Annotated in this window: 51 protein-coding genes (2 of these 51 cut by a window edge); 8 read left to right on the forward strand and 43 right to left on the reverse strand. The window is 40.6% G+C overall.

Features of this window, described 5'->3' with window-relative positions; translation table 11 throughout:
* The 11 genes from MWU84_RS06465 to MWU84_RS06515 all read right to left on the reverse strand — a co-directional run.
* Positions 1-220, reverse strand: partial view of a hypothetical protein gene (locus tag MWU84_RS06465; protein WP_246899658.1) — the 5' end (the start) only. 725 nt of this gene lie to the left of the window's left edge; only the first 220 of its 945 coding nucleotides appear in the window; the start codon lies at positions 218-220; the stop codon falls past the left edge of the window.
* A gap of 27 nt (positions 221-247) precedes the next feature.
* On the reverse strand, positions 248-1,699 hold the full coding sequence (locus MWU84_RS06470) for a DUF1501 domain-containing protein (protein ID WP_246899661.1): 1,452 nt from the start codon (positions 1,697-1,699) through the stop codon (positions 248-250).
* Positions 1,699-4,674, reverse strand: coding sequence for a PSD1 and planctomycete cytochrome C domain-containing protein (locus tag MWU84_RS06475; RefSeq protein WP_246899663.1), 2,976 nt, complete (start codon positions 4,672-4,674; stop codon positions 1,699-1,701). The genes MWU84_RS06470 and MWU84_RS06475 overlap by 1 nt, the downstream gene beginning before the upstream one ends.
* A gap of 329 nt (positions 4,675-5,003) precedes the next feature.
* The gene (locus MWU84_RS06480; RefSeq protein WP_246899665.1) at positions 5,004-5,648 is read right to left on the reverse strand and encodes an HAD family hydrolase; all 645 of its coding nucleotides are present in this window, start codon (positions 5,646-5,648) and stop codon (positions 5,004-5,006) included.
* 28 nt (positions 5,649-5,676) lie between these two features.
* Positions 5,677-6,684, reverse strand: coding sequence for a Gfo/Idh/MocA family oxidoreductase (locus tag MWU84_RS06485; protein ID WP_246899668.1), 1,008 nt, complete (start codon positions 6,682-6,684; stop codon positions 5,677-5,679).
* A 19-nt stretch (positions 6,685-6,703) separates the two neighbouring features.
* A complete protein-coding gene (locus MWU84_RS06490) occupies positions 6,704-7,546 on the reverse strand; it encodes a glycerophosphodiester phosphodiesterase family protein (protein ID WP_246899672.1) in 843 nt (280 codons plus the stop codon).
* A gap of 61 nt (positions 7,547-7,607) precedes the next feature.
* Positions 7,608-8,891 carry a DegT/DnrJ/EryC1/StrS family aminotransferase gene (locus MWU84_RS06495; RefSeq protein WP_246899675.1) on the reverse strand — a complete coding sequence of 428 codons (1,284 nt, stop codon included), beginning with the start codon at positions 8,889-8,891 and terminating at the stop codon, positions 7,608-7,610.
* A gap of 48 nt (positions 8,892-8,939) precedes the next feature.
* Complete coding sequence (locus MWU84_RS06500) at positions 8,940-11,513, reverse strand: glycoside hydrolase family 2 TIM barrel-domain containing protein (RefSeq protein WP_246899678.1); 2,574 nt, start codon at positions 11,511-11,513, stop codon at positions 8,940-8,942.
* 13 nt (positions 11,514-11,526) lie between these two features.
* Positions 11,527-11,757: a hypothetical protein gene (locus MWU84_RS06505; protein WP_246899680.1), complete on the reverse strand. Its 231-nt coding sequence runs from the start codon at positions 11,755-11,757 to the stop codon at positions 11,527-11,529.
* A gap of 21 nt (positions 11,758-11,778) precedes the next feature.
* Positions 11,779-11,994, reverse strand: coding sequence for a hypothetical protein (locus MWU84_RS06510; RefSeq protein WP_246899684.1), 216 nt, complete (start codon positions 11,992-11,994; stop codon positions 11,779-11,781).
* Position 11,995: 1 nt separating this feature from the next.
* Entirely contained in the window at positions 11,996-13,504 is a 1,509-nt protein-coding gene (locus tag MWU84_RS06515) for a sodium:solute symporter family protein (RefSeq protein WP_246899686.1), read from the reverse strand.
* Positions 13,505-13,968: 464 nt separating this feature from the next.
* Here MWU84_RS06515 and MWU84_RS06520 point away from each other — a divergent pair, with 464 nt between their 5' ends.
* Together MWU84_RS06520 and MWU84_RS06525 are read left to right on the forward strand one after the other, a co-directional pair.
* Complete coding sequence (locus MWU84_RS06520) at positions 13,969-17,328, forward strand: SusC/RagA family TonB-linked outer membrane protein (protein WP_246899689.1); 3,360 nt, start codon at positions 13,969-13,971, stop codon at positions 17,326-17,328.
* A 21-nt stretch (positions 17,329-17,349) separates the two neighbouring features.
* Positions 17,350-19,053 carry a SusD/RagB family nutrient-binding outer membrane lipoprotein gene (locus tag MWU84_RS06525; RefSeq protein WP_246899691.1) on the forward strand — a complete coding sequence of 568 codons (1,704 nt, stop codon included), beginning with the start codon at positions 17,350-17,352 and terminating at the stop codon, positions 19,051-19,053.
* Between the two features lie 211 nt (positions 19,054-19,264).
* On the opposite strand, the gene MWU84_RS06530 is transcribed toward MWU84_RS06525, so the two are convergent.
* The 26 genes from MWU84_RS06530 to MWU84_RS06655 form a co-directional block, all read right to left on the reverse strand.
* Entirely contained in the window at positions 19,265-19,471 is a 207-nt protein-coding gene (locus MWU84_RS06530) for a DUF2892 domain-containing protein (RefSeq protein ID WP_246899694.1), read from the reverse strand.
* A 21-nt stretch (positions 19,472-19,492) separates the two neighbouring features.
* A complete protein-coding gene (locus MWU84_RS06535; RefSeq protein WP_246899698.1) occupies positions 19,493-19,798 on the reverse strand; it encodes a hypothetical protein in 306 nt (101 codons plus the stop codon).
* Positions 19,799-20,012: 214 nt separating this feature from the next.
* A complete protein-coding gene (locus MWU84_RS06540; protein WP_246899701.1) occupies positions 20,013-23,204 on the reverse strand; it encodes an efflux RND transporter permease subunit in 3,192 nt (1,063 codons plus the stop codon).
* A 243-nt stretch (positions 23,205-23,447) separates the two neighbouring features.
* Entirely contained in the window at positions 23,448-24,527 is a 1,080-nt protein-coding gene (locus MWU84_RS06545; RefSeq protein WP_246899705.1) for an efflux RND transporter periplasmic adaptor subunit, read from the reverse strand.
* 48 nt (positions 24,528-24,575) lie between these two features.
* Positions 24,576-25,880, reverse strand: a complete 1,305-nt coding sequence (locus MWU84_RS06550) for a TolC family protein (RefSeq protein ID WP_246899708.1) — start codon at positions 25,878-25,880, stop codon at positions 24,576-24,578.
* 93 nt (positions 25,881-25,973) lie between these two features.
* On the reverse strand, positions 25,974-26,876 hold the full coding sequence (locus MWU84_RS06555; protein WP_246899711.1) for a hypothetical protein: 903 nt from the start codon (positions 26,874-26,876) through the stop codon (positions 25,974-25,976).
* A gap of 74 nt (positions 26,877-26,950) precedes the next feature.
* Positions 26,951-27,625: a DUF6799 domain-containing protein gene (locus MWU84_RS06560; protein WP_246899715.1), complete on the reverse strand. Its 675-nt coding sequence runs from the start codon at positions 27,623-27,625 to the stop codon at positions 26,951-26,953.
* 267 nt (positions 27,626-27,892) lie between these two features.
* Positions 27,893-28,522: a DUF2202 domain-containing protein gene (locus MWU84_RS06565; protein WP_246899717.1), complete on the reverse strand. Its 630-nt coding sequence runs from the start codon at positions 28,520-28,522 to the stop codon at positions 27,893-27,895.
* A 229-nt stretch (positions 28,523-28,751) separates the two neighbouring features.
* On the reverse strand, positions 28,752-28,889 hold the full coding sequence (locus MWU84_RS06570) for a hypothetical protein (protein ID WP_246899720.1): 138 nt from the start codon (positions 28,887-28,889) through the stop codon (positions 28,752-28,754).
* Positions 28,890-28,936: 47 nt separating this feature from the next.
* A complete protein-coding gene (locus MWU84_RS06575) occupies positions 28,937-30,394 on the reverse strand; it encodes an FAD-dependent oxidoreductase (RefSeq protein WP_246899723.1) in 1,458 nt (485 codons plus the stop codon).
* A gap of 169 nt (positions 30,395-30,563) precedes the next feature.
* On the reverse strand, positions 30,564-31,136 hold the full coding sequence (locus tag MWU84_RS06580) for a Pycsar system effector family protein (protein WP_246899726.1): 573 nt from the start codon (positions 31,134-31,136) through the stop codon (positions 30,564-30,566).
* Positions 31,137-31,139: 3 nt separating this feature from the next.
* The gene (locus MWU84_RS06585; RefSeq protein ID WP_246899729.1) at positions 31,140-31,988 is read right to left on the reverse strand and encodes an ATP cone domain-containing protein; all 849 of its coding nucleotides are present in this window, start codon (positions 31,986-31,988) and stop codon (positions 31,140-31,142) included.
* Between the two features lie 17 nt (positions 31,989-32,005).
* Entirely contained in the window at positions 32,006-32,905 is a 900-nt protein-coding gene (locus MWU84_RS06590; protein ID WP_246899731.1) for a hypothetical protein, read from the reverse strand.
* A 3-nt stretch (positions 32,906-32,908) separates the two neighbouring features.
* Positions 32,909-33,649 (reverse strand): TIGR00730 family Rossman fold protein, encoded by a 741-nt coding sequence (locus tag MWU84_RS06595; RefSeq protein ID WP_246899734.1) that lies wholly within the window; start codon positions 33,647-33,649, stop codon positions 32,909-32,911.
* Complete coding sequence (locus tag MWU84_RS06600) at positions 33,649-34,770, reverse strand: ABC transporter permease (protein WP_246899738.1); 1,122 nt, start codon at positions 34,768-34,770, stop codon at positions 33,649-33,651. The genes MWU84_RS06595 and MWU84_RS06600 overlap by 1 nt, the downstream gene beginning before the upstream one ends.
* A 125-nt stretch (positions 34,771-34,895) precedes the next feature.
* Positions 34,896-36,002: an ABC transporter permease gene (locus tag MWU84_RS06605; protein WP_246899740.1), complete on the reverse strand. Its 1,107-nt coding sequence runs from the start codon at positions 36,000-36,002 to the stop codon at positions 34,896-34,898.
* 10 nt (positions 36,003-36,012) lie between these two features.
* Positions 36,013-36,747: an ABC transporter ATP-binding protein gene (locus tag MWU84_RS06610; RefSeq protein ID WP_246899743.1), complete on the reverse strand. Its 735-nt coding sequence runs from the start codon at positions 36,745-36,747 to the stop codon at positions 36,013-36,015.
* Positions 36,748-37,659, reverse strand: coding sequence for an ABC transporter ATP-binding protein (locus MWU84_RS06615; protein ID WP_246899745.1), 912 nt, complete (start codon positions 37,657-37,659; stop codon positions 36,748-36,750).
* Positions 37,660-37,695: 36 nt separating this feature from the next.
* Positions 37,696-38,172: a hypothetical protein gene (locus tag MWU84_RS06620; RefSeq protein WP_246899748.1), complete on the reverse strand. Its 477-nt coding sequence runs from the start codon at positions 38,170-38,172 to the stop codon at positions 37,696-37,698.
* Positions 38,173-38,175: 3 nt separating this feature from the next.
* On the reverse strand, positions 38,176-38,559 hold the full coding sequence (locus MWU84_RS06625; RefSeq protein WP_246899750.1) for a hypothetical protein: 384 nt from the start codon (positions 38,557-38,559) through the stop codon (positions 38,176-38,178).
* Positions 38,556-39,458: an HlyD family efflux transporter periplasmic adaptor subunit gene (locus MWU84_RS06630; RefSeq protein WP_246899752.1), complete on the reverse strand. Its 903-nt coding sequence runs from the start codon at positions 39,456-39,458 to the stop codon at positions 38,556-38,558. Before MWU84_RS06630 ends, MWU84_RS06625 begins: the two co-directional genes overlap by 4 nt.
* Before the next feature lie 22 nt (positions 39,459-39,480).
* Positions 39,481-40,746: a TolC family protein gene (locus tag MWU84_RS06635; RefSeq protein ID WP_246899757.1), complete on the reverse strand. Its 1,266-nt coding sequence runs from the start codon at positions 40,744-40,746 to the stop codon at positions 39,481-39,483.
* A 113-nt stretch (positions 40,747-40,859) separates the two neighbouring features.
* Positions 40,860-41,462 (reverse strand): TetR/AcrR family transcriptional regulator, encoded by a 603-nt coding sequence (locus tag MWU84_RS06640; protein ID WP_246899759.1) that lies wholly within the window; start codon positions 41,460-41,462, stop codon positions 40,860-40,862.
* 277 nt (positions 41,463-41,739) lie between these two features.
* Positions 41,740-42,798, reverse strand: coding sequence for a DUF3365 domain-containing protein (locus tag MWU84_RS06645; protein ID WP_246899761.1), 1,059 nt, complete (start codon positions 42,796-42,798; stop codon positions 41,740-41,742).
* 21 nt (positions 42,799-42,819) lie between these two features.
* Positions 42,820-43,092, reverse strand: a complete 273-nt coding sequence (locus MWU84_RS06650) for a heavy-metal-associated domain-containing protein (RefSeq protein WP_246899763.1) — start codon at positions 43,090-43,092, stop codon at positions 42,820-42,822.
* Between the two features lie 45 nt (positions 43,093-43,137).
* Positions 43,138-43,482, reverse strand: coding sequence for a rhodanese-like domain-containing protein (locus MWU84_RS06655; RefSeq protein ID WP_246899765.1), 345 nt, complete (start codon positions 43,480-43,482; stop codon positions 43,138-43,140).
* A gap of 488 nt (positions 43,483-43,970) precedes the next feature.
* Between MWU84_RS06655 and MWU84_RS06660 the strand changes: the two genes are divergently transcribed.
* From MWU84_RS06660 to MWU84_RS06685, 6 genes are all read left to right on the forward strand, one after another.
* Entirely contained in the window at positions 43,971-45,191 is a 1,221-nt protein-coding gene (locus MWU84_RS06660; RefSeq protein ID WP_246899768.1) for a hypothetical protein, read from the forward strand.
* Between the two features lie 20 nt (positions 45,192-45,211).
* Positions 45,212-45,907, forward strand: coding sequence for an SUMF1/EgtB/PvdO family nonheme iron enzyme (locus MWU84_RS06665; RefSeq protein ID WP_246899771.1), 696 nt, complete (start codon positions 45,212-45,214; stop codon positions 45,905-45,907).
* A gap of 44 nt (positions 45,908-45,951) precedes the next feature.
* Positions 45,952-48,291 (forward strand): hypothetical protein, encoded by a 2,340-nt coding sequence (locus MWU84_RS06670; protein WP_246899773.1) that lies wholly within the window; start codon positions 45,952-45,954, stop codon positions 48,289-48,291.
* Positions 48,292-48,295: 4 nt separating this feature from the next.
* The gene (locus tag MWU84_RS06675; protein ID WP_246899776.1) at positions 48,296-49,228 is read left to right on the forward strand and encodes a dihydrodipicolinate synthase family protein; all 933 of its coding nucleotides are present in this window, start codon (positions 48,296-48,298) and stop codon (positions 49,226-49,228) included.
* Between the two features lie 154 nt (positions 49,229-49,382).
* Complete coding sequence (locus MWU84_RS06680) at positions 49,383-50,294, forward strand: dihydrodipicolinate synthase family protein (protein WP_246899778.1); 912 nt, start codon at positions 49,383-49,385, stop codon at positions 50,292-50,294.
* A gap of 7 nt (positions 50,295-50,301) precedes the next feature.
* Positions 50,302-51,294: a Gfo/Idh/MocA family oxidoreductase gene (locus MWU84_RS06685; RefSeq protein WP_246899780.1), complete on the forward strand. Its 993-nt coding sequence runs from the start codon at positions 50,302-50,304 to the stop codon at positions 51,292-51,294.
* A 24-nt stretch (positions 51,295-51,318) separates the two neighbouring features.
* Here the strand turns inward: MWU84_RS06685 and MWU84_RS06690 are convergent, their stop codons facing one another.
* From MWU84_RS06690 to MWU84_RS06715, 6 genes are all read right to left on the reverse strand, one after another.
* Complete coding sequence (locus MWU84_RS06690; protein WP_246899783.1) at positions 51,319-53,535, reverse strand: c-type cytochrome; 2,217 nt, start codon at positions 53,533-53,535, stop codon at positions 51,319-51,321.
* Positions 53,536-53,595: 60 nt separating this feature from the next.
* Complete coding sequence (locus MWU84_RS06695) at positions 53,596-54,684, reverse strand: bile acid:sodium symporter family protein (RefSeq protein WP_246899785.1); 1,089 nt, start codon at positions 54,682-54,684, stop codon at positions 53,596-53,598.
* Positions 54,685-54,710: 26 nt separating this feature from the next.
* Entirely contained in the window at positions 54,711-55,235 is a 525-nt protein-coding gene (locus MWU84_RS06700) for a nuclear transport factor 2 family protein (protein WP_246899788.1), read from the reverse strand.
* Positions 55,229-56,155 carry an RraA family protein gene (locus tag MWU84_RS06705; protein WP_246899792.1) on the reverse strand — a complete coding sequence of 309 codons (927 nt, stop codon included), beginning with the start codon at positions 56,153-56,155 and terminating at the stop codon, positions 55,229-55,231. The genes MWU84_RS06700 and MWU84_RS06705 overlap by 7 nt, the downstream gene beginning before the upstream one ends.
* 14 nt (positions 56,156-56,169) lie before the next feature.
* Positions 56,170-56,646: a RidA family protein gene (locus tag MWU84_RS06710; RefSeq protein WP_031446015.1), complete on the reverse strand. Its 477-nt coding sequence runs from the start codon at positions 56,644-56,646 to the stop codon at positions 56,170-56,172.
* Positions 56,647-56,901: 255 nt separating this feature from the next.
* On the reverse strand, positions 56,902-57,671 hold the 3' portion of the coding sequence (locus tag MWU84_RS06715) for an SMP-30/gluconolactonase/LRE family protein (protein ID WP_246899796.1). Its footprint extends 196 nt past the window's final position; 770 of the gene's 966 nt are visible here — the last part of the coding sequence; its start codon lies off the right edge, out of view; the stop codon is at positions 56,902-56,904.

Raw genomic sequence — 57,671 nt, forward strand, 5'->3', positions numbered from 1 at the left:
TTAAGACATAACCGTCCCTTGCGCCCTTTTTTCCGGAATCCCAAATTTCCTCTCCATCCTCTCCAATAATCCCTGTAAAATTCGGTCCCGCTATAAAAAACGAATGCCTAATTTCTTTTGCCTTTATGGGGAAAAGATCAGGTCGAAAAGTAATGGCCTGATTTACAAAAAACAGGGGGGACATCATTAATAAGAGCAGTCCTTTGCTAAAAATATTCATTCGCGTGTATTAAAATTAAAGTTTGGTTTAGGCTAAAATATCCTTTACAAGGTTCCCGTGAACATCCGTCAATCTCATGTCACGGCCCCCAAATCGGAAGGTCAATTGTTTGTGGTCCAATCCCAGCAAGTGCATAATGGTGGCATGTAGGTCATGTACGGTTACCTCATTTTCTATTACCCGGTAACCATATTCATCGGTTTTGCCAAAGATAGTACCTCCTTTAACACCCGCTCCTGCCATCCACATACTAAACGCGGACGGATTGTGGTCCCTACCATCCGATCCCTGTGCGAAGGGGGTTCTTCCGAATTCTCCGGTCCAAACCACCAATGTTTCCTCCAAAAGTCCACGGGACTTTAAATCCTTGAGCAATCCGGCAATAGGTTGGTCAACGGCATGTGCATTTTTTTCATGGCCTTTTTTTAAATTACTGTGCTGGTCCCACCTGTCAACACCTGGACCAACGTTGGGACAAGTAAGTTCTACAAACCTAACGCCCCTCTCTATCAACCTTCTTGCCAAGATGCATTGAGAAGCATACCCCCTCAAATTGGGATCATCGGAATCCATGCCATACAGTTTTTTGGTGGCCTCAGTTTCCTCCTTAAACTCGGTAAGTTCTGGAATGGAGGATTGCATTTTATAGGCAAGTTCATAATTGGAAATGGCAGATTCCACGGCATCGGCCTCTCCAATTTTCCCAATTAAACTACTATCCAATTGTTTAATAAACTGAAGTTTTTCCTCCTGAAGATTTTTAATGCCTTCCCTTGGATTAATATTGGCTACAGGTTCTGGACCAGATTTAAATACAGAAGCCTGATAGGATGCCGGCAAAAACCCATTCTTAAAATTGTCCAATCCTCCTGGGGGAACCAGCCCTCCGTCCAGAACAACATAGCCAGGTATATTTTTATTCTCGCTCCCCAGTCCATAGTTCATCCAGGCACCCATACTTGGGCGTCCCTGTAAACCACTACCTGTATGTAAAAAATAATTGGCATTGGTATGTTCCGGAAAATTGGAAACCATGGATCTTATTAGAGCAATGTCGTCTACGCAGGTAGCAATATGTGGAAACAAATCACTCACCGGCATTCCACATTCCCCGTATTGCTTAAAATCCCAGGGACTTTTTAATATCTTGCCCACATTGTCGAACTGTGTGGCATCTACCTTAAATTTCTTTCTTGGGTCCTCCCCGTTCTCCCTGGTGAGACGCGGTTTGGGATCAAAGGAGTCCACTTGCGATACACCCCCATCCATATAGAGAAAGATTACGTTTTTTGCTTTGGGCAAATAATGTGGTCCCAAATAAAGGTTGGAAGCAGTTTCTAGATGACTTGCCCTTTTGCAACCAAATGGCAGGGTCCCAAAAAGGCCCATAAAAGCCAGTGACCCGAAACCTCCGGCCGATAAGCCCAACATTTCCCGGCGGGAAATAACCCTTGGTTTAGTATTGTGATGATGGCCCATTATATAAGGTATATGAATTCTTTTAAATTAAAAATACTATGACAATACTCTTTCCATACTGCCAATTCTTGGTTATCCGAAGCATCTGCCTTCCCCTCCATGGTCCTTAGCATATCAAAAAAATTGGATGCCTTCTCAAGTTCTTCCGAAGTTGCCAAACGTGAAAAAGCCTGCATATAAATCCACTGTACTTTTTCCTCAAAACCAATCATTCTTTTTTCCATCAATTTTTCGGCCATAAGTTCGGCCTGTTGTGCAACCAATGGATCGTTCATTAATATCAAGGATTGCGAAGGCACATTGGTAACGTTCCTACTGCCAAATGTGCTAAAGGGAATTGGACGATCAAAGGTGGTCATCATGGGTTCCAAAAAATTTCTTCTGACCTCCAAATAAATACTTCTTCGCCCTTCCCCGTCAATGGGTCCCGATTTCCCAGGCCGCCCACGACCTTGCATAAATTCTGTAAGATAAGTGGCTACTGGTGGCCCGTACATAGTGGAATCCAAACTTTCTGTAACGACCAGTATTCCATCGCGAATGGCCTCAGCCTCCAACCTTCTTACAGGAAATGAAGCCAAATAAATATTATTGGGATCCTTATTGGCCAGCAAATCATTCCTTAAAGTACTTCTTTTAAAAGTCTCTGAAGTAACTATTGCCCTTATCATGCTTTTTATGGACCAGCCATCATTCTGAAATTTAACAGCTAGGTAATCCAAGAGTTCAGGGTGGGATGGCAATTTTCCCTGAAGGCCAAAATTGTCAACAGTTTCCACAATTCCTCTCCCAAACAAATGGTGCCAAATCCGGTTTACCATCACACGGGATGTTAAAGGATTATCCTTGTTCAACATCACCTCAGCCAATTCCATACGACCGCTACCTTCAGATTTAAATACGGAATCGCCCAATGACAATACCGATAAAAATCTCCTAGGAATATACTCCTTAGAGGGCTCCTTATAGTTGCCTCTATTAAAAATAGGACTGTCAATTCCGTAGCCATCGTATATCCCATTAAAAAAGGAATCGGTTTTTAATCTATTGACCAATTGTTGGCTGCTATCCACCACCGGTTTCAATTCAGGGAAATTTAAAGGCAATTTTCCCTTTTTAAGATCTTCGTTAAGCATTTTAACTTTGTACGGAGGGATATCCAAGGTGGCCCAATTATCATTGACCTGTTCCAAGCTAATCCCATTTTCCATATCGGCCGGCCATTCGCCATCATAGGCAATGGCATATTGTGCCTCTATAAATGCATCCTCAGGTAGATTATATATGTGGCGCTCATAACCCCCTGGTATAATTTCAATATATGCCTTTCTGCCTTTCCAAGCCGCTACGTTAAAAACAAAATTATTCCAGTTCCCGGTATTCACCTTTTGATCCATTCCCCCATAAATGGGATTTTGGATCAATTGAAAATTGTCTATAATTATCCGAATACTACTGTTTTGACCAAGGGCCCTAACCCCAATAAAATCTTTATCCAAGACCATATTTGGAGACCGTAAGGCTCCAAAAATTCCCATTCCCATTGCCTTGCTGGAAGCCTTCCCCTCCTGCAATCCAAGCAATTTACCGGTAGCCGGATCTACTATGGGGTCGCCCAGGGTAGATCGCTGTCCAAAAGCAAAACCATCACTCGTCCATTCATCAAAATCGCTGCCTCTAAAATCACCTATAAGGGTATAATTTTCATTGGTCCTGGCTACTACCGTATTCTGCGCAAGTTCTGCATTTTCAGCACTATTTTTCGCTGTTGACCATTTACTGGCCACCAACTTTCGCATATAGGTTTTAAGATCGACCAATTCCTTGGCCGCCAATTTTTTGTCCTTACTAACATCGGCTGGAACAGGCGAAAACCTAGTACTTTCCATTACCCCATATAGTGCATAATAATCTGCCGCAGTAATGGGATCGAACTTATGATCGTGACATTTTGCACAGGAAACCGTCAATCCCTGAAAGGTCTTGGTAGTAACGTCTATCATATTATCAATACGATCTGCCTCGTCTTGGCGCACATCTACAGGGCTATGGGTGCCTTCACCCATCACATAGAAAGTGGTACCGAGCCTAGATTCGGAAACTCCGGTTTCCTTATTTTCCCTAGTATTCTCCAATAAGTCCCCGGCGATATGCTCTTTCAAAATTTGATCGTAGGGTACATCCTCGTTAAATGCCCTGATCAAATAGTCACGGTATTTCCAGGCACCCGTTATGGTATAATCAAATTCGTGGCCTTTTGTTTCCGCGTAGCGCACCAAATCCATCCAATGTCTTGCCCATCTTTCCCCAAAAGCAGGTGAATTCAAATAAACATCTACCATTTTATTATAGGCCACCTTAGTGGTATCAGCAATAAATTTCTCGACCTCCTTTGGATTTGGAGGTAAGCCGGTAAGTAAATAGGATACTCTACGGATAAGGGAATTTTTATTGGCAATTGGAACTTTTTCCAACCCTTTCACTTCCATTTGCTTGCCTATTAAAAAATCGATGGCATTGGGGTCTTCTAGGTCCATTTTGGTTTCCGGGCTAATAAAGGACCAATGTTCTTTCCATTGCGCCCCTTGGTCAATCCACTTGTTCAAAAGGGCTTTTTCCCTCTCGGTAAGTTTTAGATTGGTCTCAGGTGGTGGCATTATCTGGCCAGGATCTTCATTATAAATACGCTGCACCAGATTACTTTTGGAAGTCTTCCCTGGCACAATGGCATGACCGCCTTCTTTGAGCGCCGCCGTGGCACCTTCGTAAGTATCCAGGCGCAATTCCGCTTTTCTACTACTTGGGTCGGGACCGTGGCACAAATAACAATTCTGTACCAATATGGGTTTTACGTGAAAATTAAAATCGACCACTTTAGGTAAAGGTTCAGAGAACTGTTGTGATCTATCACAAGAAATTCCGAGAACACCTAGGCTACAAAATAAGATCAGGACATTAATTCTACGCAAATACATTGTCAAAATTTTATACTCATTGTCAAATATAAGCTTTCAAAATATTAATACCAACCATTAAAATTGCACGGATAGGTATAAATTGTGCCTTGAAAGTACAAAAAATAAGGGTTGGACGGAGCCACAACTTACCAATACCTCAACGAGGCTTTGCAGAATAAGCGTGAGCCTGCTAAATTATTGTAAGCGCATCGGCAACCCCGAAAAGGGACTCTGTCGAAGTGACTACTATTGAGATTACCCCTTATCTGCTAATTGACAAAAGCTGTTGAAGCCAATTAAGTATTACTTGACCAGCCAACACCTTAAAAATGGATGAAGTTCCGCTGTTAAAATAGAAGTTCTAGATCCACTATTTTATTAATAGAATGCTCCGCCTTGGGAACATCTCCAAAGCCATATTTGGCAAAAACAAAAGGGATTTGGTTCCCAATCGCCGCCGTATAATCTCCAATGGTATCCCCAATATAGATGGGTTTGGCGAGTTTGTTTCTTTCAATGACCATTTTTACATTTTCAGTCTTTGACAAGCCCGTATTGCCCGAACATTCAAAATCTTTGAAATAAGCACTTAAACCGTGAAATTCATAAAAGGCTTCTATATAGCCGGCCTGACAATTACTGACTATAAACAGATCATACTTTTTACCCAAGGTTTTCAAAGTTGCTTCCAATCCTTGGTACAATACCCCTCCGGACTCCTTAATGTCGTTCACCTCCTGTACATAGCAACTATTCATAACTTCAAATTGTTGCTCTTCGCTTAGATATGGAAATAGTTTCTTGCCTACCAAATCGTGCTGCATTCCCAAAATACCCTGTATATCTTCCTCGGAAATGGGGCTTTTAATACAATCGAATCCATTCAAAGCTGTATGCCAGGCCTTAATACTCATGGGCATGGGGTCCCACAGAGTTCCATCCAGGTCAAAAATGATGTTTTCAATATTACCCCTTAAATCACTCAGAGCCATTTTTCAAAAGTTTTAAATAGTTCAGGTCCTAAATTAAGTCGACTACCTCACCTGTTTCGGCCGATTTATATGCCGCATCTACAATGTCCAGCACCATTTGTCCTTCCGCGAGTCCCGGAACCGGTTGTTGCCTGGTTTTGATACAATCTACAAAATGCTCCATTTGACGGGTATAGATTATTTGGTCGCAGTGATCTTCCCTTTTTGGAAGCTCTGGGACTGTGGTTACCGAACCTTCACCTTCTTTCATTTTTAAAAATGTAGGAAACAGATTAGCATAACCCTTTGTGCCAAACAGGCTGGTACTGGCTTCTGGTCCGTCCATATGGGGGTGCCACCATCCACTTTCTACAAGGCTTTCCGTACCATTATCCCAAGTGATGACCAAGATTGCAGTATCGTCCACATCATAGTCCCCAAATTCCGTAGAAATCCTAGCATATACTTTGGTTGGTTTTGGATCTCCCAAGATATACCTAACAGCATCAATGGCATGTACCCCCATATCTGCCAATGCTCCGCCCCCTGCCAATTCCTTTTTGGTAAACCAGCCAGAGGGGCCCCAATTTTCGTGAATTCCGTAGCCTTTGGTCTTAAACACTCTTCCGATAGTTCCTGAATCTACGGTATCCTTTATATAACGGGTATCGGTATCAAAACGCCACATATGCCCCACCATCACCAATTGGTTATGTTTTTTGGCCACCTCTGCAATTTGCCTACCCTCATCACCACTCATTCCCATGGGTTTTTCAAGAAAAACATCCTTTCCATTTTGCAAAAACGCTATGGCATAAGGGGCGTGAAACTGATTGGGTGTGCTAATAATTACAGCATCCAGATCATCTCTTTTTACAAGCGAAGATATATCGTTCAACGCCTCTTTTATGTTGTACTTAAGGGCGAACTTCTGGGCATTTTCTAGGTTTTTGGACACCACGGCCACAATTTCCACCCCATCTAGCGTTTGAAGTCCACGGGCGTGATAATCCGATATAAATCCTGCACCTATCAGGGCTATTTTTATTTTTTCCATTTTTTATCGATTACATATATTACTGTGGCTTGACAGAAGAGCTTGAAGTGTGTTTTTCAAAAGCTTGGAGCATTGTTGATAACTTATCGGTCAGAATAAAATCGACCCCCGCATCCAACAATTCCTTTACACGACTTTCAGCTTCGGAATGAAAATAATTGATACCAATCCCATTTCCCTTAAGCTTTTTTACATCCGACAACATATTTTCATCGTCCCTACTGCTTTTTATTTGCAGAAATGCGAAGTCCTTTTCTATAGTTTCATTTATATATTCAGCGCGAGTGGATAAACGTTCCATATTGCACATCATAATGTTTGGGTTTACCTGCCTTACCCCTTCTGCAGCCTCATTTTCACAAGCAATTACAGCCTGATGGATCCTGTCAGCAGAAATCACGGCTTCTGCTGTTGCAGCACCCAAACGTTCATCCCCTTTTAAATGGATATTAAGCCAAATATTTCTGGGCATTATGTCCAGCGCCTCCTTTAAGGTAGGGACCCTTTCTTTTTTAAATTCTTTTGATTTCCATTTGCCAGCATCGAGTTTTTTTATTTTTTTCAGCCTAAGCTCTTTCACCAGTCCCCGCCCATTGGTGGTCCTATTAACCTTGTCATCGTGCATAATAACCAATTGATTGTCCTTGGTCATTTGAACATCAAGCTCGATCATCTGTGCCCCCAGCTTAATGGCTTCCTCAAATGCCGCCAAAGTGTTTTCCGGGTGGGTTTCATTGGCTCCCCTATGGGCACAGATTCCTTTTTTAGGCATATTGTAAGATCCTGTATTTGTCAATGAATTTTGTGCAAAAGCATGGACTGGGCATACAAATAACAAAACAAGGACTAGGATTATTTTCATCTATTTAAATATATCACTTTTTAAATGTTGGGCATACCAAGCTAGGCAGTGGATTAATCGCTTAGTCCATCAATTCCTCCGTATGGGCATATATCTTCTTTATGGCTTCGGCTACTAAGTCCATATCCGCTTTTGTTCCCATCAATACCTTGTGGTGTACACAAACCGATTCCTCCTCAAAAATACGTTCACAGACCGGTAATGAAAATCTTTTTGGATCTATGCCCTTCCAATAGGCATCACTTAATCTATGTCTGGCGGGTTTAGTGTGTGGCACATACAATGAGCAATTATTTAAAGGCTCATAACATGCATCCACTATTATTCCCAATTCAGCCTCCAAAGCACTTCTAAATTTTTCGATGGGGAGGCCCTTAAATTCCTTTTTATTATATCTGAAGGCAAAATTGAAATATGCCTTTTTGGATTCCCGATCATCTCTCCTTAAAGGTGTTACCCCTGCTATTTCTTTTAACAGCGTATTTAAGTATGCCCCATTGGCATCTCTGTTTGCATTCTGTTCTGGCAATCTTTTTAAGCCTTCTACCAGAATAGCGGCTTGAAATTCGGTAATCCGATAGTTCCCTGACTGAATAAAATTCCCGTCATCACCATAATCCCCTATCCCTTTGTCCGCACCAATCAACGAATCTCCTTCCGGTCTGCGACCAACATTTCTCAGGGCATCCATTTTTTCTGCCAAATCAGTGTCATCAGTAGTAACAGATCCACCTTCACCAGCAGTTAGGTGCTTTGACAATTGAAAGCTAAAACTACCTACATTACCAATACTTCCGGCTTTTTTACCGTTCCATTCACCTCCGTGCTTGTGGGCACAATCCTCAATTACATAAAGATTATGTTTCTTGGCAATGTCCATAACGGCATCCATATCGGCAAAGGCCCCATATAAATGAACCGGAATAATAGCCTTTGTTCTTGGAGTTATGGCTTTTTCTATTTCTTTTGGATCAATACACCAGGTATCCTCACAAATATCTACCAAGATGGGAGTAGCATTTACGTCGATTACGGTGGCCGCAGTAGCTTGCCAGGTTAGGCCTGGGACAATAACCTCATCGCCAACGCCTATACCCATTGCTTCTAGCGCAATTTGCATGGTTACAGTTCCGTTTACTACGCTTATGGCATGTTTCACACCTGTATATTCCGCAAATAGTTTATTAAACTCCATTTCCTTTGGCCCATTATAGGACCAAACCCCGCTATTAAGTACCTCGATCAATGCAACTTCCTCTTCTTTTCCCCAAACCGGCCATTGAGGCCAAGGACTTTTAGTGACGTCGCGACAAGGTGTGCCGCCATTTATTGCCAAGATTTTCATATTTCCAATTGATTTTATCCCTTTATTTCCAATATTTCTTTCCCTAAGCTATTTCAAATTCCACCCCTCTACCTTCAACGCTGCCGCTGAAGTCCCTTCAAAATTTGCACAAACCATGCGTTCTTCCCCTGGGAGCAGGTTTATAAAATTATCTTCCCAGAATATGGGCAGTATAAGTTCTCCGGTATTTTCATCCACAACCTTAAGGTTGATCAAAAATGCGATATGGTCACTATTGTTCTTAAGTTCTACTTTAATATTCTGTTGTTCTCCATCCTGTTCAAAATAATGCGACTGCTCCAACTGGGATTTAGGCAGCTCATTCAACTGCTTAAAATCTGCATATACCTTACTGGGGGTATGAAAAGCAAAGGGTCCCAAATCGGCCTCATAGTCCAACACTTCTTCTTTTGCGGAGAGCCAATAAAAATTATTGTTGATCTCCACGCCTCTCTTATCAAGTAGGCGAAGATCTACAAAATAGGTTGTTGTAAGCCTTGGCATTTCTCCCAATGCGAAAATAGATTTTGATGAATCCGGCGCCATATCAAAGGCAACCTTCTCCTCCAAAAGAATTTCCGACCCTAAGGAATAAACACGGATATGGGCCGTCAAATTTTCTACTGGAGTTATATGGTCATTAACAGCATAAATATGTTTATCCCCGTAATTATATATTAGGCTTAATGGCATACATGCCTTTTGTGTAGCATATAAGGCCGCGGTAGGGTTTAGATAATAATCGTACAATTGCCAATACATCTTGGGCCATGCCGCGTTCAACATCCACTGGATAATACCTGTTGACCTCTTTTTATAAACCTGAAAAGCCTCGAACATAGGCCGCATAAGCTCATAATTCATGGCCTGGGCCTTTTTATCGAACTCCTCCAAAGAACTGGGAGCTCCATATTTTTCATCCATGGCCTTGGTAAACCTACTTAGATCGGCAAACTCATACCTTCCGCAATGAAAATTCCAGGCTTCCCCCATTGGCCACAATTGTTCTTGAGGAATCATTTTTTTAAGACTTTCCAATTGGGGAATCTGAGCTCCGGGCCCAGTTTCCGTATTAAACCCATAGGCGCCACCAAATTTGGTGTCCGTAAACCAATAAACCGGGGCCGTATAGGCATAAGGACCCAACATTTTTACCCCGGAGGACCCACTTATCTCGCTTATAACATCCTCACTACCAATAACATGTTGATCACTGCCCACACCACCTGTAGAATTTAAATAGGGCCTTGTAGGATCATATTTGGCAAAAGTGTCAATATATTTTTGTTCCAATTCCGTAATCGGGACCTTGTCACTGGCAACGGTCCAAACAAAGATGCTGGGGTGATTGCGCAGCCATATGACCTGATCCTCCCAGGCCTGGGCAACATGGGCTATATGCTCGGGCTTATATACTCCACCAAAACGCTCGTTGACGGGCACCCCCATATGGATCTCATGTTCCCAATGACAGCTCCAACCTACCATTAATAATATACCATGTTCATCGCAGAGGTCGTAGAGTTTGTGGTCTTTCCCCCAAAAACCTTCCAAACGAATACAGTTCAGATTCATTTGTTTTACGTACTTCACCTGCGCCTCAATGCTTTCGTCCGTATCCATCAAAAGCAAATCATCTGTCCATCCGGCCCCTTTTATCAATACCTTTTGTCCATTGACCTTATAACCGCGGTGAATTTCATCTAACCAATAATCCTCTATTTGTCGAATTCCAAATCTCAGTTGCGTCCCATCCAAAACCTCTTCATTGGCCACAAATTTTAATTCCAGATCATAGAGATCGGGATTCCCCAAATTAATGGGCCACCACAATTTTGGCTCCTTAAAATTAAGACCCACAAAATCCTTACTATTAAAGGTGATCAGTTCATCACTATTTGCAGTAAGATTTATATTTTTCTTGAATACAATGTCTCCTATAGTTCCTACTAGATCTCCTGAAATTGCAGAATCCGAATAATTGATCAATTCCGCAGAAACGGTTACCTCCGCCTCTTTCAAGGTTTCAAGATTTACCTTGGTCTGTACAAAAGGATTTTCAATATGTACCCCGCCATGAAGATTTAAACTTACAGGTCTAAAAACACCCATATCCCCATCTGGAGGGGCAGGGTTCCAGTCTACGAAACCTATACTAAAATCGCCAGGTTGGGGAGGAATAACCTCAACGGCCAGGATATTGGATCCACTTTTAATAGATGCACTTACATCAAAAGAAGTAATGCGAAATGCCCCATCTATGGCAGTGGCATCGGCTATAAGCTGACCATTTAACCAAACATTGGCCTTATAGTTTATACCGTCAAATTTTAAACTGGCAAAATTATTAGCTTGTTCTGCAGTAAGTTTAAAGTTCGTGACATACCACCATGGCACTTTAAACAATTCTGTCTGGATGGACTTTAGATTCTCCCCAAAATAGGGGTTTTCGTATACCTTGTTGGCCACCAAAGTGCTCAAAACGGTTGAAGGCACTACGGTCGGAAACCAATTGTCGACAATTGCGGGCATGGTCGAGATTTCATTCCCCTTTTCCGAAACTTTATTTGAACTCTGGATTCTCCAATTATCCGATAACTTTATTTGGAAGGATTTATGCATTCTATATATTTTATTATTCCTTCTTAGCTTTCAATTTCTTAATGTTACTTTTTGCCCTCCACATCATTCCTCCACCAATAGATATTAGTATTATTCCGGCAACCATATCGGTCATATGTTCTATAAAGGTTTCCGTATAGATCATTGCAAAAAGTACTATAACCCCAAAAGCCATTATAAAAAACCCAAGAGCATTATTGATTTGAGCAGCCTTTAAACGTGCGTTTATTTCATTTGTCTCCATACTTTTTTTTGATTAAGGGGGTTAAAAATGATTATAGATCGATGCCAAAATAACAAGAACGGCTATAGACCATATTTTTAAATTGTTCCACCAATGCCGATCTTCCTTGGCTATACCCTCGTAAACATATTCAGTGGGAAGCAAAAGCACTAAAAAACCTATTAATGCATATAAACCAAGAAATATCATTTTTGCAGTTTCTTGAGAAACTCCGGAAAGCCAGTCAAAATTGAACATATTACAGTTTTTTATTTTTTACCAAAATTTTAGAACTAAACACCAAGCCTTGCAATTGCTCCTCTGTGTGTTTCTTGGTCAGCAAACTAACCGTTACATTTACTATAAAACCTAGTAGGAAAGACCACCAGGAAATATAAAGAAAGGGGTCTTCTATAGTGAAGAATTGCTCTTTAAATACATTTAAGTATATCGCAAACCCAATTCCGATTACCAATGCGGAAAGTCCGCCCCATTCCGTAGTTCGTTTCCAGAATATCCCCAATAGAAGAATGGCGAATATCGGTCCTTGGAAATAGGACATAAAGGTTTGTATGGCCACATAAATCCCGGGGAAATCACTGCTAATAGGGGAGGTAGCTACTCCTATAAGTAACAGTACCAAGGTCGTGATCTGCCCAACCCTTAAATAATGTTTGTCATCCGCCCCTTTTTTAATAAAAGGTTCATAGATATCTTTTGTAAACAAAGTGGCCGTTGAATTCAACAAGGAATCCACGCTGGACATAAGTCCAGCAAAAAATGCTGCGAACATAAGTCCGACCAATCCCGGAGGCAGAATGGATTTGATCATCATTGGCAGTGCCTGATCACCGTCTAGCAATCCAGGGTGTACCACGACGGCCATAAGGCCTGGAAACAAAACCAGAATTGGAATAAACATTTTAAGGGCAGAACCGAATATCATACTGGCCTTTGCGTGCCATTCGTTTTTAGCGGTAAGGCAGCGCTGTACAATAGATTGGTTACCTATCATATAAGCATTGGCCATAACAAAGGTTAAACCAAATAAAATTCCGGTCCAAGGAAAGGGAGATTTCGTATCCTGTGGTTGTATAATATCGAAATGGTTTCGATACTCGGGACCCATTGTAGCAATTTTATCTACCATATTATCCCAACCTCCCACTTCATAGAGACTCAGAAAAACTAAGGCAAAGCCTCCAATGAACATTATAACGAATTGGACCACATCGGTCATAATTACAGCGGTAATACCCCCAAAATAGGTATAGAGTCCAACTACTCCCGCAGTGGCAACAATGGATATCCATATGGGCCACCCCATAAGGACATTTAACAATACTGCACTGGCCCAAAAAAGAACTCCCAAATCCAAGGCAAAAAACAGGATCCAGGTAACAGAAGCAATAGTCCTTACCTTTTGGTTATACCTTCTTCCAAGGTATTCAGGTATGGTATACATACCCCCACGCCAGAAATAAGGAATAAAAATAAAGGCCGCCAACAACATGGCCGGAACAGAACCTACCCAATCAAAGTTGCCGACAGAAATACCATATCTATAGGCCTGACCGGAAACACCAACAAAATCCAATGCCCCTATGTCCGATACGACGATAGACATACCGATAGCCCAAAAGGGCAGGCTTTTGCCTCCAAGAAAATAATCCTCCGAGCTATTGACAAATTTTTTGAAATACAGCCCCAGTAATAACATTCCTATTATATAAGCTATTACTATAAAATAATCTATCCCTGCTAACATTGGTTTGGCATTTTGGTTAATTACCTACAAATTAAATTCAAATAGCGATCATTGAATAAGTAAATCTTATTTCATTTACATGGTATATTGACATAAGACCTAGTTTTTTAACTTATTTCAGGGCAATTAAGTTAAAATTATAGCAGTTTTCAAAAGTGATAAAATACTACTCCACGAAGTAAGTCATGATCTACATATAGTAATGTATGGAATTAAGGATACCAATTAAAACCAAAAAAACGGTCCCAAATCTTCAAGTGTTAAGATTGTGTCACTTACGTTTAAGAAATATTCTTACCAAAAATCAAACATATCTTAACCTAAAATTTTCAATATCATAATATTGCCACCTTTAAGGGTAAAATTCCATAGGTATCTAATAAAATACTATGCTTTTCGTAGATAATTTTACAATAGTTTTGTTAACGAAATGCTAATTACTCAACCAATTAATTTAAATGAATATGAAAAAAAGCAGCTTAAAATTTTTGACTTTCCTTCTGTTCAGCATGGTTTCTGGAATCATGTTGGCACAACAAGGAGTAACGGGAGTCGTCAGCAGTGATGATGGCGAATTACTCCCTGGAGTGTCCGTGGTAGTTAAGGGCACTGCCACCGGTGTTACCTCCGATTTTGATGGAATCTACAGCATAACCGTTCCCAACAGTAGTGCTGTCTTGGTATTTTCCTATTTGGGCATGGAAACAAAAGAAGTAATTGTAGGGAACCAAACTACCCTAAACGTTACCATGGCAACCTCATCTGAACAATTGGATGAGGTAGTAGTAACCGCTCTTGGTATTTCAAGGGAAAAGAAATCCTTGGGGTATTCTGTTAGTGAGGTAAGCGGTGATGACATAACCACTGTAACACAGGAAAATGCATTGAATGCATTGAACGGTAGAGTTTCGGGGGTTCAGATTAATTCTACTGGTGGTACGGGTTCCACGGTAAGTGTGATTCTTCGTGGGGCCTCTTCATTAACAACGGACAACCAACCACTGTACGTAATTGATGGAGTTCCACTTACCAGTAGCTTAACCAATGTAGGAACCGTAGGAAGTGGTGTTGCCGTGGATTACGGTGGCGGTATTGCCGATGTGAATCCGGACGATATTGAAAGTGTCTCTGTACTTAAAGGCCCTAGTGCAGCTGCATTATATGGTTCCAGAGGGGGTAACGGTGTTATTTTGATTACCACTAAATCTGGTAAAAAGAGTAAGGGTTTAGGCATTACCTTTAGTTCTAGCAATGTATATGAAACGCCATATAAGTTCTTGGAAAAAAGTAATCGTTTTGCTAACGGTAGTAGGCCAGATCCTACCACTTCCCAAATCGACGAAACCTCTTCCGGTTGGGTAGGACCCGAACTAGATAAGGGTTTAAGTGCAATTCAATGGCCATACACCGCTGAAGAAATAGCAAGTGGTGTAGCCAATGCCACACCTTTGACTTCCAGAGGAAAGAACAATGCCAAAAATTTCTTTGAATCTGCCATAACCTCAACCAATACGATTGCTATAGAGAATAATACCGATCGTATGAATTATCGTTTGTCCTATACGAATATGATGCATGAAGGTTTTATTCCGAATTCGGATTTAGAGCGAAATAGCTTAGCTATCAATAGTACCTTTGATGTAAATGACAAACTAAAAATAACCTCAAGTTTAAAATATGTTATTTCAGGTGCGGATAACCGGCCATCAACCACTGATAGAAATGCAAATCCACTACAGGCTTTGTATGACATTAACCCGCATATCGATATTCGTGATCTAGAAGATTATTGGTTGGTAGAAGGTCAGCTTCAGAATGCACCTTATAACTTTGGTGATGACCCATCTGATTTTGAATACAACAATCCCTATTTTATGGCCAATGAAATAAACAATGGCTTTGAAAGAAAGAGGTTGTATGGTAATTTTCAAGCAGACTACGCGTTTTCCGATAAATTTTCCCTAATGCTACGTTACGCCTATAATGATAGTCGCGAAGTAAGGGAAACCAAGATCTCCAGTGGTTTTAGCAGGGAAACAAACGGCGCCTATGGATTGGTAAATCTGGATGGGGTAGAAAGCAATGCTGATTTTTTACTTACGTATAAGGATAAGTTAAATGACGACTTCGATTTTAGTTTATCAGGGGGTGGTAACATTAGGAATGTAAGTAATGGATTTGTGTCTACCCAAACCAAAAATGGGGGCTCTGGTTTAGTTATACCAAACTTATTCCTCTTGTCCAATATAGCGGCCGACAATATTGACTACAATGAAACCCAATCAAAAGAACGCGTTAATAGCTTGTACGCCCTAGGTAATATTGGCTATAAGAATATGTTATTTGTAGATGCAACAGTTAGAAATGACTGGTCCAGTACCTTACCAGAAAGCGATAATGACTTCCTATATCCATCAGTATCCACAAGTATCTTACTGAACAATATGTTCGATATGGGCAGCAATGTATCTTTGTTCAAATTAAGAGTAGGTTGGGCACAGTCCGGTAATGATACCAGCGCGCACAATTTATTTTCTATCCTAAGCAATACTGGGGATTGGGGCTCTGCGTCACAGCTGGCAGTATCTTCGGCCTTAAAGAATGATAATATTGAAGCCGAGCTTAATACTTCTACCGAATTTGGTTTTGACTTGTCGCTTTTCCGGAATCGATTGAATATGGATTTTACCTATTACGAATCGAACAATGAAAATCAAATATTCCAAAAATCGCTTCCAGTATCTTCAGGTGCCAGCACCAAACTTTTTAATGCAGGTAACTTGAACAGTAAAGGTTTTGAAGCCAGCTTAGGCGGAAAGTTAATTCAGGGTAATGATTTAAATTGGAATATGAACCTAACCTTTACTACCAATAAAACCATTATCACCGAATTGGCCCCAGGAACGGATTATGTTCGGTTTTGGAGTCAGGCAAAAGGAGGCGCATATACCTGGGTAGGGGAAGAAGTAGGTCAGATTGTTGACCGTGCTTTCGTTAGAGTGGAAGACCCTAATTCTCCGTATTTCGGATGGCCTTTATTAGACGATGAGGGTTGGGAGAATAGTGACAGTACTTTGTCCGATGAAGATGGAAATAGGGTTGCCCCCGTTATTGGTAATTACAACCCAGATTTTAACATAGGGCTACAAACATCGCTACAGTACAAGAATTGGAATCTATCCATGAACTTTGACTGGAGAAAAGGCGGACAGTTTGTTTCCCAGACCATGAGGTATTATGAGTCCGATCTACAGACGACCAGATGGCTGAATAAGGTTTATAACTTAAGTGACGTTGGCGATATCCCAACCTATATTAGAGACAATGCCGATGTATTTTTATCTCCAGATGGCGACTTTTACCCACTTGTTGGTGGACCAACTGCTGAAGATGGTGGCTTTCCCGTTGATGGTTTAAATGACGGTGTTTTTTTACCAGGGGTTATTGGTACTTATGATGACCAAGGCAACTTTATTTTAGAACAAGAAAATATTGGTGGACCAGGGACACAATACCATACCTATGGTGACAACTACGCTTGGGATTTTACCAGGGCTTCAACCTTTGATGCGGATTTTGTAAAACTAAGACAAATTTCAATTGGCTATACCTTTGATAACAAAATAGCCCAGAAAATTGGAATGCGTAATTTATCACTATCGTTGTTTAGTCGTAATATTATCTTATGGACCAAAGCGGGAATCAATATTGATCCAGAATCTGCCTTCCAAAATTCGCAGGGCAACCTATCACAGGGGGTTGAGAGATATAACATTCAGCCATGGGCAATTCCAGTTGGTCTTAAACTAAACGCAAGTTTCTAAAAATATTAAAAAACTAAGGATATGAAATTAATACAAAACATAGCTATCAGATTTCTATTGGTTCCATTATTGCTTGTAGTTTCCTGCGATAACGACCTAGCTGAAATCAATGAAAACCCAAATGGGATAGAGCCCAGTATGGCTGATCCAAATTTATTGATGAGTACTGTGATGACAGGCCTTGCAACAAGTACAACCAGCAGAGGATATGCCAATGATACCGGTAATGCCGCACAGTATACCCAGCGAGACTCTTGGTCCAGCAATAGATATGATTGGGAAACTGGTTCTATTTGGTCTGCCAATTACGGTTTGTTAAGAACCAATAAAGTAGCCTATGACAGGGCGGTAGAACTTGGATTGCCTTTTCACGAAGGGGTTACCTTGATATTGAAATCAATGCTGTTCGGAAATTTAACCGATTACTACGGTGACATCCCTTATTCTGACGCTTTAAAAGGTACTGAAGCAGAAGGAGAACTACCCGTTTACGATTCACAAGAAGCTGTATATAAGGGTATTATTGCCGATTTGGAAACAGCTTCAAGTCTCCTAGGCGCTGATTCGTATGAAGGCGTAGTGGAAGATCAAGACTTATATTATGGAGGTGATGCTTCAAAGTGGCAGAAATTAGCCAACTCATTAGCCCTTCGTTATTATATGCGATTATCCGAAAAACTTCCTTCGTTTGCCGAAACCGGGGTAACCAGTACGCTTTCCAAGCCCTTGATCAGTGATATTGATGATGAACTTGTACTGGATTACATAGGTGGCACCTCTGATCAATCATGGCCTAATAGTGGACAGTTTGGTTCGGCTTCGGATTTCCATAGGGTAAAACCATGTACCACTATGACCGATAAACTAAAAGAGTTGGAAGATCCTAGAATTGACATCTGGTTTGCTCCTGTGGAAGTACCTACAAAAGTAGTTCCTCCTGCTGAAGTCCCCGGTGGAGGAGCTGTTGCCGAAGTAGATGGCATACGTTATATTACAGATGAGGTCCTTATAGATGGTGATATCTTAGGCAACCTATATGCCATATACTCACCAGATACCTATGCCGCAGAGTTGGAGGCAGGTAAAAAATTAATTGATACCAGCAGTATTTATGTTGGTTTGCCCGCAGCAGTAAGTAGTATAGACCCTTATGAGTACAACTACAATGCAGATGGTTCAAGAGGGGGTACAAACGCATATGTATCCTTAATGAATGAAGTATTCAACCAAAAAGATGACGGGGGAAACCTTCTCAAAGCTAGACTGTTCTCTTATGCCGAATTGTCTTTCTTAAAAGCAGAAGCTGCAGTAAGAGGCTGGGGATCGGATGCCGAAGGAAATTATTTGGAAGGAATTAGAGCCTCTTTGGAAGTATGGGGTGTTGGTGATACCTACAGTGATTATATTACCAATACCGGAGTTGCTTTCGACGGAACCTTGGCGCAAATCATGGAGCAAAAATGGATAGCCAATATGTTCAATGGTGATGAAGCCTATTTGGATTGGAGAAGAACTGGTCTACCTGATTTAAGTGCAGGACCCTTTGCCAGAGAAGATGTGATGCCTCTAAGGTTCATTTATCCTGATGATGAAATTAACATCAATACCACCAATTACAACGCGGCGGCGGCTTCATTGGAAGGAACTCCATATAGTACAACAGATCCCAATGATAGCCCATATGCCCGGCCTTGGATCGTACAGGGAGTTAGCACCCCTTGGTAAAAATTTTGAGTTTTATTTATTGAGTTTTGAGTTAGTTTAAGAATGCCCCGGGAAATCGGGGCATTTTTTATTCTTTCTCATCTGGGACAAAAAAAGGTAACAAATATAATCTAGGAATCAATAGTTTATTCCCGAGCCACCATCATAATTCCCTTAAAGTATGCTGGTCATCTTTTACTCTAGACCACCTTAATCCACAGAATTTGTTCCCTTAATCGGTACGTCGGTCCGCTTCTTTTTTAACCCCCAATTTGAATAAGATCTTCTCCATTAAGCACCATTGGGTAAATGCAGATTGAAAAAGGTTGACCCCTACAAAGACGGTAAACCACAACCAGTTTATATTTACGTAAATGGCCAATACCACGCTAATAACTATAAAAGCCCCGGCAATTGCCCTGATAAATCTGTTCATCATAATATTATTTTTTAAAGGTTATTAAATATACTTTTCTATGGGAACCACGGCAGCCCTTACGGGATTGTTGGTTTCCAAATTATTGTTGAATTCAGAGATAAGTTGAAAAAGGATTTCAATATTCTCTTCTGTGGTAAAGGAAAAAAACATGGCAGATTCTACACCCCCTTTTTCACTGGGGAACCAATTTGAAGCCATGAGCACTTGGGCTGGATTTTTATATCCATCAATATCGGAGCCACTAAAGCTTTCAATATTTGCTTTTTTAAAGAGTTTTAGAGTTTCCTTGGCGAACTCTTCCACAACGGTTACTATGAGTAGTTTCATTATTATTTATTTTTAGTTTCAATTCTATTGCCAAAATGATTTCTTGAGGCTTTACCTTCTTTGGGTTATACCGGGCTCTCTTCGACTACGCTTAGAGACCGGTCCTTAAAATTTCGCAAAATACCCATATCCAATATGGAATAAATCAATTTCCCAGAGCGCTCCCTTCGTCCCCGCTTAGGGACCTGCATACAAATCTCATATAAACTCCCAGTTACTTATAGTTCTTCCTTTCTATCATATAATACACCAAGGGCACCACTAACAATGTTAGCACCGTGGATACAATGGTACCGCCCATCAAAGAAATGGCCAGCCCTTGGAAAATGGGATCGAACAGGATTACAAACGCCCCAATAACCACGGTTCCCGCTGTTAAAAGAATAGGGGTAGTCCTTACGGCACCAGCTTCAATTACGGCCAGTTTTAAAGGAGTGCCTTCCGCCAATCGCAGATTAATAAAATCGATCAACAAGACTGAATTCCGCACCATAATTCCAGCTAGGGCAATCATTCCAATAAAGGAAGTTGCTGTAAAAAAAGCATCCAACATCCAATGCCCCAATACAATCCCGATCAAAGAAAGTGGTATGGCCACCATCATTACTACCGGGGCCTTAAAATTTTGGAACCAGCCTACAATCAATATATAGATGATGAAAATTACCCCTAAGAATGCCAATCCCAGATCCCGGAATACCTCCAAGGTAATCTGCCATTCCCCATCCCATTTTACGGTATAATTATCCTCAAAATCGGGTTGCTTTATGTACAGTTCATCAATAGAATATCCCTTAGGCAAATTCATCGCCTTTAACTTATCGGTCATCCCTAAGATAGCATACACGGGACTTTCCAAATCCCCGGCCATATCGGCCAGTACATAGACCACCCGCTTTTGGTTTTTTCTATAAATACTCTTGGCCCTTGTGGTCTGCTCTATAGCTACCAAATCTGCAATAGGGACCATATTTCCCTGCTGTGATTTCACCTTCAATTGGGCAATATCCTGAATAGTTGATTTTTCCTTTTCATCCAAGGCCAATATCAAACCTATTTGAACGGAGGCATTTTCATCGTATAGATTGGTCACCGCCCTTTCCGACAGGGCCATATTCATGGTATGGGCAATTTGTTGTGGTGCCACACCATAAAGCATTGCCTTTTCCTTGTCAATGATAAACTGATATTCCACTTGGTCTGCTTCTACCATCCAATCCACATCCACCACATCCGGGGTATTTTTCAAAATCTGCAGTACCTGATCTGCAATATCCATTTGTATATCATAATCAGGGCCATATATTTCCCCAACAATAGTGGATAGTACCGGAGGTCCGGGGGGTACCTCAACAATCTTAACGTTGGCGTTGTACTTATTCCCTATACGTTGTATCTCTGGACGCATTAGACTGGCTATCTCGTGACTTTGGGCAGATCGCTCTCCCTTATCCAATAAATTTACCTGTATATCGGCCATATTGCTCCCCCCCCTCATATCGTAATGACGGACAAGACCATTGAAAGTTATTGGCGCGGAAGTGCCCACATAACTTTGATAGTTTACCACTTCCGGACGAGTATTTAGGTATTGGGCAATTTCCCTGGCCACTACTCCGGTACGTTCCAAAGTAGTACCCTCTGGCATGTCTATGACCACTTGAAATTCATTCTTATTATCGAAAGGCAACATTTTAACAGCCACCGATTTGGTAAAGAACATTCCAATGGAACCCAACAACAACAAAAATGTAATCCCTAAAAACAACCAGCGTTTCTTTTTGTTTTCGATCAAAGGCTTTTCAAACTTGTTGTACATTCTAAAGATAAAAGTTTCCTCTAAAGGTTTTTCTGCCTTTTCCTCTCCTTTTTTATCCTTCTCCCTAAGAAATATATACCCCAGATATGGTGTAATGGTCAAGGCTACAAAAAGGGACAATAACATGGCAATGGAAGCTCCAATAGGCATTGGGGACATATAAGGCCCCATAAGACCTGAAACAAAAGCCATTGGCAATACGGAAGCAATTACCGTAAAGGTGGCCAATATAGTAGGGTTGCCCACTTCATTAATGGCATACAATGCAGCCTGCTTAAACGGCAAACGTTTCATTTTAAAATGCCGGTGCATGTTTTCTGCTATAATAATGGAGTCGTCCACCACAATACCTGTCACAAAAACCAGTGCAAATAAGGTAATACGGTTTAAGGTGTAGTCCAACAAATAATAACTCAATAGGGTCAAGGCAAAGGTGATGGGTACGGATAGGAACACCACCAATCCACCACGCCATCCCATGGCCAACATTACTACAAAGGTCACCGCTATTATGGCACCTATAAGGTGCATCAACAGTTCGGATACCTTGTGGGATGCCGTTTCCCCGTAATTCCGGGTCACCTCCACATGCACATCATCCGGGATAAGATTTTTCTTTAAATGATCTACTTTCTCCAAAATAATATCCGAAATATTCATGGCGTCCGCACCCTTGCGCTTGGCTATGGAAATGGTTACTGCAGGATATTCGGACTTATAGGTTTCCCTTTGTTCACTTCCCTGCCCAAAACCTAGGGATACGTATTCCTTAGGGATTTCGGGTCCATCCTGTATACTGGCAATTTGCTTTAAATATATGGGACGGTTCTGTTGCACCCCTACCACCAAATTCTCCACATCGGTCGCAGTTTCCAGGAATTTACCCGTGGTCACCATAAATTCGGTATCATTTTTATCAAATGTACCTCCGCTTATTTGCTGGTTACTGGCTCTGATCATTTCGGCAACAGAAAGAAAATCCAATCCGCTTGCGGCCAATTTATCCTTGTCCATTACCACCCGCAATTGACGGTTACGCCCACCAATCTTTTGGGTGGCGGACACATCGTTTACTTTTTCAATTTCATCTGTAAGCTCCTGGGCAATTTGCTTTAGTTGGTAGTCGTCATAATTCTCGCTCCACAAGGTAAGTCCCAACATGGGTACATCATCTATAGCCCTGGTTTTTATTAAAGGGTAGGTAACCCCTTGTGGCATTTCGTCCATATGCTTATTGATCTCGTTCTGGAGTTTTACAAACGAACGTTCAATATCCTCACCCACATAAAACTGCACTATAACCATTCCCTGCTCCTCCATGGAAGTAGAGTAGACGTATTCTACACCTTTAATATTGGAAATTAATTTTTCAAGAGGTTTGGTTACCCTACTCTCTACTTCGGTGGGACTAGCCCCTGGATAGCCCACAAAGATATCGGCCATTGGCACATCTATCTGTGGCTCTTCCTCCCTAGGTATCAAGAAAGAACTGTATACCCCAATGACCATGAATACGATCATTAGAAGGACCGTTAACTTAGATCCTATAAATGCTTTGGCAATTTTGCCTGCTAATCCTTCTTTCATCTTTATCTTTTATTTTTGTTTTGGGCGTTACCTTCGCTTATTCTTGAATGACCCAATTCCCGTTTTCTTATACCTACAAGGTCTTGGAGACCTTGCAGGATTGGAGCCTAGCAGGAAATCATTCAGAAATGCTCAGGTCGGGCTTTCCGCTTTTACTCCAACTCCTTTTTAGCCTAAATCTGCTAAAAAGTCTTGGGGTAACCGCTACAATCCCTAACGCAAATCCGATTTTTCAAACTTTGGTTATTGGATACTAATCCTAGCCCCATTGAACAATTTCGCTTCGGCCGATATTATATATTGTTCCTCGGCGGAAAGTCCTGACAATACCTCTACACTATCGCCATAAGTCCTACCCAAGCGCAACCAGCGCAAAAGAGCGGTATTGCTCTCACTCACCGTATACACTCCGGATAACTGTCCGTTTTGCACTATCGCCTCCAGAGGAATAAGCACCCTATTGGTATTCGCTTTTTTTGCAGTAGGAAATTGAACAGTGGCGTACATTCCAGAAAGTAGTTTGGAATTGGACTCATCCAACATTACTTTAACCATATACTGTCCTCCAGTATTTTTGGCAGAGGTACTCACTTCCGCTACTGTTCCCTTAAAGGTTTCGTCCAGGGTCTTGATCAAGATCCCCACTTCCGAACCCGACTTTATCTGAAGTATTTCAGATTCAGGTACCATGGTCAAGACCTGAAAATTGCCCGGACTTTCTACTTCCACTAAGGGCATCCCTGGATTGGCCATATCCCCAACCTTAATAAATTTGTTGGTAACCACTCCATTAAAAGGAGCCCGTATATTGCTATAGGAAAATTGGGCGTTCACCTCGTTCTTCATTTGTTTGGCCGCTTCCAATCTGGCCTTGGCCATGTTGTAGTTGGCAGTAATGTCGTCCAGTTCCTTTTGGGAAGCACTGTTCTCCTTAAACAAGGCTGTATACCTATTGTAATCTTTTTCAGCGTTGTTAAAAGCAGCAGCGGCTTCGGTAATACCGGCGTTTACTTGGGCTAATTTGGCGGATAGGTCAGCATTGTTAATACTTATCAATTGCTGCCCTTTATTAACTTTATCCCCTACCTGTACGTAAATTTTATCTACATATCCCATCATTCGGGTACTTATATTGGCACTGTTCACCGCCTCTATCTTTCCGCTGGCGGATAGGAACGGACTACCGTTCTGTTCAGAAACCGTGCTCACTTCAACGGCCACGGCAGGAGAATTGTCCGCCACAGTTTTTTTATCATCGCTCCCACAACTGCTAATCGTTATGGCGAAGGTGAAGAGTGCTGCTATGTATAATTTTGTTTTCATATGTATAATTCCTTTTTATGATTTCTTATATTGATTAACTGTATGCCCTTATTCCTTGGTTAAAAACTTTACATAGGCCAAGGCGTAATTATAATTGAAAATAGTAGTGTAATATTCCAATCTCTTCTGGGAAAATTGGGTTTCGGTATTTAATAAGTCGGTGGTTTTCTCCAACCCCTGTTTAAATCTATTGGTTCGTATGCGGAGGGATTCTTCCGACTGTTGCAATGCCAATGACGTAAGCTCCAAATTGTTTTTGGCATCTTGAAGCAAACGCATGGCCCTATTCAACTCTACCTGACTTTCGGCTTTATATTGATGAAGCTCCAACTTGGATTTTTCAAATTCGGCCCTGCTTTTTTGGACCTTTCCAAAACGCTTACTGCCTTCAAAAATGTTCCATTTTAATTCTGCCCCTATCAAATATCCATTGGCATCGCCCTGAAAAACTTGGTCATCGTGCAATTCATAGGTTCCAAAAGCATTTAAGCTAGGAAGAAAACTCATTTTGTCTGCCCTGTACATTTGTTGGTATGCCTCGGTGGACAAGGACATGGCCTGTAGGTCCTTTCTATTATCAGGCAATCCTTCCGTATAAATGTCACTGACCACTAAGGTCAAGGAGTCCGATGGTTGTAAAACTGCATAACTGTTATCGTTCATCAAGACGGATAGGTAATTGGAAACATTGTGGATATTGCTCTTGGCGTACTGCAACTGATTGTCTATTTCGGTAAGCCTAACCTCTACCGCCAGGACATCCGATTTTTGAAGATATCCCTGCTTAAAACTATTATCCGCCAAACGCTTATTTTCCATTGCCGCCTTTTTCGCCTCTTCCAAAACCGAGACGGACTTATAGGCCAACTGTAACTGCATATAAGCTTTTTCTACCTCCAAGTCCATATAATCATTGGTCCTATCCGCTTTTAACTCCACTGCATTCATTTTGGCTTTCGCCGCCTTACGCTGAAAAATTCCATCTAGATTTACCAATGGCTGCTGCACTTGGATACGGGTAGCATAATCCTCGATCTGACTGGGGTTGTTCAATAAAAGGGGATCAAAATCGGCCTGGGTCAAAATTTCCTGGTTCAATTTGGAACCAAATGCCATCAAGGGATTAGTGGTCGCAATAGCCGTATGGGATACACTTATATTGGGCAATATCACGGCATTGGACTGATTAAAATCGCCTTTGGCGGCCAACACATCCTGTTGGGACATTTTAAGGGTATTGTTGTTTTCCCTCACTTTGGTCAACACTTCTTCCTTGCTGATCAACACTCTTTCCTGAGCGTGAACCAAGGACAAGGTTCCCAAAAAAGACAGTATATAAATGATATTCTTCATCGTTCTAATTATTTAAGACAAAATTAGGGGGAGTAAAAGGATTGCACAGTAACTAATGTTACCAAGGGATTGATTCCATTGGGATAACCAATTTTAGTTTCCTTTTTTGGTATAAAACCAATAGCTAACGCCAATGGTCCAATAGAATGTATTTTTTAGATCTTCCTTTATAATGGTATCCTCGGTGCTAATAGTGGCACTGCTTTGGGGAAAAGACAAGGAAGGAGTAATAGAAAAAATAAATTGCTTGTGATAAAATTGCGCAGGAAGACTTAACTCCAGGTTTAAGAGATTAAACTCTGATGCCTCCTTTATTTCCACCACAGTGGAGGTAGTTGGTTCTGTATCTATGGTCCCTTTTCCTTTTCCCTTTCTGTTGCCTAAACGACTGCTACTATAATATTCCTGATAGAAATATTGTGATCCGGCATACAGGGAAATACCCGGATCTAGCAATAGCTTGTTCCCAAGAGTATAAAAGGTTCTATCCAATTTTAGTCCAGTAAAAATATCTACTGAACTTTCTTTATTAAAATATGTACTTGCCGAAAGTGTAATTTCCAGAAACTTTAAGTCATAACTTAAAACACCGGTAATATCGCCAATAACTTCGGACCTAACATTGTAACTGTCCTCATTAAAAAAATAAGCGGTTCCCGATATTCCTCCACTAATCTGGGGTCCGTTAAATATAAACCCAGAACTAATTAAAAAAAGATCTACCCTGTTTTCGTTGGATGCCGTTAAATAAGATACTGAGGCATCTGCAAAAAAACCCGTCTTATCGTAATAACCAATAGAAGGGAAAATATATGGGGCTGCAATAGAATCCCGCCTTCCCATAAATACAGCATCATTTAGATAGCTAACATCGGTTAGAAAGTAAGATTCATTGTCATTGGATTTTTCTTGGATAGATTTTTTATTATTTTGGGACATCATCCCGGTATGAAGAGCAAAAAATATTAATGTAGATATAATTAGCCGGGATTTCATTAGATATAAGTTTAAGTTCTTTATTGGAAATGGGATGCAGGAATTTTTAAATTCCTGCATCCCATTGGTATTTCTTAATTGTTACCTTTATTCTTTTTCATAGTCATTGACTTCTTAACTCCGCTTTTCATCTTCATGTTTTTATTTACTTTCATATTTTTTTGAACCATCATTTTACGATGTAGATATGAATTCTTAAACATGGCACCATTCATATTTATGCATTCTCCATCTTGCAATTTAAGTTGTTTACGGTCTTGGTTCTGGTAAGTTCCATCAGGATTGACCAATATTCCGTCGCCGAGGTTTAATTGCTCCTGAAGACGTTTTTGTTCTTGATTTCTAATTTGATATACTTCACCGCCTATTTGCATGATCTGAAACCTATTTTGGTTACGTTCCTGCATTTGAGCCTCGGTAAGACCTTTGTTTTCCTGTTTTACTTTGTATCTGTATTGGTACTCATTGCGGTATTTAATACCATCATTGTCCAAACATTCCCCATCCTTTAAACGTAAACGATCCTTATCCCTTGTTACATAAGAACCATCAGGATTTACAACCGTTCCATCATTTAATGTTACGGGATCTTGTAATCTTATTTGGTCACGATCTCTAATTTGTAGTACATCACCATCCACCAACATTAATCGATCTTGGTCCCTATCCCGCAATTGGTCTTGGTCCTGTGCATTAAGCATTATAGATCCAAATGCAATAAATACCATTGCAAAAATTATTCTTTTCATGATTTTTGTTTTAATGAATTAATATGGTTAAATGTATGTTCTTTAATAGGAACGTAAAATGATATATGTCAGTTAATTTATTTTAAATCAATAAGTTACACCTAATGTTGTGTAACAATTGTTACACAAGAAGACCTAACTAAAGTTATTTATGGTCAAGGAATATAGTTTAAGACAGCCAACAAGTTTGAGGTATTTGAACTGTGCCCAAAAATGGGTCAGCCAAATTATTCAGTTCTTGTTTGGAAGTCTGTTTAATAAAATCCTTTACGGACCACATTGTTCCTGATTATCATTGATTATTAAGATATAGTCTTCCTGGGTCAAATACTGGGGCTCATAAGTATTCCCTGAAAGTTCAATGGCATTGACAAAACTCCTGAGGTGGTTTCGGCTACCACATTGCAGGCTTTCAAATACTTGTATCATGGCACTATTGGTCGTGGCATCAATGAATTTGGCCAAATCCACAATGTCCAAATCTTCAATGTTGGCACCAACCTCCAAGGCATTTGCCTTATTTTCACTGCCGTAATCAATAAACTGATCATAAAGCTTTTGAATTTCCGGGTTATTAAACTCCCCATATGCCAAAAGGGAATAGGAAATATCATATTGGTCCAAAAGGCCAATAACGGCATTCATATGGCTTTGTTCACTTTTCTTTATATTTGAAAACTGATTTATTTCCCATAAATCCTCCAAATAGGTATACGTATCCCTTGCCAACTTTTCCTCTTCCAACATAAACAATAACGCCGTATTGTCTTCATTAGTGAGGTTTGTATTCTCCTGATCCGCAACGGATGAATCATCATTGTTACAGGAGAACACTGCCAATAGTAACGGCAAGCCAAAAATGAATAAATTGATTTTTATCTGTTTAAAAAATTTCATTGCTTAGAGATTTAAATTATATAAGCAATATCCAATATATTAAACAGATACACAGCCACTTAAGTTACACAAGCCTCAGCTTTGAAATATAAAGGAAGGTTAGATTATTTTTTGGAAGATTTTCAAAAATTCAGCTGGGAAAAGTCAAATTGAAGGTGACCATTTTCCTTTGCCCAGATTAGATTTCAATTTACTACTCCGTGCAAAACACATTATGGTCCAGTATAATTTATTGTGCCTTTCTGGTGCCCCCGTGACCACCCGCAACGATCAACATTATTTTTATACTCAACCAAATGAATTTAAAAAATTGGATAATAGGGTTCATCATATAAAAACGTTTGGATTTTGATATTCTTTGTGTCATGTTTTCAATTTTAGGTTATTGGACTATGTTTTATTAAAAGTTGCCTTTTATTCGGGAATCAACCACCAAAAAGGTTTCATTTTGGCCTTATACAAAAAGGCATAGTGCAAAGCCAACTTAAGCCAGTGACCTGCCAGACCAATCTCTCCAAATGTTTTCCCAAGTTGGCGTCCTTGAGTATCAGGATATTTATTATAATCAGGGACTATGGGAAAAGTGGTTATGCTAATACCGCTGCCCTTGGTCATTCCGTAACCAGCGGAGGCTATACATGCGGCACCCATATTGCCCATGGATCCCCGGTGATGCAAGGAGGTCTTACCATTCTTAATGGTATCTATTATATTTTCTGCAACCAACTTCGCTGTTATTCCAGACGGCATCCCGGTTCTTGGGGGCGATGGGGAAATAGCCGTTCCATTTTTACTTACCCTAGGTTTTGATATAGCATGCGGGGGAGCAAAAGCTATGCCAGGGGCAAAGATATTGGGGTAGGAAGGATTCTGATAGGTCTCGGGCCAATCCTGAACGGACCATTCCTCATAAGGTTTAGGGGTATAGTCGGCATCTACGATCATAAAGCCTTTAAACAATTTTTCCGTAATATCTTGGTCGTTCTTATCATAGGCCTTAAAACCATGGCCAGAAAAAGCGGGGATTAGCATGGCAAAATCGTATGCTTCCTTAAGGTATTCCCCACCCAAGGTTTCATAATGTGCCACACCATCTTCAATTTTATTTACCCCGGCACCAATGATCCATTTTATGCCACGATCTTCAAAAACCATTTCTACCATTTCGCTCGACTTCATTATGTTGTTGCCATAGCTCAGAAGCATCCCATCCATTCCAAAATCTCCCAGATGCGGTTCATTGGCAATCCAGACCAATTCTGCCATATCCCGGACCTTGTGCCGTCTTAATTCCTGTTCTACATTTAAAATGTACTCAAAAGCAGCACCTTGACAGGTAGACTTGGCATGGCCGGTACCAATCAATATTTTGGCCTTTTTACCTTGTTTCATCTGCTGAATTAGATCGTCCAGGGCCCTCCAAGCCTCATTGGCGTGATGGTAGGTACAAACAGAATAGGCCTTGTTGGTGCCAGGTACCAGACCCTCCGTCATATCGAAGGCCAGTTTGGGACCTGTTGCATTTATTAAATAATCGTAGGTAACTTTTTCCTGTTTCCCTTTTTGGTCCTCCGTTACATATTCCACCATAACAAAAGGTTTTTCCACTTCCTTATCCCCTTCGGGATGAAAGGTGACCACCTTTGCCTGTTTATACCCTATTTTTTTCTTTTTGTAAAGTGGGGCCAACGGAAAAATAATGTCCTTTGGTTCCATTCTTCCAATTCCTATCCAAATATTGGAAGGGATCCATTGGTAATTGCTATTGGGGGAGACCACTAAAACTTCGTGTTCTTTGGGGAGTTTTCTACGGAGGTGTGCTGCGGCCACATGACCAGATATTCCAGCACCCAGAATAACTATTTTTGACATTGCGATTGGATTTATTAAAGATAAATTTAGTACATAGCTCAAATACTTAACATGATTATTATCAGTATGTTAAATATTCTAACCACTATAAATTTGAGACTTTAAAATCATTTCCACAGCAACATTTGTTACAGAGGGAAAAGGTACTTTAATTGGAAATGGAATATTATCAAATCGTTGTGCTCAGTGTGTAGATAATAGTTGCAATTAGGCCTAATAAAAATATGCCTACGGATATGGTCACAAGTTTTTGTTTCATAGAAATAATTTTACCTAAAAAATAAAGGTCGGTGACCATTTCATCATAAACGCTCTGACCGCTTACCATTATGCGTTCAAATTCCTGTTTAAATTCGTCCAGGGATAGGGAAGAAAAATTCTCGGCGTACAAGGAGCCTTTATATCCGCTTTTTCTATATTTTTTGCCAAAATACCTATGCGGCAATATACAGATCAAAGCAAATATCATAGACAACATACTGCTGATAATCAATATTTTGGTGCCTGTATTTATATTTACCCCCCTAGTTCCGGCATCTATAAACCGAATGCCCAATAATAAAGAGGTAATTATGGAATTCACGGTCAAAACGATCCTAGCCTTGTTATCCGCCATTTTCAGCAAGTTGTAATGGTTTCTAGAAAGCGTTCTAAAAAGCGTTTGAACGCCACGGGCATCATATTTTAGGCGTTTCCCTTTTTTTGGATCTTCCTTCGCCAAACTGTTTGTTTCCTTTTCCATAACTTATAATTTTGTGCGGCACAATTGACCGGCTTCTGAAAGAATATTATTGATTCTTCCTGGGTTTAGTTCCAGCTCCTTTAAAGAATAGGGTGCCCTAACAAGTTCTTTCACTAAAATGATATTTTTTGAGATCAACTGATTCTTTTCCTTTTTGGTCAAAGTAGTAAGTACGGTGATCGGGTATAGTCCATAAGCATCTATATTGGTTTTCATGCCGTTGTTCTTGGGGTAATCCCAACTCAATAAGGTCAGCCCAATGCATTTGCCGTAGTTTACGGCGTCTATTGTAAATCGGGTATTGGTAACCAACCAACCTTGCTTTAAATGGGTCGTCTTCTTAGGGTCGGAATTCCATTGTTGTTGCACGTCCAAAAATCTTGAATTAATGTATAATGGCACCTTTACATTGCTAACGTCCTTTGGATGGGAATGGAACTTGCATTCTATGGCATAGGTATTCCTGTCCTTCTCGGCCAAAACGTCTATTTCATGGGTTACACATTTCCCGTTTAGGACTACGCTGACCGTGGCATGGTATCCCTTTTCCATCAAAAGCGCGGCTATTAAACGTTCAAAGGGGAATCCTGTTGGTCCCAGTTCGAAAATGCCCTTTTTTAATCGGTATTTGGATGCAGAAATCCTATGGTATTTTTTTAATAGGGAAAAAACTTTATTATGGACTTCTTTGGATGATATCCCGTCATATAGTTGCGGTATTACCTGCGAGATGATAGAATCGATTTCATTACTGGATACATCACAGTTTCTTAAAGAATCTTTCAGTTTTCTAGAAGAAAACGGTTCCAGGTTCCCCGAACTTTTTTTGATCATAATCTGCTTTTCCTCCATGTCTTTTTCATTTAAGTTTAAAACCTTAGCAATTCTGTCATTATACCGAAGCGAACCACATCCAATCGATGTTGAAAATAGATGTTGTAATAATCCATTCCATGGTAATAGCGAACAAAGAAACCGATATCCTCTAAAAACTTGGGATGGTAGTAAAAGGTAACACTCGCGTTAAGACGTTTTATGTTGAAGGTGTCCCAATCGTATAGCTTGTCCAAGCTCCACATGGTTTCTGCCTTTAATGAGAAATTGGCTTTTATAGATCCTCTAGGACCCATTTTCAGAGGAAGTTTATAGGCCAAGAACGCATTGTGCCAGCGTAATCCACTATACTGTCCATGCAGTTCTTGGAGCATCCAGCTTCTGGGATGCACTTCCAATGAGGTTTTAAATATCTTTTCTGCCCTCAAATTACTGCTGTAGTCCGTTTTTAACCAGCCCATTTCAAAAAAATTGGTGGCGAAGTTTCCAGTTTGTAGATTGATGTTTCCGTCGTCATTATAAAAACTACCATCCTGTCCGTTGGAATGGTGCCCCATTTTTACAAAGATGGTAGACCGGTCTGCTGAATTCTTTGCACCAACCAAATAATAGGCGGAAATCTGGGGAATGTAGCTAGGTGTCTTCACGGGATAAGATTCCTCGTTGTACATTCGGATCGTAATTTGAGCGGTGAGTACGGCCATTAATCTGGAATCCTTTCGTTTTCGGACCACAAAACTGGGGTTAACATTGGCCTCGAACATCAGGGGTTCCATATTGCCAATATCCGTGGGAAAAGTAATAAAACTGTCACCTTGGTTCACTTGGGCTATTTTACCAAGATTAAATTGGGGCAAGCTGTCCGATACCCCTTGTGCCAGTGCTTGCGATATAAGCAGGTATAACAAAATCGATATGCTGCAATACTTGTTCATTTATTATTCTTCCCCAAACAACCAATTAGGTCTTTGAGGTTTTTTAACCAATTTAAACCTTTCAATAGCATGGGTCTTTATGTGCGCTGCCATCTCCTCCACAGAGTCGGTTACGAACAACAACTCCATGTCCTTAGGGCTTATACTTTCATTCTCCGCCATAATCCTTATGTGTTCACAGAGCTCTTTATGGTACTCGGACCCGAAAATGACTACTGGAAAATTTTGGATCATCTTGGTTTGTATCAGGGTAATGGATTCAAAAAGCTCGTCCAATGTACCCATGCCGCCGGGCATAACCACAAAGGCATACGAATATTTGATCAACAGGAACTTTCGTACAAAAAAATACCTAATGTTGATCCATTTGTGGAGATAGGGGTTCGGTTTTTGTTCAAAGGGCAGTATTATATTGCAGCCTACGGAATAACCTCCCGCTTCATAAGCCCCTTTATTGGCGGCTTCCATAATACCGGGACCCCCTCCTGTCATCACCGTAAATCCCAAGTTGGCCAAGGCGGCACCAACCTGTTCGGCCTTTTTGTAAAAAGGATTGGTTTCGTCAAATCTGGCCGATCCAAAAACCGTTACGCAGGGGCCAATAAAGTGCATTTTTCTAAATGCCTTGATAAAACTGTATTGTACCCTAAAAGTAAAAAACAGTTCTTTAAACCTGGAGCGCGGCCCACGTAGAAAACGCGACTCTTCTGGTTGTAAATGATTATTGTTATGGTTATTATCCATTAACTTACTTTTTTATAACTCATCACTGCCAAAGCATTCATGACTATGGCAAATACCAATGTTTTCAATACTTGGGGGTAAATATCGGAAAGGCCGGCCCCTTTTAGCATTACCATTCTCATTACCTCGACATAATATCTAATAGGATTGAATTCAGTTAACAACTGCGCCCATTGCGGCATACTTTCGATAGGCGTAAACAAACCGCTCATCAAAATAAAAATGACCATAAAAAACCAGGCTATAAACATGGCCTGCTGTTGAGTATCGGTAAAATTGGAAATAAAGAGGCCCATCCCCAAAATCACTAAAATGTAAATAGTGGTATAGAGATACATCAAGCCTAAGCTTCCAACTATAGGAATGTGGAACAATAGTTTAGAGATGATCAGACCCACGGTCAACAATACCATGCCCAAAACCAAAAAAGGAAATAATTTTCCAATAATAAACTGGTGTTTTTTTATGGGGGTAACGTTAATTTGCTCCAGAGTCCCTATTTCTTTTTCCCGAACAATATTCATCCCGGATAGGAAAAGGGTAATCATGGTTACCAAAAGGACCAATATTCCAGGCACCATAAAGGTTTTGTAATTCAAGGTCTCATTGTACCAGAAGGACGGGATAGTTTCAATATTCATCGGCTGGTTCCCCGACCTGTTAAAAAGGGATAATTCTACTAGTGCCTTTTTATTGAACTGTTGCACAATCTGATTGATGTACACATTTTCCACCCCCGCAGCTGCTCCATCAATAGCATTGATTATAACCGACAGATCTGCTTTTTCATTTTTAAGAAGTTGCCTTTCAAAATGAGAAGGAATCTCTAGGATTACATCCACATCGCCCTCCAACATTGCCATACCTGCCTGTTTAGCCGATGGAAATTGGGAAACCACATTGAAATAGGTAGAAGCTTCAAATTTTTCCACCAACTCCCGTGAAAGCGATGTTTTATCATTATCAACAAAGGCAAATTTTATATTTTTCACTTCAAAGGTGGCGGCGTTGGACAGAATAATCAGTTGGATCAACGGCAAGACAAAAATAATGGGCAACATCGCCTTATTTCTAAAGATCTGTTTAAACTCCTTTTGGATGATATAGCGGATGATGTTCATATACTTTTAAGTACTAAGTATTAAGAAGTTAGTATTGGGATGAAGAAATTTAAATTGATTTTTATGGCCTTATCTTTTGATCCATAATTCATTTGCATTGCCTTTAACTAGCAACTAAATTTCCTTCATTCCAATCTTATTTTATATTTTTTTACGCTCAAGCCTATAAAAAATATGGTCATTCCAATCAATATTAAAGTTTCTTTCCATACGTAGGCCAATCCCACTCCTTTTAGCATTATTCCCTTTATGATGATTATAAACCATTTGGCAGGAATTATATTACTGATCATCTGTAATGGTAAAGGCATACTGGAAATAGGAAAAATAAAACCGGACAATAATATAACCGGTAACATCAGCCCCATTAATGAGGTCATCATGGCCGCCTGTTGGGTCGCCGCAACTGTGGAGATTAGAATGCCCAACGACAGCGCATTTATGATAAATAAAGTACTCTCCGCCCCCAATAAAAACAAACTGCCCTGCACCGGCATTTTAAAAACAAAAATGCTCAAAAGAATAATTACCACAGCGTTAATAATGGACAGCAAAATATAAGGAACAACCTTACCCACAATAACTTGGAACGGGTTTAATGGAGATACCAGCAAAATTTCCATGGTTCCCAATTCCTTTTCCTTGGTAATGGATATTGAGGTCATCATGGCCGATACCAGCATTAGGATAATGGTCATAACCCCAGGCACAAACATATATACACTTTTTAGTTCCGGATTAAATACCATCCTTGTTTTTGGTATTATTTGGTAAGGAAGCTTTAGTCCTTGATTTAATTCCTGTTGGTAATTCTGTAAAATAGACCCTATATAATTGCTTATCGTATTCGCCGTGTTGGGATCGGTAGCATCCGTAAGAATTTGAACGGTGGCTTTTTTTTGCGTAACCAGGTTTTTGCTAAAATTCTTTTCAAAATTGAGTACTGCCTTTATTTTGCCTTTTCTAAAGGTAGGTTCAATCTCATCCTCATGACTTATAAACCCTTTGATACTGAAATATTTTGAAGTCGCTATTTTATTTATGATCTCTTTGGTATTTACATCTTTGGAATGATCCAAAATGGCGATATCTACATTATTGATCTCGTTGGTAATGGCAAAACCAAAAAGCATCACCTGCACTATGGGCATGCCGAACAAGATAAACAATGAACGCCTGTCCCTTAAAATATGGTAAAATTCCTTTTTGATGAATCCTATAAATCTGTTCATTTTGCCCTTGTTATTCTATGTTCCTTGCCAATTTTAGGAATACCTGATTCATGGAATCCACTTGAAACTGACGTTTTAGATTCTTTGGCGTGTCCAAAGCCTCTATCTTTCCGGCTACCATGATAGACACCCGATCACAATATTCGGCCTCATCCATATAATGGGTAGTTACAAAAATGGTAACCCCTCTATTGGCCTCCATATAGATCATTTCCCAAAATTGGCGTCTGGTAATGGGGTCTACTCCTCCGGTGGGTTCATCCAAAAAAATAATTTTTGGATTGTGGAGCATTGCAACTGAAAAGGCCACTTTTTGCTTCCAACCCAAAGGGAGAGAACCTACTAGGGAATCGGCCATATCATGCAATCCTAATTCATTGATCATGGCCTGTGACTTTTCTTTGATGTCCGCAGATGACAAGCCATATATACCCCCAAAAAAGACAATATTTTCTTTGATGGTCAAATCATTGTACAGGGAGAAGCGTTGGCTCATATACCCAATATTCCTTTTTACGTGCTCAGCATGTGTAAGCACATTATATCCGGCCACGGTGGCATTGCCATGGGTAGGTTCGGAAATTCCGATCAACATTTTCATAGCCGTTGTCTTTCCGGCCCCATTGGCACCCAAAAATCCAAAAACCTCACCTTTTCCCACCTCAAAAGAGATGTTATTTACAGCGGTGAAATCCCCGAACATTTTGGTCAGGTTCTCGACCTGTATCATATTATCTTCTGTCATCTATTCATTTGCTTTAGATAGGTCCATAAAGGTATCCTCAATAGTTGCCACGGTCTCTTTAACCTCAATCTCCTTATGCTGTCTCTCCTCCAAATATTTGGTTAAATCCATTGGCCTAAATGCTTCGGACTTAGGAGTAAAATGAAGATATTCTCCAAATGGATAAGCGCTATGGGTATCTGGGTAAATTCTTAAGTCTTCGATCAATTTATAGGTATTAAAACTACGTACCTTAAATATTTTCTTTGGGAACGATGCGATAATTGCCCCGGGCGTGTTGATCTGCAGTATTTTTCCGTTGGTGATCAACGCAATCCTATCACAAAGTTCGGCTTCATCCATATACGGAGTAGATACCAAAATAGTGATGTCCTTTTGCTGTAACCGTTTTAACATCTCCCAAAACTCTTTACGGGAAACGGGATCTACCCCTGTGGTAGGCTCATCCAAAAACAACACCTTGGGTTTATGGATCAAAGCGCAGCTAAGGGCCAGTTTTTGTTTCATCCCACCCGATAATTTTCCTGCCCTACGATCTTTAAATGGTTCTATTTGGACATAGATATCCTTGATCAAATCATAGTTCTCCGCTATTGTAGTTCCAAAAATAGTAGCGAAAAAATTAAGGTTTTCTTCCACCGTAAGATCTTGGTACAAGGAAAACCTCCCCGGCATATAACCCACGTGATTTCTGATATCCTTGTATTGCTTTAGAACATCATATCCGGCAACGGTAGCATTTCCCTTATCCTGAATCAGTAAGGTGGTCAAGATTCGGAAAAGTGTGGTCTTTCCTGCCCCGTCCGGACCTATCAATCCAAACAGTTCCCCTGGCTTTACCTCAAAGGAAATATCGTCCACAGCTTTTACTTTGTTGTACGATTTGCTGATATTGTTTAGTATGATGCTCATTTTCTTAACCGTTCAATAAAAATTATCCATTGTATCTCATTCAAAATAAATGTAGTAGGCATTTAAATGTCCTGCTATGCTTTCCTTGATTTGTGCACCCGTTTCCGCGCTACTCGTTTTTTGTAGCAGTTCTATTTTTTGGATCAACGGATGTAAAAAAATATGTAGATTATCGTGTGAAGCTCCTGTCATGGTGCATTCCTTAACTAGGGTGTTTTTAACATCGATTAAGGAGTCTCCTAAATTTCTGTAGTCTCCCAAAGAAATGGTTTTCCTCTCCGCGATGAGTTTGGCCATATTTGCTACCCCAGAGGTAGTTTCCAGATTTGCCTCCCATTTTGCACCATTGTTCAAGGCCATTTCCGCCACCCAATTATTATTTAAATGTGGAACTTTGTCCATCTTCGTATTTGATATTACAGTATCCTTAGATTTCGCTTCTACCTTTACCTCCTGTTTACAGTTAATAAAATTTAAGGATAGCACTATCAGGAAAACGATTTTTAATTTCATGGTTCATGATTTTATTTTGTTACTTAATGTTTTTGTACGGTTTAGAAGTACCAGAATTAGTATTGCTACCCATATGCCTACCCTAAAGGCCATTGCCTTTATACTCTTATCAGCTACCATATCATTAAAAAAGTACAAATAGACCAATACCAAAAAGTGCAAAAGCAGGATGGTCATTATCATTAATTTAGACCTAATGTGTTGTTTACCTATTTGATAGGCCACCAAAATGGATATAATTCCAAGGGTAACGTTATAGACCACCAACCAATCCAGTACCCCATAATCCACGGAACGCAGCCCCAAAAGGACCATGGAACCTGAGATTACGGATAGGATACCGATCAGGATTGCAAGTATGGTCGCGATAATCAAGGTCGTTTTCATTCTTCATTAGTTTTTGTGGCAATCCACATTTCTGCAGGCATCCCAATTTTTAAACTTCCATCATTACGGACTTTAACTTTAACTGCGTAGACCAGATTGACACGTTCTTCTTTGGTTTGAATAATTTTAGGAGTAAATTCTGCGCTTTCCGCGATCCAGGATACTACCCCTGGATAAGATTTCATCTCCTCGCCTGCATCAATTTTTACGCTTACCTCCTGCCCAATTTTCAGTTTGGACAATTGGTTTTCACTGATATAGACCCTTAAAATCATGTCTTCCAGGTTGGCTATTTTATATAAGGGTTTCCCAAATGCAGTAATTTCATTGGGTTCGGCATATTTAACCAGGACCGTGCCCTTCACAGGGTTCTGAATGACACTTTTATTGATCTGGTCTTCAATTTGCCGTATTTGTATTTCTATACTTTTTATCTCATTGATAATGGGAGAATTTTGAGTTTCCACACTCTTAATCTGTTCTTTGATAATGTTGATCTGTCCATTAATGTCGTCCAATTGTTTAGTAGTTGCGGCTTTTGCCTGCAATAGGTTCTCTACCCTGGCCCTATCATTTTGGGCCACTTTTAATTGTTCCTTAAGTACTTCCCTTTGTGATAGCACGTTCCTGGATTTTGAAAAAATGGTGTTTTTGGAAGCCAATAATTGGTCGCGCTTTAAAGAAAGCTGAACGGTGTCTATAACGCCAACAACCTTATTTTGGGCCAGTACATTTCCTTCTTCCGCATCCAGGAACAAAATTTTTCCATTGGCCTCTGCCGAAATAGTTATTTCCGTAGCTTCAAAATTACCGTAACCATCGGCCTTTTCCCCATTGCCGGTACATGAACCCAAAAGGCTTATGAGAAGACTTGTTAATATTAAATATGGATGTTTCATTTTATTCAGGTATTGTTATATATCAGTTATTGTAATAGCTTCCTTTAGTAATTTCGTATTGAATTTTGTGCAATAGCAATTGAGTTTCGTGTAGATTTAAATTGCTTTTTGCCTCATATAAATTTGTAAATTCGGTAATATAGGCCGATGCTGTAATTACACCGTTGTTCAATTGGGATTCCGCTGTTTTTAGAATATCCTCGCGTAGTACTATAATCTCCCTATCGGTGAAAATCAAGGCATCGATCTTATCAATTTCAGACTCGAGTTTTACCAATTCCAAATTGTTGTTCAGTTCAAAGGTCTCTTTTTGCGTATCTATAATTTCCTTGTTTATTTCAAGGGATTGTTTCTCGGTCCTGGTCTTGTTCCAATCAAAGATGTTCAGATTCAATTTTAAACCCGCCATATAAAAGGTTTTAAAAGAATTGTCCAACATATTCAGCCCCGGATTGCCATAACCCCCTTGGGCAAAAGCATTGATTTTTGGGAGATTGGTCTTTGAAATTAGTTTGGAGGAAAAATCTATCTGTTCCTTTTGCAGGTCGAAAAGCTGAATTTCTGGTCGCTCGGATTGGGTTTCCGACATAAAAACGGCAGGTCTTTCAAGGTTTACATTGGACGATAATTCCATGCCAATAAGTAAGGACAAGCGTTGTAACAACTCCAATTTATTATACCTTAACTCCGTGAACTGTTGTCTTAATTTTAGGAGTTCCGCTTCCAGTGTTTTTTCAGAAGACCCCAACAAAGTCCCATATTTTACCCCAGCCTTAACATCTTCTAAACGAGCCTTTAATTGCTCTTCCTTGGCTTGGAGCAATGCCTGGTTTTCCTGAAGCAATAAAACTGATAAGTAAATGGAATTGACCTGGCTTTTTAATCCGTAGAGGCTCACTTCCAACTGCTGTTGGTTTACCCTTGAGGCTGCCTCCTTCACCTTGGAGGAAGCATTGATCAACCCCCCGTTATAAATCATTTGGTTTACATCCAAGGTGGCGCGATATTGGTCCTTATTGGGAGGTTCTACCGTTACATTCGGTATCTGGATCGGCAAACTTGTTACATCGGACTGGTACGTGGCCTGAGCGTTCAGATCCAGTTTGGGCAAATACCCCGTTCTTAAGGCTTCAATATCCAATTGTGCCTGGTTTTCCAATAATCCAGTTTGTTTGGCCAAGGGATAATTCTTGGTAACAAGTTCAAAACACTCCTCCAACCTAAGGGTCTGCTGGGCAAAGGCGCCAAGAGGTATAGTGAAAATTAAAATTAAAAAAAGTCTTTTCATGTGTTTTTATTTATTGATTTTCAGTAGTAACACTAGCCCGACAAAGTCCTTCTTGCGGGTGCAACATCCAAATAATCATTTTCCCCGTGTGTTTTAAACTAAACATGTATGTTTCATTTTTTAATAGAATTAATTAAAAGCTTTGGAATCAAAATTTTTCGTTCCTCCATCATGGATTTAAATGTTTTTTCATCCAAGTTCAATATTCCACGGACCAGGCCAGTACCTACAAAGGAAAAAGCGGTCAAGGAAAAAAGGTTTAGCAACAATTGTTTAGGGTCTATGGGCTTTAAAATTCCCATCTCAATTTCATCCTCTATCTGCTTCTTAAAGCGCAAAGGGTTGGGTGCGATTTCGGAGCCAAAAAATAAATCCGCAAACTCCGGATTGTTATTTATTTCCTGAATAAGAAAGTTGGGGAGGTATGGATTCTCCATGACAAAGGAAATATAGCTATCTGTAAATTCAGTTATTTTTTCAAAAACGCTTTTATCGGAATTAAAGACCTGGTTGATATGGGGAGCAAACTTTTCAAAGGCCTGCCTAAATACCGCCTCGAACAATTTTTGCTTACTCTTGTAATAGTAGTGCAGCATGGCCTTGTTAATTTTTGCCTCATCCGCAATCTCCTGCATACGGGCTCCTGCCATACCTTTCTTTTGGAAGACGCTTATGGCTGCCTTTAATATATTTTCTTCTGTGCTCTGATCTTTCATTAACTAAATAGTTTAACCAAATGGTTAACAAATGTACAAATTTTTTTAATTCAAAAAGGACAATGACAATATTTCTTTGTTATTTAGTTTAATTACAACCATTTATAAAATATATTTTGGGATATGGTGAGGGCTATATAAGAAACAAATTCTATACATTAAATGCTCTAAAATTCTTATTTCTTCCTAAATATCACTTCACCCGATATCGATATTAGGTATATTTTCTTCTCAAGGCAATAAGGACTTTCAACCTATATAAGGCCAAAAAAAATATCTACTTATTTTTATCAAAAACCACACTCCATATTCCACGGACCTCATTTACATTATAGCCAACGGCCTTATCTTCCGGGTATAATCTACTTAAAGTGGCCAGAGTAGAAGGTTTGACCTGTTCGTTGGGTTTCCCATGGCATTGGAGGCACATGGCGTTTGTAGTTATAGGATAATATACCGTTACTTCTTCATTACCAGGAACTACTACGGGATCCACTTCGATACCCGCGGCGACCTGTTCTTTAAAAGTAGCGATATATCCCAATTCCTCTTTGTTGGCTTTATTGTCCGGGTTTCTAGGTTTATCCGAAACCCTTTTAATCTGGGCATTGTTCATAACAGAAATACTATCTGTTAATTCTATGGCCCTAAGGTTACAAAATTCTACCGCTCCATCCGTACCTTTTTCCTGTATGGCCTTCATTAGGTTTTTCCCCAGTGCTGCCTTTGTAGCCAAGGCATAACCCAGGCCTATATCCCCATAATCCTTTTGTACTCTATGTTTGGAACCTGGGCCCATTCCATTTCCCATACCTTTACCCATTCCTTTTCCTTTGCCCATTCCTTTACCCATTCCCTTTCCTTTGCCCATTCTTCTACCATGCTCCCTCTGAAAATGTTCATCGAACCATTCAGGTTGTGCAATTTCATAGTCGTACATATATTCGGCAATAAGACTTATGGTTTCTTCGGGATAGGGTTGATAGGGCATTATCCCAAATCGATTTATGGCACCTGGCATTTTGGATATTTCCTCCTTTGGATCATTGATCCAACCCACAATAGCTTTTGTAAATTGTTCCTTGGTAGTTGTTGAATCAATATAATGCTTCTTAATAGCCACCATGGGAGGTGCAATCATGCTGACCTCTGATGCTTTAGGATTGTGACATAAATAGCACTCTGTCTCAATAATCTTTTTACCTGGATGCATCTTTGCCTGATCAGCCGATGAGTTTTCTACCATCGTTTCCACAGGCATAGTTTCCGTTTTTTTAGCCTCCTTACAGCTAACCAGGGTGATTAAAAGGATTGTCAAGAAAGATAGATACTTCATAAAGCTAATTTTTTTTTGGATTTATCCCTTTATCATCCTTCCCGCCGCACAGCTAAGAAAGGATTTGGCCTTATCTCCCAATCCGTTTTTGGCATCCAGTGTAGGATAGCCCAAAACTTTAAGGGTATCCCTTAACCTTTGTGTGGCCGTAACGTTGTTCGATTCAAAAGATACCGTTCCCGAGTTTACATCAACCATAACCTCCGAGATATTCTCCAATTCCGATAATTTGGTGGTAATTGTTTTAGCACAACCCCCACATTTTATATTTTGAACACTGAGTGCTAATTTCATAGCGTTAATTTAAGCCAAATTTATAAATTCTTGATAGAAAGGATATTATCTCCAGGACATATAGCCACCCCTCAGGTCATATACTTTTTCAAATCCCATACCTATCAATTTATGCGCAGCTCTCTGACTCCTTGCACCGGAACGACAATACAGGTACACAGGCTTATCCTTGGACATTTTTTCACAGTATCTTTCAAAGCCTGCGGCGTTGAAAAAGTCAACATTTACAGCATTTTTTATGTGACCGCCACCATATTCATTAGGTGTACGAACATCTATAAGTTGTACTTTTTTACCCGCTATGGCGGCTGAAAAGTCAGCCTGATTCAAAATTTCAATTTTATCCGATTTCTCTTTGCTTGTTCCGAAAAGTGTACTAAAAATAGACATATTATTTCATTTTTGCGTTAAACTAAGGTACTTGTTTAAAAAAGGAAACCGTCACCTTTTACAATGACCGTTTCCTTTTACAACCAACCAAAACATTTATTTATAGTGTAAAGATAGGCCAGGCATTTAATGTCCACAGCAACTTTTGTTACACTCCCCTCTCTTTCCGAAAAAAAGTTATGCTCTTACAAACAACTAACTTCCAGAGAATTTAAAAGCAAATAATACCGCCGGCAAACAACAATGGGATTCATAATGTAAGCTGCAAATAGGAGCCCAAATTCCTTTAATTCCCCAATCCTCTCCATAAAAGAAGAACACTTTACAATAGCCATATAATATATATTACTTATTGTACATTATATATTAACCCAAACTAATATTTAATTGGTTTTATTGATTAAAATGAGTTAATATTATTGCATTAATGAAATAGAGGAAGAATCATTTTGACGAAAAATTTAAACGCACACAAATAGGAACTAGCCATGTTTAAATATTGTTTATTGCCATTGGTTTCGGTTTTCACTTTTATAAACCATGGCCTGCTTGCCCAAAAAGTAAATGAATTCCCAAAGAAAACTGACCCCCTATACAAAAAGGTGGAAATGTTCGACAAGTTGATGCTAGGAAACCATTGGAACGAAGGCGCTATAATGCAACACGTTATTTTTCCTCCTGCGGGACTGGAACAACCAATAGTTGGTTCCCAGGCCGATTGTCTTGATCCCACTTCCGAAATGCTGGCCGCCTACTCCCATAAGTACGCTATTACAGGAGACCCAAAGGACAGGAAAATAGCCAATGACATCTTCGAGGCTATATTAAAACTGGAAAAAGTTACAGGCGTTGAAGGATTGGTGGCACGGAGTTTCAATAGGACCAACGAACCCCTTTGGCACGAAGAAGTCTTTTGGTACCATGAATGGCACCAATCCTCCTCCATGCCTGGTTACCGCTGGCTGGGCGATTTAAGCGCCGATAAGTTTACTTCCATATTTTACGGTGTGGGAACTTTCTGGGAACTATGTGCAGATGCGGTATACAAGGAGAAAGCAGCAGGCCTCCTCGACCGATTTATAGGAAGGGTGGTGGACAATAATTTTAAACTTACGGATCTGGACGGAAAAATGACCTTGTGGGGCAACTTCTGCCCTAACCTTCCGCACCAAGAACTCAATTCATTGGAAATGTTGGCCGCCCTTAAGGTAACACATCACATTACAGGCAAGGAACGGTACAATGCCGCCTACCACATGCTTATAGACCGCTATCATTACGACGACCACCAAATTAATTCCAAAATACTATTCCCCAAAGAATGGCGGAATGTGGGGGACGACTACCATGCGGCCCGTTCCCTCTATATGATTATGCGCCTAGAGGACGACCCCAACTTACTAAATAAATACCGTATGAATTTAAACAGACATTGGTACGATTGGAAGGATATTGAGTTTACATGGGAAAGCAATATTTGGTTTTTGATGGTCTATAAAGTACTTACAGGAGAGGACATTTTTACCGAAAAGAAAAATCAGGGCATTAAGGACATGTGGGGATTTGAACGCAATACCAAGGAATTTAAAATTCCCCAAAAAGATGGCAGTTTTAAAATGGTACGTTCCGAGGAAGAACGCACCGCCGCTGCCATGATCAGAAATTATTGGTTTGGTAGGTATTACGGTATTATTGATGAAAAATGGTAATCACAAATAATAGGAAGCGTATGAAATCTTGGTTAACACTTCTCACTTTTTTAGTACATATATTTTATGTAGTAGGGCAAGAAAAGCCGACTCCTCCCGAGGGAATGGTCTATGTTCCTGCCGGTGAATTCATTATGGGCAGCGTCTATGGCGATCCGGATGAACGACCTCAGCAAATTGCAAGTACAAAGGCATTCTTTATAGATAAATATGAGGTAAGCAATTCGGAGTTTGCCAAATTTGACCCCACTTTTAAATTCCCCCCGGAAAAAAAGAACAATGCCGCAGTAGTGACCTGGTCCAAAGCGGACGCCTATGCTAAATGGGCAGGCAAACGTTTGCCTACAGAAAAAGAATGGGAAAAGGCAGCAAGGGGTATAGACGGCCGTGTATTTCCATGGGGAGATACCTATGACAACACCTACGTTGTTTGGGACCAAAAAGAGACACGCGGAACGTCCATAGCCAAACCTGCCAGCCCCTATGGTTGCTATGATATGGCCGGGAGTGTGTGGGAATGGACCTCGGACTGGTATAAACCCTACCCCGGCAATACAGTACCTATGGAACAATATGGCGAAACCTACAAAGTAATGCGGGGCGGATCCAATTTTAACAACCACTCCTTTATTCGTACCTCACAGCGCTATTATGTGTTGCCAGAAAAAATACACGTATATCCGGTTGGAATACGATGTGTAAAGGACATAGATTAAAACAACGCTCTCAAAAAACAGTATAATAAAAAATGTCTAACAAGATGAAAAGACAACTAAAATTTTGGCTGGTATTTATTGGAATTGGCAGTATGCTGTTTTGCGAAAAAGAGCAGCAGAAAACCTTGGACCTTTCCCAAGCAAACATTGTAATATCGGCCCAGATTAAATCTCCGATCCAAGAAACGGCCGCCAACGTTCTATTGGAAGAAATTAAAAAACGAACCGATCTTCAACTCGGATTAAACAATAATTGGGATTCCAAAACTACCATTGCCCTGGCCTTGGCCAATGAAAAGGAATTGTATGGAATAAAAGTACCTGCCCGTGATGGCGAAAATACCCCCGAATTAAAAAAAGAAGGCTATCGTATTTTACATCAAAATGATGCCGACAAAAATATCCTATGGGTCATTGCTGCAGATAAACGGGGCATCCTTTACGGCATAGGTAAACTCTTGCGAACGGCCAAAATGGAAAATGGTATAATAACACTGACCCCTAATATTGATTTCTCCGAATCCCCGGAATATGCCCTTCGCGGACATCAGTTCGGCTACAGGAATACCGCCAATTCCTGGGATGCCTGGACTGTGGAGCAGTTTGATCAACATTTTAGGGAACAAGTTCTTTTTGGGGCGAATAGTTTTGAAAACATCCCTTTTCAAGAGCCCGATTCAAGTCCCCACTTTAAGGTAGATCCCCAGATCATGGAAGTGGAACTAAGCAAAATATGCGAGAAATACGATGCCGATTATTGGGTCTGGACGCCAGCTCCCCATGACCTCACCATAAAAAATGCACATCAGGACGGACTTGCAGAACAAGAGGCCTTTTATGCAAAATGCCCAAGATTGGACGGCGTATTTGTTCCTGGCGGAGATCCAGGGGAAAATCATCCTGCCCAACTAATACCTTATTTAAACGACTTGTCGGAGATTTTGCACAAATACCATCCAAATGCCGGTATTTGGGTTTCACTTCAAGGGTTTAATAAAGAAAAAGTAGAATATTTTTTTAACTACCTTAAATCTGACAGTCCTGATTGGCTTAAAGGGGTTGTTTACGGCCCTAGTAGTCCGCCTATAGATTTGGAACGGGAAATGTTGCCAAAAAAATATCTGCATCGCTTTTACCCCGATATCACCCACACCGTTAGATGTCATTATCCAGTAGATAATTGGGATCAGGCTTATGGATTGACCCTGGGAAGGGAGCCTATTAATCCACAACCCCTCATGTACACCCAACTTTTTAGGAGGGATACCAAACATACCGATGGCTTTATTACCTATTCCGATGGTTCCCATGACGATGTTAATAAAGTATTATGGAGCCAATTGGGTTGGGATTCCAAGAAAAATCCCCAAGATATCATCTATGAATACACCCAATTCTTCTTTGGTCCAAAGGTAGCCGAGGAAGCGGCACAAGGCATATTTGATTTGGAAAAAAATTGGGACGGACCCATTTTGGACAACAATTCCATTAAAGAAACTTTGACATTGTGGAAAGGCTTGGAAGAAAACAATCCCGATCTGGCAAGTAATTGGAGGTGGCAACAATTGATTATGCGGGCCTATTACGATGCTTATATTCAGGACCGACTTGCCTACGAAAAAAGGTTGGAGGCCGAAGCTTATGAAATACTGGCTCAGGCTAATACCATTGGGGCCGACAAAGCTATGAGCGATGCCCTACAACATATTAAGAAGACAGATACGGAATTAGTATCACAAGACCTAAAGGAAAAGGTTTTTGAATATGGGGAAAAGCTATTTCAATCCATAGGAGCGCAGACCAGCGTGGAAAAATATCAGGCACGTAGTGCAGAAAGAGGGGCCATTTTAGATTTTATAGATTATCCTTTGAACAATAGATGGTGGTTGGAAGACGAATTTAAAAAAATTGACGAATTAAAGTCGGAAGCCGAAAAGCTGGCGCGATTGGATTTTATTAAAAACTATGAATCTCCGGGAGAAGGCAGTTTTTACGACAATATTTCCAGTGCGGATGCCAAACATGTAAGCTCAAAAACCGATGATGCCATAGACTTCCTATGGGAGAACGATGGTTTAAGTAGAAAGCGGCTCTCCACCCAATTATTCCAATTTACCCCTACCTTGGAATACCGTGATTTGGATCTCAATTCCAATTATTTAATTCGTGTTTCAGGATATGGGGAGGCCCTTTTAAGAGCCAATGGAGAACGCCTAAAACCTACCAAATATGAAAAGGGTTTTGAGGAATTTAAAGAATTTCCGCTTCAAAAAGATTTGATCAAGGATGGCCAATTAAAAATAAGCTTTGACAAGCCCGATGAGGAACACCTCAACTGGAGAAAACAATCACGGGTAACCGATGTCTGGCTTATTAAACAATAATAAGATGTTGACCCAAAAAAAGCTCTTACCCCTAAAGGGAATTGTTACCGTGCTCAACACTCCCTTTACCAAGGTGGATACCATTGACCATGCTGCCTTAAAGAACAATGTAGAAGAAGCATTAAAGGCCGGGGTTGCCGGTATTTTGGTGCCCGCCATGGCCGCGGAAGTATATAAATTATCCCATTCGGAAAGATTGGAAATGCTATCGACGGTTTTAGAAACTGTAGGGGACAAGATACCCGTAATTGGAGGTGCAGGGGAACATGATCTATCCAAAAGCAGGGAACTTCTAAAGGCCTATATAAATCTAGGTTGTAAGAATGTGCTATTCCAAATTCCTTTTATCGAGGAGCAACAGTTCAGAAAACATTTTATGGAATTGGCGGCCCTTGATCCGGAAATGATTATGCTACAAGATTGGGATGCTACCGGTTATGGCCTATCGGACGACCTTATATGTGAATTATTCGAAAAAGTGGCTGCCTTTCGATGTTTAAAAATTGAAACCGTACCAGCGGGTCCCAAATATTCAAGAATTTTAGATCTGACCAAGGGACAATTGAACGTTAGTGGGGGCTGGGCCGTTACCCAAATGATGGAAGGGCTACAGAGAGGTGTACATGCCTTTATGCCTACTGGCATGCACTTCATTTACACTTCCATATACCGTATGTTCACAGAAGGTAAAACGGAAGATGCAGAGGCTCTGTTTGGGCAGATAATTCCAGTGTTGGCCTTTTCCAACCAACACCTGGACATTTCCATACATTTTTTTAAACGTCTATTATATCGCCAAGGCATTTATAAAACCCCAAATGTTCGTAATCCTATACTTCCCTTTGATGCGCTACATAAAAAATTGGCCAACAAGCATATAGATAGGATCATTAATCTTGAAAACCAACTTATGGCCCAAAGGCCCAATAAATACTAATATTGGAGATACACTTAAGAAATAAGGCCTAAATAAATTCCCACAAAACCTTGCGTTAAATGGCACAATGGTCAATATATTATCTGTTTTAAATAATATAGTTGTGGTACACCCTTGCCTTTTAAATTTACTTTGTTCCAACTAAAAAAAATATATGGCATTAGAATTAAAAGGGATTATTCCCCCAATGGTTACCCCCCTTAACGCTGACGGTGGATTGGATGAAAAAGGATTGGAAAAACTTATTGAGCATCTTATTACTGGAGGTGTACATGGTATTTTCCTTTTGGGCACCAATGGGGAAGCTCCCAGTCTTAGTTATGAATTACGAAAAGAGCTTATAACAAAGGCTTGTAAATATATCCGTGGAAGGGTTCCCGTATTGGTAGGAATAACCGATACCTCCTTTAGCGGTTCCTTGGACATTGCAGCCCACTCAAAAGAAGTTGGTGCAGATGCAGTGGTGGTAGCCCCTCCTTATTATCTTCCAATATCGCAGGAAGAAATGATGGATTATTTGGAGCGTTTAATTCCACAATTGTCCTTGCCTGTTATGATGTACAATATGCCAAGCTGTACCAAACTACACCTTTCCTTGGAGACCGTAAAAAAGGCTAAGGAATTGGGTGCCATAGGTATCAAGGACAGCTCAGGTGATATGTCCTATTTCTACTCGCTGATTGAAGCATTTAAGGAGACTCCGGAATTTTCCATCATTGTAGGAACAGAAATGTTTTTACCGGAGACTATACTATATGGTGGTCATGGGGCCGTTGCAGGGGGTGCTAATTTCCTGCCAGAATTATTTGTTGATCTTTACAACGCCTCTGTGGTGAATAATTTAGAGGATATAAAAATACTTCGCAATAAGGTGGCCTTTGTAAACAGCAGTATTTATTGCGTAGGCAAGAATGCTTCTAGAATAACCAAGGGCATCAAATGTGCCCTATCGGTAATGGACATTTGCGAGGACCATATGGCCTTACCATTGAGAAAATTTGAAAACGGGGAAAGGGAAAAGGTAAAAGAATATTTAGACCAGTTCGCAGGAACACAGGTCATTTAAAAAATTGATGGACAAAAAACTAAAATGGGGAATTTTGGGCACTGCCCATATTGCAACGGAGCACGTAATTCCGGCAATGCTCAAGTGCCTACATGGCGCGGTCCATGCTATTGCCTCCAGAAATTTGGAGAAGGCGAAAGATATATCCGCGCAATTCAAAATTCCAAAATCATATGGTTCTTACGAGGAATTATTGGCTGATGAAGATATTGACGCCGTATACATTCCGCTGCCCAATCATCTACATGTAGAATGGGCCATTAAGGCTTTGCAGGCTGATAAGCATGTTCTGGTTGAAAAACCCGTTGGACTATCCAGTAAGGAAGCTGAAAAATTATTAAAGGCTTCCAAAAAATACCCTCACCTAAAGGTAATGGAAGCCTATATGTTTAGACATCACCCCCAATGGATAAAGGCTAAGGAATTAGTGGATAACAAGGTAATTGGTGAAATTAAAACCATTCAATCTTCCTTCTCCTTTTATGACGATGATCCCAATAGTATAGTAAATAAAAAAGAATTTGGCGGTGGAAGTCTAATGGATATTGGTGGGTACCCCATTTCCCTTTCACGTTTTTTATTCAATGCGGAACCTAAAAGTATTTCCGCCGTTATAGATTACCATCCAGATTTTATGGTAGATGTATTAGCCTCAGGAATACTGGAGTTTGAAACTGGTACTTCGGTATTCTTCAGCTCCACACTATTGGCAGAAAATCAACAGGCGCAGATTTTTGGAACCAAAGGAAATATAAAATTGGAACTGCCCTTTAATCCCCCAATAGACAAACCTGCCAAAATATGGGTCACCATAGACGATGAGTGCCAGACCATTGAATTTGACATCTGTAACCAATACACAATCCAAGCTGATCTTTTTACCTTGGCCATAATAAATAATACGACGGTTCCTACTCCTTTGGAAGATGCCGTAAAGAATATGATTGTTACAGAAAAATTGGAAACAAGCAATTTAAGGGGGCAACGAATATTTCTATAATTATCCTCTTGCCCCCATTTTATATTATTTCATTAATTCCTTTAAGGTCCAGTAGTTTTTCCTATCCTTGTTTTTGGCACGGATATCCCTAACCTCATTTTCATGTACCATGGTAGTATCGTTCATGGTACGAATGTAGGTAGCCACATGGCCTATCCAATCATCATCGTTGCTTCCCATGGGCAACATTATGCCGTATTCCTTTCCATCTATAGGGCCCGTTAGTCCATTTAAAATGATATTTACAAGCACTTCCTTATCGCCGGTAACCCTAGGCGAACCTATTAAAGGCGGTGCGATTAGGGAATTTTCTCCATTAGGGACCCCTTTTAGGTCCTGACCATGACAGGTAACACAGGTCTGTTTGTAAATGTCATAACCATCCAAGGCCCTCCATTTGTGACCATTGCCCTTATTGGCCAGCCTTTGCTTTAATCTTAGCAAATCCGAATCCTTGGCCTTTAATCCCAAGGTTACGGAAGCAGCCACCAGCTCATTGTCTCCATATTCTCCTGAAATAACACTCAGTAAATCGGAGGCCTCAGGGCTACTGGAATACCTTAAACTAAGGGTCAATTGATTGACTACATTGATATCGCTGTCCTTCTGCAATTTGGCCAAGGCCGTAAAAACCTCTTGATCCTCTTTTTTTAAGAATTCCTCACTCAATCTTATTGCCGTAATACGAACCCTGGGATCAACATCGTTAAGCTTTTCAAGTATCAACTCCTTGTCTACAACCCCAAGTCCCTCTAAGGTCCAAAGTGCATGGATCCTTTCAATGGGATAGTCCCTATCCCCAAAGTTGTCCGTCCAAAAAGACTCGTTGTCCCTTGCCAATGCCTTTAGCTTGGGTACAATACCCATATCCCCTTTTAAAATGATCAGCTTTTGGGCCGTATTCCTATACCAACCATTGGGGTGTCCTAAATAATCCACTAGCTCCTCTGCCGATTTATTCAAAAGTTGGGGCTTTCCACTAGGTTCGATCTCTTCATGGACAATACGATAAATCCTTCCTTTCCCAATATTCTTGTCCAATCCTTTTCGAAGAATAACAGGTCTTAAGTGACTTCCTTCCCTGGTCCAGTTGCCCTCCTGAATGATACCGCGGTACATATCTACAATATAAAGACTTCCATCTGGTCCTGTTTGCGCTTGGACCGGTCTAAAGTTCAAATCTGTAGACGCCAAAAACTCGGCTTGGTCGTAAGCATTGTACAACACTTTTTTTCCGTTCTCATTTTTTATTTTTGCCCTGCGTATCAATCTGCCCACCGGTTCTGGAATAAACAGATCCCCATAAGTGGATGGAGGTAATTTATCACCTCTAAATATTTCTTGGCCGGCTACACCAGTAAATTTATTTAAGGTACCATCTTCCTTCAATCTTAATTCCGCACCGCCCTGAACATCAGGCGTTCCAACTACTGGCCATGGCTCCATAAAACCTTCTGAAATTTGCCCTTCCAAATTTACTTCACCATAGATAGGGGGAACTTGAAAACCATAAGCGGCTGTTTCTCCACCCGCAGAAGAATAATACATATTTCCAAGATCATCTTGGGTCAAGCCCCATTGCCCACTGGAACCATCTACCAAGGAATCTACTTTTATCCCGTCCTTATTGAACCTGAACCGCAATGGGTTATAGGTGGTATATACCCAATTGTCCAAGTTCCATACCAGACCACTTTGTTGGTGCTCAAGGTTACCTCCCCTTCTTTTTGGATTTTCGTAAACTCTGATCTTTTCGTCGGCCACACCATCATTATCGGTATCCCTATAGCTCCATAGATCATACGAATAGGTTTCATTTACAATAAGTCGGTCATCAAGCGGCAAAATCATTCTAGGAAGAAGAAGGCTGTCTATGAATACCGTACTCTTGTCCATTTTTCCATCCCCATCAACATCTACCAAGAGTTTTATCTGACTAATAGGTTCGTCTTCACCATCGCCATCCACATTTTGCATATAGGTGTCCATTTCGGCTACATACATCTTCCCATCCCCATCCCAAGCAATGGCTACCGGTTCATTTACCATAGGTTCAGAGGCTACCAATTCTATCCTATAACCCTCTGCCAGATAAAACTTTTTCAGACTTTCCTCAGGAGAAAGAAAATCTGAAGGAGCTTCCCTTACAATTTCTGGTTTTACATAAATTTTATCCTTGTATTCTTTTTTCCCACAACTTGCAATTACCAGAAGAAGCAGAGCTACTCTTAATCCATTCATAATCAATTTATTACTGTTTAGGTGTTTATGGTTTGCTCAAATTTAACTTTTAAATCTGTATCAACGACCCTCTATTGGAGGTCTTTTGTGCCAATAGGAAGCAAGAATGGATCCCGTTATGTTCATCAAGGGTCCAAATACGGCCGGAGCCAGACCCATGGTCGCGATCTTGCCCAATGAATTTGCAATACCCGAAGCAAGGCCCCCGTTCTGCATCCCCACTTCCAAGGCAATGGTACGTGAATCCTGCTCGTTTAAGCGTAGTAGTCGTGCATACCAATATCCAAGCATATACCCAAATAGGTTATGGATCAGCACCAATAGCATTAAGATTCCCCCAATATCCAACAGGCTGTCCCTCCCTGCGGCCGTTATGACCACAATTATAAGCCCAATACCGAACATGGAAATTACCGGAAGTGCCTTGTCCAACCATTTTCCCTTGTCCCCTCTCAAACGGTTTAAGAGTATACCGGCTCCAAGAGGCAGAATAATCATCTTTATTATACTCCACATCATGTCCAATACGTCAATTTCTATAAACTCCCCAGCCAAAAACTTCATTAGCAATGGTGTTACAAAGGGTGCAAGAAGTGTTGATATAGAAGTAATAGTGATGGAGAGGGCCAGATTGGCCTTCGCCAAATATGCCATTACATTGGATGCTACCCCACTGGGGGAACACCCTATCAGCACGATTCCTGCAGCAATCTCTGGAGGGAAATTACTAGATTTTGCCAGCACAAAGCCCATGATAGGCATAATGCCCAACTGTGCAGTGACCCCGACCATAACTCCTTTAGGAGCCTTGACAACTTCGGCAAAATCACTAATCCTCATAGAGGTTCCCATACCGAACATAATAAGTTGGATCAAGGGTATGATCAGCCCAGTAAGCTTAAAATCGCCTATCTGAAGAAAATACTGTGGATAATAAAGAGCTAGGGCTACCCCGGCAAATATAGAGGCGGTAAAAACATAGCTGTTCAAAGATTTATACCCACTGAAGCCAAGGGCCAGCAGTGCAAAAAAGGCCATTATTAAAAGACCTGCCCTTTCTAAATTTTGTGAAAAGATCATGCCTAAAATTACTAGCAGCAATATAGCGGCCATACCAAGGCATATGGAATAAATAGTTGGTTTTTTCAAAATTGGTCAGTTTAGGTGGTTTAGTTTTAATTGGGCAACTTGTAAGCCTGTCTGGCCAAAAGTTTAAGTGCCCCATCGCGGGCTTTTTGGTAAACCTGCGTATTTCCTATACGGACATCTGCAGGCTCGCCTGCCTTGGTGCCCTTGGCCAAAAAAATATGGCGAACTATTGCCGTATTACCAGAAATAGTGATGGTCTGATCAGCAGCTTCCAAAGACAAAAAATCGAATGGCCCATTCACTATATCATCTATAAACGCTGCCTTGTTCTGGATCAGCCCACTGGAATGCCCATAGGTGAGCTCATCAGCGCATAAGCTGTCCATGAGTTCTGTGCTCGGATTTACCATGGCTTCATTAACGGTGGACACGGCGCGCTGAACTTCGTCGATTGTAATCAAATCTTGTCCTTCCGCCATCATGTCTGCTGTTGTTTGGGACTTGGGTGGATCAACATTTTGTTTGCACCCCATCAAAATTAACAAGGCAAAAATGGGTAATATCCAGCTGCTACTTACACGCTTTATCCATGTATTTCCTCCGATTACCATGTCCTTTTGCTTAAAATCTTATTCAAAGTCTCCTTGGACATTTTTACCAATTCCGGATGTTTGTCCAACCAGGCAAAAAATTCCTTTTTTAGCTGTTCGTTCCAATCATTGTCTATCTCTCCAGTGGAATATTTCTTGGACTTCACCATTTCAAAACCAAACTGGTCCTTAAGGGCTACAAATTCTGCGGTGCCCACTACCTGTTCGGCCAAATGTGCGGGAATGAACAATACTCCCTCCCTTTTTGCCAGGACAAGATCTCCCGGCAAAACCATTACCTGCCCTATCCTTATGGGGGTGTTGAGTCCCATAAGTACTTCTTCCTCCAAAAAGGAGGGGTGAAAATCGCGTACAAAGGCATTAAAGCCTTCGATCTTGCTTATACTCTCCAAATCCCTTGCACTACCATTAAAAACTACACCGTTTCCGGACTTGCTATAAATAGAGGTTGCCAAGGTAGCTCCCATGAGGGTACCGGCATCTATCTTGCCAAAACTATCGGCCACATATACATCACCTTTTTTGAGCACCTCTATGGGCCATGAATTGGTATTGCCCTTCCTGCCCTGCGAATTAATACCCCTTTCCTTAATGCTTTTCTCCACATCGGGCCTACTGGGCATAAACAAGGCGGTAAGTGCCCTACCTACAACTGGAACCTCATCGTGTACCATTTTCCAATTGCCTTCGAACTGATTTTTATATCCTTCGTTTTCCAGGACGGTCCATGCATCATCGATCCCAATTTTTTTTGCCCGTTCCAAAAGATCGTCCGGAATTTTAGGGCGGCCGTCATCAAAGCGTTCCCCTTTCCATTCAGAGGTCAGAAAAATCAATTCCTCCTTGGGAATGGTCTGTCCAAAAACGACGGAATTCAACACAAAAAAGCAAAAGAACTGTAAAATAATATTGACCCTCATAATTTTTAAATCTTTTAGTCCAGTGCAGCTATACAGTCCATTTCAACCAAAGAATTTCCAGGTACGCCCCCGTAGGTGGCCACTGTGGTCCTTACTGGAGGATTTGGTCCAAAACGGCCCCTGAACACTTCGTTCATTCCCTTATAATCCGCCAAATCGGCCAAATACACATTTACTTTCAAAACCTTTTCCATGGAAGAACCATGCTTTTTGAGCTCCTTTTCCAACTCCTGCAAAACAATCTCCGTATGTGCCTTGATCTCATAAGGTTCCACGTGTGCCCCTTTACCCGCTATATAAAGAGTGTTTCCATGTTTTACACCTCCTGAAAACAAAGGTATATCCTGGTCCATGACGATGTCTCCCACAACTTCCTTTTTTGGTTTTGAACCTCCGTCCATTGCCCTAGCCGCAGCACCTATTCCGAACATAGCCGCCAAACCCATTCCTAATTTTTTAAAAGATGCTCTTCTTGTTGTTTTGTTTTCCATGGTTTAAAATTTATGATTATCCGTATTCTGTATTAAATTTTTGTTTTGCAGTCAATGATACTTTAAAACCCGCCAAGCGCTGGTTTTTAAATTATCTATTGTCCGAAACATGAATATATGAAAATTTATCCATCCTAAAATAGCTCCCGATTCAATTGTTGAATCCTAGTGGAAACCAGAATTCCAAGCCTCAACCGTTACGCCCAATATCACTTTAGATTAGTCTTAAAGACTATTAAAATGGATACTCAAAAACTACTTCTTCATTACAAATTCCCTTCCTGGATCTTCCGTATCAAAGGTTTCAAAATTGCCGTTGTCCTGAAGGGTTATAAAGGCCTTAGTGCCGTCCTTTCCTCCAAAGGCAATATTGGAAGGAGTTTTGCCCTTCAGTTCGATTTCCTGTAGAATTTTGCCTTCGGGCGACACCTTGACCACAGTTCCTTTGCCATGCCGAGTGATGTACAGATTGCCCTTCACATCGGTGCGCATGCCATCCATTCCAAAATCTTCAAATCTGATAAGAAGCCGTTTATTGCTTATATCCCCAGTAGGAGAAAGGTCGTAGGCCCAAACATTGCGCTGTACCGATTCGTTTACATACAGTGTTTTGTTGTCGGGACTAACCTCTATTCCATTGGTGGTTCCCATATCCCCTTCCAACAGCACGATGCTTCCATCTGTGTCTATTCTCCATATCTGCCCTTTTGAATTCTTCCAATCCGGATCGCTGGCAAAGAGTATATCATTGTCCATTATTGCAACATCATTTGGCTGGTTCATAGTATTATTGTGGGCAAAAACAGTGACCTCTTTAGAATCCATGTCCACCTTAAAGATATTGTGCTTGGTATAATCTGCTATGAACATGTGGCCCATGCTATTAAAACGGATACCGTTGCCAATGCTGCCTTCAGGCAAGTTTATAAATAGCGACGCCTCTCCGTTAGCATCCACCTGACCTATGGTACCGGCTTTTTCAAAATTAACGGCGTACAGTACCCCGCTGGCATCCACTGCAGGTC

The sequence above is a fragment of the Arenibacter sp. F20364 genome, assembly GCF_023015905.1.
GTDB lineage: Bacteria > Bacteroidota > Bacteroidia > Flavobacteriales > Flavobacteriaceae > Arenibacter.

Coding starts and splice junctions, on each gene's coding strand:
- MWU84_RS06470 (WP_246899661.1), bottom strand. CDS start 1,699: ATGGGCCATCATCACAATACTAAACCAAGGGTTATTTCCCGCCGGGAA.
- MWU84_RS06475 (WP_246899663.1), bottom strand. CDS start 4,674: ATGTATTTGCGTAGAATTAATGTCCTGATCTTATTTTGTAGCCTAGGT.
- MWU84_RS06480 (WP_246899665.1), bottom strand. CDS start 5,648: ATGGCTCTGAGTGATTTAAGGGGTAATATTGAAAACATCATTTTTGAC.
- MWU84_RS06485 (WP_246899668.1), bottom strand. CDS start 6,684: ATGGAAAAAATAAAAATAGCCCTGATAGGTGCAGGATTTATATCGGAT.
- MWU84_RS06490 (WP_246899672.1), bottom strand. CDS start 7,546: ATGAAAATAATCCTAGTCCTTGTTTTGTTATTTGTATGCCCAGTCCAT.
- MWU84_RS06495 (WP_246899675.1), bottom strand. CDS start 8,891: ATGAAAATCTTGGCAATAAATGGCGGCACACCTTGTCGCGACGTCACT.
- MWU84_RS06500 (WP_246899678.1), bottom strand. CDS start 11,513: ATGCATAAATCCTTCCAAATAAAGTTATCGGATAATTGGAGAATCCAG.
- MWU84_RS06505 (WP_246899680.1), bottom strand. CDS start 11,757: ATGGAGACAAATGAAATAAACGCACGTTTAAAGGCTGCTCAAATCAAT.
- MWU84_RS06510 (WP_246899684.1), bottom strand. CDS start 11,994: ATGTTCAATTTTGACTGGCTTTCCGGAGTTTCTCAAGAAACTGCAAAA.
- MWU84_RS06515 (WP_246899686.1), bottom strand. CDS start 13,504: ATGTTAGCAGGGATAGATTATTTTATAGTAATAGCTTATATAATAGGA.
- MWU84_RS06520 (WP_246899689.1), top strand. CDS start 13,969: ATGAAAAAAAGCAGCTTAAAATTTTTGACTTTCCTTCTGTTCAGCATG.
- MWU84_RS06525 (WP_246899691.1), top strand. CDS start 17,350: ATGAAATTAATACAAAACATAGCTATCAGATTTCTATTGGTTCCATTA.
- MWU84_RS06530 (WP_246899694.1), bottom strand. CDS start 19,471: ATGATGAACAGATTTATCAGGGCAATTGCCGGGGCTTTTATAGTTATT.
- MWU84_RS06535 (WP_246899698.1), bottom strand. CDS start 19,798: ATGAAACTACTCATAGTAACCGTTGTGGAAGAGTTCGCCAAGGAAACT.
- MWU84_RS06540 (WP_246899701.1), bottom strand. CDS start 23,204: ATGAAAGAAGGATTAGCAGGCAAAATTGCCAAAGCATTTATAGGATCT.
- MWU84_RS06545 (WP_246899705.1), bottom strand. CDS start 24,527: ATGAAAACAAAATTATACATAGCAGCACTCTTCACCTTCGCCATAACG.
- MWU84_RS06550 (WP_246899708.1), bottom strand. CDS start 25,880: ATGAAGAATATCATTTATATACTGTCTTTTTTGGGAACCTTGTCCTTG.
- MWU84_RS06555 (WP_246899711.1), bottom strand. CDS start 26,876: ATGAAATCCCGGCTAATTATATCTACATTAATATTTTTTGCTCTTCAT.
- MWU84_RS06560 (WP_246899715.1), bottom strand. CDS start 27,625: ATGAAAAGAATAATTTTTGCAATGGTATTTATTGCATTTGGATCTATA.
- MWU84_RS06565 (WP_246899717.1), bottom strand. CDS start 28,522: ATGAAATTTTTTAAACAGATAAAAATCAATTTATTCATTTTTGGCTTG.
- MWU84_RS06570 (WP_246899720.1), bottom strand. CDS start 28,889: ATGACACAAAGAATATCAAAATCCAAACGTTTTTATATGATGAACCCT.
- MWU84_RS06575 (WP_246899723.1), bottom strand. CDS start 30,394: ATGTCAAAAATAGTTATTCTGGGTGCTGGAATATCTGGTCATGTGGCC.
- MWU84_RS06580 (WP_246899726.1), bottom strand. CDS start 31,136: ATGGAAAAGGAAACAAACAGTTTGGCGAAGGAAGATCCAAAAAAAGGG.
- MWU84_RS06585 (WP_246899729.1), bottom strand. CDS start 31,988: ATGGAGGAAAAGCAGATTATGATCAAAAAAAGTTCGGGGAACCTGGAA.
- MWU84_RS06590 (WP_246899731.1), bottom strand. CDS start 32,905: ATGAACAAGTATTGCAGCATATCGATTTTGTTATACCTGCTTATATCG.
- MWU84_RS06595 (WP_246899734.1), bottom strand. CDS start 33,649: ATGGATAATAACCATAACAATAATCATTTACAACCAGAAGAGTCGCGT.
- MWU84_RS06600 (WP_246899738.1), bottom strand. CDS start 34,770: ATGAACATCATCCGCTATATCATCCAAAAGGAGTTTAAACAGATCTTT.
- MWU84_RS06605 (WP_246899740.1), bottom strand. CDS start 36,002: ATGAACAGATTTATAGGATTCATCAAAAAGGAATTTTACCATATTTTA.
- MWU84_RS06610 (WP_246899743.1), bottom strand. CDS start 36,747: ATGACAGAAGATAATATGATACAGGTCGAGAACCTGACCAAAATGTTC.
- MWU84_RS06615 (WP_246899745.1), bottom strand. CDS start 37,659: ATGAGCATCATACTAAACAATATCAGCAAATCGTACAACAAAGTAAAA.
- MWU84_RS06620 (WP_246899748.1), bottom strand. CDS start 38,172: ATGAAATTAAAAATCGTTTTCCTGATAGTGCTATCCTTAAATTTTATT.
- MWU84_RS06625 (WP_246899750.1), bottom strand. CDS start 38,559: ATGAAAACGACCTTGATTATCGCGACCATACTTGCAATCCTGATCGGT.
- MWU84_RS06630 (WP_246899752.1), bottom strand. CDS start 39,458: ATGAAACATCCATATTTAATATTAACAAGTCTTCTCATAAGCCTTTTG.
- MWU84_RS06635 (WP_246899757.1), bottom strand. CDS start 40,746: ATGAAAAGACTTTTTTTAATTTTAATTTTCACTATACCTCTTGGCGCC.
- MWU84_RS06640 (WP_246899759.1), bottom strand. CDS start 41,462: ATGAAAGATCAGAGCACAGAAGAAAATATATTAAAGGCAGCCATAAGC.
- MWU84_RS06645 (WP_246899761.1), bottom strand. CDS start 42,798: ATGAAGTATCTATCTTTCTTGACAATCCTTTTAATCACCCTGGTTAGC.
- MWU84_RS06650 (WP_246899763.1), bottom strand. CDS start 43,092: ATGAAATTAGCACTCAGTGTTCAAAATATAAAATGTGGGGGTTGTGCT.
- MWU84_RS06655 (WP_246899765.1), bottom strand. CDS start 43,482: ATGTCTATTTTTAGTACACTTTTCGGAACAAGCAAAGAGAAATCGGAT.
- MWU84_RS06660 (WP_246899768.1), top strand. CDS start 43,971: ATGTTTAAATATTGTTTATTGCCATTGGTTTCGGTTTTCACTTTTATA.
- MWU84_RS06665 (WP_246899771.1), top strand. CDS start 45,212: ATGAAATCTTGGTTAACACTTCTCACTTTTTTAGTACATATATTTTAT.
- MWU84_RS06670 (WP_246899773.1), top strand. CDS start 45,952: ATGAAAAGACAACTAAAATTTTGGCTGGTATTTATTGGAATTGGCAGT.
- MWU84_RS06675 (WP_246899776.1), top strand. CDS start 48,296: ATGTTGACCCAAAAAAAGCTCTTACCCCTAAAGGGAATTGTTACCGTG.
- MWU84_RS06680 (WP_246899778.1), top strand. CDS start 49,383: ATGGCATTAGAATTAAAAGGGATTATTCCCCCAATGGTTACCCCCCTT.
- MWU84_RS06685 (WP_246899780.1), top strand. CDS start 50,302: ATGGACAAAAAACTAAAATGGGGAATTTTGGGCACTGCCCATATTGCA.
- MWU84_RS06690 (WP_246899783.1), bottom strand. CDS start 53,535: ATGAATGGATTAAGAGTAGCTCTGCTTCTTCTGGTAATTGCAAGTTGT.
- MWU84_RS06700 (WP_246899788.1), bottom strand. CDS start 55,235: ATGGTAATCGGAGGAAATACATGGATAAAGCGTGTAAGTAGCAGCTGG.
- MWU84_RS06705 (WP_246899792.1), bottom strand. CDS start 56,155: ATGAGGGTCAATATTATTTTACAGTTCTTTTGCTTTTTTGTGTTGAAT.
- MWU84_RS06710 (WP_031446015.1), bottom strand. CDS start 56,646: ATGGAAAACAAAACAACAAGAAGAGCATCTTTTAAAAAATTAGGAATG.